Origin of the sequence: Streptomyces sp. NPDC005963 (assembly GCF_040638655.1) — a bacterium.
Classification (GTDB): Bacteria; Actinomycetota; Actinomycetes; order Streptomycetales; family Streptomycetaceae; genus Streptomyces.
Genome location: NZ_JBEXVD010000009.1, coordinates 115344 through 172892, shown reverse-complemented (window position 1 = coordinate 172892; position 57549 = coordinate 115344). Strand labels below are relative to the sequence as shown.

Genomic DNA, 57549 nt, shown 5'->3' with positions numbered 1-57549 from the left:
GGTGTATCCGGTGCTCACCCGGGACCGACAGGCGATGAAGGACCTGGTGGAGAGCGTGCTCGGACCGCTGAGCCAGGCTCGGGGTGGTGCCCAGCCGCTGTTGGACACCTTGACCGCCTACTTCGACACCGGATGCGTGGCTGCGGAGGCGGCCCGCCGGCTCTCGCTGAGCGTCCGGGCGATGACCTACCGCCTCGATCGCATCCGCCGGCTGACCGGGGCCGACCCGGGCGATCCGGTGCACCGCTACACGCTCCAGACCGCGGTGATCGGCGCACGGTTGATGGGGTGGCCGGAACAGAAGTGGGGCTCGGCGCACGCAAACTGACGATCATTCAGCGTGCCGGCGGATGCACGCAGGGTGAGATGGTAGGGGAGTTCCGGCAGTCCTGCGGCGCACCGGCCAGGGCGTCCATGATTGGTCCAGACCAATCATGGGTAAGCTTCTGGCTCCCCGCGTCGGTGTCGATGGAGATCGTTCCGTCGGCTTGTCATGCCGTGACCCCTTCGCCCGGTATTCGGCTGCCGTGGAATGTATCCGTATCCGGAATCGGCGACCAGAGCGTCAATAGGGGACAAGCCGGATAAGAATGTACGACACACTCGGCATATGCCGCGTGCCTGTTCTGTCTGAAAGTGATTGGGCTTCCCAGTACTCAATGAAATCGATGAGTGTTCTCTCATTCGACAATCCATTGACATGGCCATTGGTTACTCATAGCTTCCAGGAAACCGGAAGAGCGGCCACCGCCGTTCACCCGATCACACTGGAGGTCCGTTATGGAACGCCTCATCAAGAAGCTGGCGCAGGAAGAGAACTGGCGCGCGTGGAACTCCGCGAACTCGGCCGCGGCTGACAAGTCGGGCTGTGTCAGCGCCAAGTCGGGCTGTATCAGCTCCGCGCCCAAGTCGGGCTGTATCAGCTCTGCGCCGAAGGCCGGCTGTATTTCCTAACGGATCCTTCGGGTAAGTGTGAGCCGGGCGGTGATTCTTCGTCGCTGCCCGGCCCACCCTCGGAATTACTTCCGTAACCCCGGTGCTTCCCTTCGATTTCCCCGAGCTCTCGAAACCAGCCGATCGTACGTCTCCCGCTCCGAACTTCCTCGGGCCGTTTACGTCGACGCGCTTGAGCGGGGCGATTCCAGCGAGCTCCCGAGAGTTCCCCGACATCCCGAGTGAGCCATATCCCCTTAGTGTTAAGTCCTTTTGAAGCCGATTGAAGGTCAACGTGGACGGTCAGCCGAGCTCCGAGATCATCGATGAGATCCGGGACATCCCGATCTATCAGAAGTCGATCGAGCAGGGTTTCTTCCCGATCTTGGAGAAGCCGGAGATAGCCGATGGGTTTCCGGACAACTGGATGACTCCACGGCTGGCCGAGGCGCTGGACGCCGGCGAGGCGGAGTTCGTCCTCTCCACCGGCACCAACCACGCCCGCATGCAGATCATTCGGCCGCCCTACTTCCTGCTGAAGACCTACTACCGGCTCTGGAGCGAGCACCCTGACATCTCGGATACCTGGGAAGAAGGGTGCCGCCGCGTCTCGCTCACCACGCTCCTCGCCACCGAACACGTGGCCCGCGTCAACGCCAAGAAGCGGGGAGGGGTCCCGGAGGGCGTACCGGGCCTCGACGACCGGCGGCTCGACGAGCGAACCATCTACCTGAACCTCCGGCTCGATCCGGAACTCTGGCTGCGCGAGGACGTCGAGCGGATGATCGGCGAGATCCGCACCGAGCAGCTGGCCCATCCGCTGGGGCGCTACCACCTCGACTGCTCCGGCTACCACTTGGCGCATCTCATCCGCAAGGCCCGCGAGTGGGGCCTGTGGGACGGCTTCCCGCAGCCGGCCAGTGTGATCACGGCCTACGAGTACACGCCGGCCAACGTCCGCGCCTATCTGGAGCAGTACATGGACTGCCCGGTGGTCGACCTGTTCGGCAGCACCGAGCTGGGCTACCTCTACTACAGCGACCACACCGGCCGCTACCACCCCCATCTCGACCGGATGAGCCTGGAGCTGGTCCCCGTCGCGCCGGGCAGTCACATCCACAGCCTCATCGTGACCAGCCTGCGCAGCCCCCACATGCCGCTCATCCGCTACCGCTCCGGCGACTGCGTCCGCACCATCGACGGCTCCACCGACCCCGCGAAGGTCACCCGCTTCTGCGGCCGGGAGAAGGAACTCCTGCCCACGCCGAACGGCCTGGTCTCCCAGGGGGACCTCGACGACGCCATCAGCACCGCGGCGCCCGAAGTCTTCCTCTACCAACTGCGCGGCGGCGCCGATGAGAACTTCCGACTCCTGTACAGCACTTTCGACGGGGTTCCGCTCGAACCCTCGGAGAGCGCCGGTCTGGAGAAGTTCATCGGCGAACTCACCGGATTCCGTTGCGGAACCGAACACCGCACGCATATACCGATTGGGACATCAGGCAAGTACGCCTGGCTCAAGATGGATTCCTAGACCCCCCAGGTTTCCGATCCGGCTCTCGACACCCCTGACTCTTGACTCCCACCTTCGGAGCTCTTCCCCGGAGTCAGGAAACGGTATCGGGAGCCGGAATCCGGAATTGCCCACGACCCGACGCCTCTCACCACAGGCCGCGCAAAAACCGGTCCACACCATGGGAACACCAGCGAGCGACACCGGATACCCGGTCATCGTGCTCACGGCCGAACGCCGAAACCCCTCTCTGGAGAGTCATGAAGACAACGGAACTCGTCACCGAAGCCGATCTCACGAACCTCCTCGGCGAAACCCTTCACGCCGAAGTCGTCGAATACTTCGTGAAGGACACGGGCGGTACGACCGAAGAGGTCGAACGCCAAGTGGTCGAGTGTATGCGTTATCTCTATCTCATTTCTTACTACCGGACCGAACTCAGCGGCCTGTTCCTTCCCGTTGAGCAGCACATCGACGAGATCTGGCACTACCTCATCCTCCAGACCCGCGAATACGTGGAGCTGTGCGAGGAGAAGTTGCCCGGCCGGTTCTTCATCCACCACCGCAGCATCGGCTACGAGGACTACGCCCAGGAGCCGGGTCGGGAGCAGTCCATCGAGGAGGCGTTGCGCTGGATTCCGCTGTACTGCAAGGAATTCGGCCCCTTCGACGAGGGCGCGCTGCCACACTGGACGATCGTCCGCTTCCTCCACCAGCGCATGGAGATGTCGTTGGAGGAGATCTCGGCCCTGGAGCCCGCAGCGTCGGCGGCGTAGCGCGCGCGAGCGCTGCCCTTCCCCGTGCCCCGGGGCCACCCCAAGCCCCCGGGGCCACCGCAAGCTCCGGGGGGACGCGAGGAGCGAGTAGATGACGTCCCCGACCAGCACCACCGGGCACAAGCCGACGGGCCCCACGGAACATCCCGCCCAACGCCGGATCCTCACCGTCCTGGTCTTCTCCCAGATCCTCAGCGGCGCGGGGCTCGCCGCCGGCATCACCATCGGGGCCCTGCTCGCCGAGGAGATGTTCGGCTCCACGGGGCTCGCGGGCATCCCCAGCGCCCTGTTCACGGCGGGTGCCGCCCTCGGGGCCGTCGCGGTCGGGCGCGCCTGCCAGCGCTGGGGCAGAAGGACCGGCCTCACCATGGGTTACATCGCCGGAACGATCGGCAGTCTGGGCGTGGTCCTGGCCACCGAACTGGACAGCATCCCCCTGCTCTGCGTCGGACTGCTCGTGTACGGCATAGGCACGGCGACGATCCTGCTCGTCCGCTACGCCGGTGCGGACCTCGCGTCGCCCGAGCGGCGGGCCCGTGCGGTCAGCACCGTCCTGTTCGCCCTGGCGGCCGGCGCCATCGCCGGGCCCAACCTGGTCGGCGTGACGGGCGATCTGGCCGCCGACTGGGGGCTGCCGCGACTGTCGGGCCCGTTCCTGCTCGCCGCCCTGGCCTTCGGCTCGGCGGCCGTGTTCGTATGGGCCTTCCTCAGACCCGATCCGCTGCTCGTCGCCCGCGCGCTCTCGGCCGAAGCGAATGCCCAACGCGCGGCGGACGACCAGGCGGGGACCGACGCGGCGACGGCGCGTGCCGCCATCCCGCCCGCGGAGCGCCGCATCCTCATCACCGGTGTGACGGTCATGGTCCTCAGCCAGATCGTGATGATCGCCATCATGACGATGACCCCGATCCACATGTCGGACCACGGCCACAGCACCCAGGCCGCCGGCATGGTCATCGGCCTCCACCTGGGCGCGATGTATCTGTCGTCGCCGATCTCCGGCATCCTCGCCGACCGCATCGGCCGCCCCTTCACCGCCACGCTCGGCACCGTGACCATGTTCGCCGCGGCCCTCGTCGCCGCCCTGGCCCCGGGCCACTCGACGCTCGCCATGTCCCTGGCGCTGATCCTGCTGGGGACCGGCTGGAACATGGGCTTCGTCAGCGGCACGGCCCTGGTCGCCGACGCCCTTCCCCCGGAGACCCGCGCCGCCACCCAAGGCACCGTGGACGTGGGACTCGCCATCGCCGGAGCCGCCGGCGGCATGGCATCGGGCCTGGTGTTCGCAGGCGGCGGCTATGACCTGCTGGCCCTCTCGGGCGGCTTCCTCATCCTGGTACTGGCCCCGCTGACGGCCCTGCTCAGGCTCCCGACGACCAAGGCCCCGTTCACGGCCCCCGCCCAGGACGACTCCGTACGCACCAGATAGACCGAACGGTCCCCAGCCCACCGTCTCGTACGGGGCCGGGGCCTGCGCGGTGCTGCGTCGGGCCTCACCCGATACGCGGCGTACCTGGTGTCCCTGGGGGACTTCAGTGATCGCTCACTGGATCAGGTCGGTGTGCGGATGCCCCGGGCCGAGGGCGTCCGAGCAGACGTAGAGCTGTAGATGGTTGGCATCCGAGACCTGAACCCCGGGCGGGTTAGCCGCGCTGTCGTCGTCGAGCGAGGCACGGCCTTGATCCTCGTACGGGATCCACCCTTCCTGATCACTGTTCCATTCCTCCGAGGCGATCGTCAGCAGCGGGTCCATCGCGGCGCCGCAGGTGATGCAGAACCGGGCGATGGGATCGGTGAGGCCCCACGGCGGCCAGCCGCCGACCTTCCAGCCGGGCGCAGTGGACAGCTCGTCCATGTAGAACTCCTGCGGAGCGATCTCATAGGAGTCGTCCACCGCGACGCCCGCCTCCCGCCACGCGCTCCAGTCACTCAGACGCTGCTGCAACTCCCCACTCAGTGCCAGAAAGTTGGGGTACTCGATGATCTGCTCGGGCGCGAGAACGCAAGGCTTCGGCAGATAGCCGTCGTACTCCGTTTCGGACGGCTCGGGTGGCGCGGCGAGGATGTCGGTGACGTCGGCTGCGGTTCGCCAGAACAGCTGGGTCGGAGGCTTGTACTCGGGAGGGTGCTCGAAAGGGCACCACAGCACCTGGAGCACATCGTGATGTCCGCCCGGCCGGTGGGGCGGTCGCAGCAGGGGTACGTCGCGCGTGTACAGCTGGGCCACGGGCAACAAGGGGCTGATGGGTCCCTCGTGCCACTTGTCGCAGTACGGCCACGGCTGCCCGGCGGGCCACAGAAGCGGCCCGCCGACCGAACTGTCGTGTGGTGAAGGGGTCCCGGAGCGGGGGTGCAACCGGGTCGCCGGGCGCGCCCATGGCGCCAGCTGCGGAAAGAGCGCGGTGATGTCGAGCGGTCGCGGAGGGGTGGTGCGGGTGATGTTCATCCCTGTGATGCTGCCAGCCGTCACTGACAGCAGGTCGCGTGAGCCCATGCCGACCCCCGGTCCCGAAGTCGCGGGTCGATCCGCCCACCGCGCAGCGACCGACGACCCACCCGGACCAACGGCCCACCCGGACCAACGGCCCGCGGGGACCGGCAGAAGCCCGCCCGAGCACCAGCCGGGTCCGGGTGGCAACGCGTCAGTGAGCCGACTGCGTCGCTTCCTCGACCCACCTACGGGCCTCAAACGCGAAGTCGACCTTGCCCACGTCGTGGTGGGCCGCGAGATAGCGACGGGCCGGAGGCTTGTCGCGCCAGTAGAACTGGTCCGGGGCGCCGGGCCGCAGATGGATCTCGCAGCCGACGGCGTTGGTGACGAACGCCAACTCCAACGATTCCGGACGGTCCGCCGTGCTCAACTGGTCCTTGAGGGCGAAGACCTGATGGCAGTAGAGGTGTGACTCCGTGTTCGGCACCCGCTCCTCCTTCACCTGGGAGAACTCCCAGGAGTAGCCCGCGCCAGCCAGAGCGTTGAAGACCACCTCGTGCAGGGGCAGCGCGGCGACGTGGACCAGGTCGTAGTCCCGCTGCTCACGCTCTCCGCCCTCCTCCTCAAGTTCGGTGTGCACTCCGAGCACCACACCGACCGTCTGACCGGAAATCTCGGTCAGCGGCGTCTCCCACTTCAACCGCTCCTCAAAGGTCTTGCGTCGCTCTTCACCGCTCTGAAGTGTCACCCGGCCGAATCCGGGATACACCCGGCCAAGGGACCGGTGTTGGTGTCCCCCCTGGTACTGATCGGCCTGAACCCCGAGGTCAAGGCCGAGGTAGTCGACTTTGAAGACCCCCTCCACCGCGCGTACGCACACTTCGCCCTTCAGCAGCCCGCCCGGCTGGACGGGGCCTGGAGCGAGCTCCGTCTCGACCTCCGCCGTAGTGCCGCTCTTACCGAACAGCCTCTTGAACACCATCTACGGGCCCTCCCCAGAACACCGTTGGCTGGTTCGCGCACAGTCGGCGCAACCCGGGTCATTATTGGCTGGATCTGCCGAGTTGCTCCACCTCATCACGTGGAACTCTCCGTTCGGCGGGGAGGGTTCGGGGCCGGGGGAACGCGCCCAACTGGAGATTGTCGAGCCCCGCTGGCCGGAACGCCGGGGTCCGGTGGCTTCGGGAACACGGCGGTGTCGATGTCGTGGTGGTCCTGGACGACGACGGCCTTCTGCCTCGGACCGACACCTTCGAGCTGATCCGGGGATCCTTCGTCGAGAACCCGCGCCTTGGAGTGGTGAGCTTCCGGATCGTGGACGAGGACGGTCTGACGCAGCGCAGGCATGTTCCCCGCTTGGGCTCGTCCGATCCGACCCGTTCAGGTGAGGTCACGACGTTCCTCGGAGGCGGGCACGCCATCAGAATGAGCGTGATCGACGAGGTGGGCGAGTTCCCGGAGCCGTTCTTCTACGCGCACGAGGAAACCGACTTCGCCTGGCGGGCGCTGGACGCGGATTGGGAGATCCACTACCGGGCGGATCTGCTCTTGCGTCACCCCAGTACCGAACCCTCCCGCCACGGCGCCTACTACCGGAACACGGGCCGGAACCGAGTGTGGCTGGCCAAACGCCATCTGCCGGCGGTCCTGATCCCGGTGTACCTCACGTCGTGGGCGCTCTACACCCTGGCCCGCAGGCCACCCCTGGCCGGTCTCGCCTCGTGGTGGGCCGGATTCTTCGAGGGAGTCCGTACTCCCTGTCCGCCGCGCCGCCCGATGCGATGGCGGACGGTGTGGCGCATGACCCGCCTGGGACGCCCGCCGGTGATCTGATCGTCTGCGCTGCTGGTGCGCGTCCGCGCTCGTGCTGAAGTCCGACCTTCCGGTGTACGGGGCCCGTACAACCATTCGCCCGGTTGATGGGTCTTCGCTTCATCGCAACGTGTGCTCTCTCGTTCGAAAGCCTCGGGGCCCGTCGGGGTCCCGCACCGCACAGGAGACTTCAGCCGTTCATGCACAGACACCTTCGGCTCACCCTCGCCACCGCCGTTTCCGTCGCCCTGACAGGTGGATTGCTGGCCGTCACTGCGGGAGCGGCGAGTGCCGCGACCAAGCCGGCCAAGTATCCCGATGACTTCAACGGCGACGGCTACCGCGACTTCGCCGCATTCCAAGACACGAACAGCCCGCGCGGTGGCGCGGTGAAGGTCATCTTCGGCACCGCGAAGGGACCTGGTACCAAGACCCAGGTGATCAGCCAGTCCAGCCCCGGTGTCCCTGGCACCGGCGAGACGGATGACGAGTTCGGCAAGCGGAGTGCCGCTGCTGACTTCAATGGTGACGGCTACGGCGACCTCGCCGTCTCAGCTCCTTCCGAGGACATTGGCCAGAACCAGAACCAGGGCACCGTAACTGTCCTGTGGGGTTCCAAGAACGGCCTCGACGGTGGTACGGCCGTCCCCAACAAGGTGGCTGTGGCGCCCTTCGCCACATTCGGGGTATCCCTGGCCGCCGGTGACTTCAACGGTGACGGCAGGCCGGAACTCGCCGTGATCGGACGGAGCAGGACCCACATCTACCAGGGCACGTTCACCCGGCAAGCGATCAGCGAGAAGGTGACGAGCCCGGACCACCCCACACTGTGGGACACCGGGCTTATCGCGGGCGCGGTCACCAAAAACAAGGCCACTGACCTGGTCGTACTGGGATTCTCGTCGGATCCCAAGGTGCGCGTGAGCGAAGCGTGGTTCCTCAAGGGAGGCACGAAGATCACCCCTGGAAAGTCCCAGCGGCTCGGAGCCGACAACAACGTCAGCCTCAACGGAGTGATCGCTGACTTCAACAAGGACGGCTACGGCGACATCGCCGTGGGCAATCCGTGGGACGCGAACAACTCCGGGTCGGTCACCGTGTGGAGGGGCGGCTCCAGCGGCCCCGGTACCGCGACTCGCATCACCCAGTCCACGTCGGGCATCACCGGCACACCAGGACGAATGGATCGGTTCGGCACCTCCCTCTCTGCGGGAGACATCGACCGCGACGGCCATTCCGACCTTGCGTTCGGTGCCTATGGCGAAACTGTTGGCGGCCGTTCGTTCGCCGGAGCTCTCCATGTCCTTCGGGGTGGCAAGGGCGGATTGTCAGGCACCGGATCGCAGTTCATCACCCGTTCCACGGCAGGGGTTCCCGGATCCGCCAGGGAGGACGACGAGCTCGGTGTGTCGGTTCGACTGCGTGACCTGAACGGCGACGGCCACGCGGACCTCCTCGCACGCTCCACGAGCTCCTCGCTTCTGATGCTGGGTGGCAAGAGCGGGATCTCCACCCAAGGGATCACCGAGGTCGCCCCGGAGTTGATTGACGGAAGCCTTCAGTAGCGCGTCGGGCCCAACCGGCGTGCTCGGTAGAGCGCCTCGCGCTGTACCGAGCACGCCGCCCGCACTGCGATATGTCACGCCTAACCGCACCACCTGCTGACGCCAGATCCGTGCTGAGCCTGTCCGGACCGGGTGGGTGGTATGAGTCGGCGACCCGGTCGGTGTCAGTCGAGGAAGTGGTCGAACTCGCCTGCTTTGACGCCTTGGATGAAGGCGGCGAGCTTGGCGCGGTCGGTGGTGATGACGGTGTTGGGGGTGTCGCTCTCGCGGATGAGGATGGTGTCGTGGTGTTGGGCTATCTCCACGCAGTCCTCTCCCTGGGCCCCTGAGTACGTTGATTTCTGCCAGCTAATGGGTGCGCTCAAGTCTCTGCCCTCACAGTTCTCGCGCGATGCTACGAATGATCTTGCGTGATTCTGTCGGGTCGAGCGAAGCGTGTGTTGCCATGTTGAGCAACACTCTGTACTTCTTCAACTCTGCTTCCGCGTCCAGATAGTGTCCACCGATCGCGCTATCGATGCGCACTGTGTCCAATTGCGGGACCTCGGCGTCTGCATAGAGCACGGGCTGAGTGGCCTCGGTGAAGCTCTCGTTGGCGAAGAGGATCACTCGTACGGTCACCTCGGGCCGCTCAGTCATGTCCAAGAGGTGGTGAAGCTGTTCGCGCGTAACATCCCGCCCGCCGAACCGCATTCTGAGTGCTGCCTCATGAACAACCGCCATCAGGGGCGGTGGCTCTTTGCTATCGAGGATCGTTGCCCGCCTCAGCCGATGTTCCACGCGGGCCTCAAGCTCGTCGTCGGGTAGACGCGGCCACACGCTGGTGAAAAGGGTGCGTGCGTAGCTTTCGGTCTGGAGTAGACCTGGCATGGTCACGCTCTGGACGGAGCGAAGTGCTCGGGCGTGCCACTCCAACTCTGCTATGTCCAGGAAGCCTGGGGCGAGGACGCCTCGGTACTCGTCGAACCAGAACTGGCCGCGCCGTTCCTTCGCGATCCCGCACAAGGAATCGATCAGGCGCTCGTCGTCGCATTGGTAGAAGGTCGCCAACCGCCGTAGGCGTTCTTCCGTGATGCCGACCCGCCCGGATTCGGTGTGGCTCATCCTGGTCTGGTCGATCGAGAGCAGCGCCGCAGCTTCGCGCGCAGTCCTGCCCGCCGCCTCGCGAAGCTTGCGTAGTTCCGCGCCTAACCGGATTTGACGGGTGGTCGGATTGTCCCTCGGCGGCATGAGTTCCTTCCTCTTCCTCGCTCCATGCGTTCCGTAACCGTGCCATGGGGTGGTGCCTCTCCGCGACCAATGGCCAAACCTTGCCCGGGAAAACATTTACCCCTATGGTCACTGACAGCACCGCGTAGCCAGCCGGTAACTCACCGCAGTGCAGTCTCTGCCGTGTGCCCTCGCGGGTCCGGCAGCGGCCAAGCCGCGGTGGCGGGCGCGCGGGTACCAGCGGCGTTGGGAGACACGGCATGACACCCTCATCAGCCTTAACGCTCGAATCCGCCCGTGGCATCGGGCAGTTGCAGTTTCAGATCCCCAATACACCTGTCGCGTCCAGACATGCGCGCGAGTGGCTCACCGGGCCGCTGCGGGCATCGCACCCGGTGATCGCCGATGATGTGCTGCTCTGTCTCTCCGAGGCGGTCGCCAATGCCCATCGGCACACCACCAGTTCGATGATCCGCGTCGACAGTCTGATCATCGAGGCGTCCGTGCTCGTCCAGGTCCACGACGATCGCCCCGGTGGGCTGCCCGCGCCCGCCGATCCGCGGGCGGACGCGGAGCACGGGCGGGGGCTGACCCTCATCGAGGCGTGTTCCGACGCCTGGGGCGTGGTTCCTCGTGGTGGGCCCCGGAGCAGGGGCAAGACCGTCTGGTTCGTGGTGTTGACGCGAGGGTCGGAGGAGGGCTGATGTCGCTCACCGTGCCCCTATGTCCTGCTGGCGGAGGCCCGTTCGCGGAGTGAGGAGGCGCGGATGTGCAGTCGGGCGGGGACGGTCACCGATGCGGGTTCCTGTTGGGGGTGTTCGATGAGGTCGATGAGGGCCGTCACCGCCGTACTGGCCGTGCGGCGCGGGTCGAGGGAGACCGTCGAGACCGCGGGCGCGGTCGGGGTGTCGGTGGCGTAGGACGGGTCCTCGCTGGCGCAGACCAGCAGCAGATCGGCGGGGACGGAGAGGCCGCAGCGCGCGGCCGATGCCAGGACGCGCCGTCCGCACGGGTCGTAGAGCCCGTAGATCGCGTTCGGGCGGTCCGCGCCCGACAGGACGGTGTCGTACGTGTGGCCGTCCTCGTCGCCCACGGCCATCGGGAGGACGCGCGGTGGGACCCCGCGCCCCGCACACCACTCCCGGTAGGCCGCCACACAGGTGCGCGTGTAGTGGTCGTCGGCGACTCCCGCGATCAGTGCGACGCGGTCGGATCCCTGGGCCGCGAAGTGGTCGAGGACTTCATGGGTGGTGGCCCGGTGGTCGTTGTCCACGTACACCTCTCCCGTGCGCGGCTCGGTGGGGTGTCCGTCGAAGGCGAGCGGTAGGCCCCGCGATCGCAGGATCCGTACGACCGGGTCGTCGCCGGGGCTGTCCAGCACCAGGACCCCCGCCACCGGCAGCGCCGACCACATCGAGTCGTCGGGTGCCGAGGGGAGTGCGGTGAGGGCGTAGCCGCGCTTGTGGGCGGCGGCGGTCGCCGCCGCGATGGCCTGGGCGAAGAAGGGGACGTCCGCGAAGTCCCAGCGCCGGTGGCCGTAGGTGGTGACGGTGAGCGCGAGGGTGCGGGAGGCGGTGGGGCCGCCGTACCCGAGCGAGGCGGCGACGGCACGTACCCGGGTGCGCGTGGACGCGGTCAGTCGGCCGGTGCCGTTGAGGGCGTTCGACACCGTAGCGGTGGAGACCTCGGCGGCACGGGCGACATCGGCGATCGTCACGCGGGACACGCGCTCAGGGTACGGAACCGGCCAGCGGTCCGGAACGTGCGCACCGGACGGCCCGAGCGCTGTGCACGGTCCGGGTACGGATGAGGAGGAAGCCCGAGCTCAGCGCGGCGCGCTGCGGAATTCGTCGTGACAGAGGCTGATATGGCCGAAATTCGCCGCGGGAGGGCGATGGTGGTTACGGGGTTAACCACGAAGGATGCGGTGCAGCCGAGCACTTGGAGGAGTGATGAGCCCCGAGCTTTCCCGTCGCCGTCTGCTGGTGTCCGCCGGAGGTCTGGGCGCCGCCGCGGCCCTGGCCCCCGCGACCACCGCGTCCGCCGTGTCCTGGCCCAAGCGGCACTCGGCGGCGTACGTCGTCCACAACGCCAAGGTCCTGACCGGCGGGAACGGCACCAGGACCGCCGAGGCCATCGCGGTGGGCCGGGACGGCAAGGTCATCGCCACCGGTCCCTCCGGGGTGATCCGCAAGCTCGTCGGCCGGGACACCGAGGTCATCAACGCCTTGGGCGGCACGGTGATGAACGGGATCGTCGACGGCCACGCCCACCCGCTGGAGGCCGGCGCCAGATCGCTGAATCCGAGCCTCCACCACCAGGAGGTGACCGTCCCGCAGCTCCAGGAGATCCTGAAGGGCTTCCTCGCCGACAGCGCGTCCAAGGAGCCGGACGGCTGGCTCGTCGTGGAGGACTGGAACCCGATCGGACTGCTGCCCACCGGCACCGTGCCGAGCCTGGGCATCCTGGACGCCCTCCCCACCCGTCGCCCCATCGCACTCATCGGCAACGACGGTCACAACACCTGGGCCAACCGGCGTGCGCTCGCGATCGCCGGCGTCACCGCGAGCACCCCGGACCCGGCGGGCGGCGAGATCGTCCACGGGCCCGACGGCTCCCCGACCGGGCTGCTCAAGGACGAGGCCCAAGGGCTGGTGCGACGGCACATCCCCGAGGCGACCGAGGAGCAGTTGCTGAACGCCTGCGCCACGACGCTGGCGTACGCCGCGTCGCAGGGCATCACCACCTTCATGGACGCGGTCGTCGGCGACTGGGAGCTGAAGACGTACGCCGCTCTCGCCGCATCGCGAAGGCTCCCGCAGCGGGTCGTGCCCGCGCTGCGGCTCAGCGCCGACCAGGCCAAGGACCCGGCCGCGGCCCTGAAGTACGTCAAGGACCTGCGCAAGAAGTACGGCGGGGTGAACCGGCTGTACTTCGGCACCGTGAAGGCGTTCCTCGACGGGGTGATCGAGTACCCGGCGCAGACGGCCGCCCTGCTCGCCCCCTACCTCGACGAGCAGGGGAGGCCCACCGGCAACCGCGGTGATCTGTATGCCACATCGGCCGAGTTCGGACGGCTGGCCACCGTGCTCGACCGCGCCGGGTGGCAGCTCCACGCGCACGCCATCGGCGACCGTGCCGTGCGGACGGCGCTGGACGGCTACGAGACGGCGGTGCGGGCGAATGGCCGCCGGGGCAACCGGCACACCGTCACCCACCTGCAACTCGTGCACCCCGACGACTACAAGCGCTTCGCACGTCTCGGCGTCGTGGCGTGTATGCAGTTGCAGTGGGCGACCCGCAACGCCTGGACCCTGGACGCCCTGCTGCCGTACATCGGCAAGGACCGTCACCGGCTGCTCTACCCCGCGCGCAGCCTGGAACGCAACGGCGCTTTCCTCTCCGGGGGTTCCGACTGGCCGGTGGACCCGCTGGGGAGCTGGAACCAGATCCGTACCGCCATCGACCGGCAGGGCCACGACGGCACCGACGGCGCCCTCTACCCCGAGCGTGAGGCGCTGAGCCGGGCCTCGTCGCTGCGGATGCACACCGCCGGATCGGCCCATCAGCTGCGGCTGGAGGGCATCACGGGCTCTCTGACCCGTGGTCGCGCTGCGGACCTGGTGATCCTGGACCGCGATGTGACCCGGGTCCCGGTACGGGAGATCGGTACGACGCAGGTGCGGTTGACCCTGGTCGACGGCAAGCCCGTGTACGAGGCCGACTCAGCCGCCGGCAAGGCCCTGCGCGCGTCCCAGGCGGTGGGCGCGGTGGCCCGGCCGGCGTCCTTGCAGCAGGTCCACGGCGACCGGCACAAGGCGTGCGGGTGCGGTTCGGACCGGAGCGCCCGGGTCTGATCGGTCCAGCGACGGCCGGGGAACCGGTTCCCCGGCCGTCGCTGCGCGCTCGCCGTCAACGCGTCGCGGAGTTCCCCCGACGGGACGCGAGGGAGAACTCCGCTGCGAACGCCTCCTGACCCAGCGCCGCGATGACCCTGGCGGTGATGCGGTCCACATCGCCGCGCTCGGCCTCCGGCAGCGGAGCACCGGACAGCGCCCGTGCACGGGCCGCCGTGCCCAACAGCCGAGCTGCCGCCACGGGCTCGCCGCCGAGCGCACGGGCGCCCGCAAGGCCCTCCTGTGCGAGGGCGACGGCCCGCGGGTCGCCACTGTCACGGGCCACGGTGAGCCCCCGGGCATGGAGCGAACGGGCCTCGGACGCATCGCCGCGCTGCTCGGCGAGGAAGCCGAGTTCGGCGAGGAGGAGCGCGGGCCCGGGCCCGAACTCGACCTCGCGATGCCAAGCCAGAGTCTTGCGGAGCAGCGTCTCAGCGCGGTCGAAGTCGCCTTCCCGGCGGGCCCCGAGGGCGAGACCGATCTCGGCGTGGACCTCACCAGCCGCATAACCGTGTTCCGCGGCGAGGGCCATGGCCTCGTGGTGGAGTGTGGACGCACGGGCGAAGTCCCCCGTCAACAGGGCCACCCGGCCGAGCCCGGTGAGCCGATCCGCGGCATCCGGCCAGAACTCCAACTCCTGGGCCAGGCGAAGCCCCTGCTCGTGCAAGTACGCGGCACGGGCGTAGTCGCCGCTGATCGAGGCCAGCGCCGCCAGGGGGTACGAGGTCTGAAGCCGGCCCCAGGCGTCCCCGTACCCCTCGAAGACCGCATGGGCTTCCGCCGCGCTGTCCCGGGACGCGGTGAGGTCACCCCTCAGCAGTGCATGGATGGCCCGGGTGCTCAGCGCCGCGGCGCTCCCCCAACGGTCATCGGACGGGCGAAAGCCGGTCAGGGCCCGGTCCACCAACGCCTCACTGCGGGCCAGGTCTTCGCCTGCGGTGAGGGAGGCGTAGCCGAGGAACCACACGGCGCGCGCATGGTCGGCCCGGTGGTCGACGCCCTCCATGGGCAGGCGTGCGCGTTCGCTGTGGACCCCTCCGACCAGCAGGGCGAAGCCCGCGTGCCACAGGGCGGCTCGGGACCGCACGTCGGTCCGGTCGTCACCGGTGATCCGCAACGTCTCTCCGAGCGAACGCACGGCCTCGCTCAGCCGGCCGCGTAGGAACCAGTACCAGGTCGAAGCGAGCGAGATGCGCGCTGCTGCGGTGCCGTCCCCGCTGCGCACGGCACACTCCAGGGCGGTGCGCAGATTGGCGCTCTCCCGGTCGAGGCGCGTCAACCAGTCCTGCTGTTCGGCGCCGTGGAGCATGGGCGCGGCACGCTCGATGAGGTCGGAGTAGACGCCGTGGTGACGCCTCCCGACGGCCTCGGACTCGCCCGCCTCCGTCAGTCGTTCCCGTGCGTAGGCCGCCACGGACTCCGGCAGCCGGTAGCGCGGCCCGTCGGCCACCGTGACGAGCGAGCGGTCCACCAGCCGGATCAGCGGGGTCAACACGTCCTGCTGGTCATCGCCGCACACCGCTTCGGCCGCTTCGAGGGTGCAGCCGTCGGGGAAGACCGACAGTCTGCGCAGGACGGTCCGCTCGTCGTCGCCCAGCAGCTCCCAACTCCAGTCGATCACCGCGCGCAGTGTCCGCTGGCGTGCAGGTGCACCGCGGTGGCCGCCGGCGAGCAGCCGGAACCTGTCGTCCAGCCGGGCGGACAGTTCGTGGACGCCCAGCGCGCGGACCCGGGTCGCGGCCAGTTCCAGCGCGAGGGGGATGCGGTCGAGTCGGCGGCAGATCTCCGCGACGGCCGCCGCGTTGTGTTCCGTCACGGCGAATCCGGGTGCGGCGGCGGTGGCACGCTCGACGAACAGCCGCTCGGCGTCGGCCTGGGGCAGGGGCGGCACCGTCCACACGGCCTCGCCCGCCAGCCCGATCGGTTCCCTGCTGGTGGCGAGGACGGTCAGCCCCGGTGCTGCGGCCAGGATTCTCCGGATGACGTCGGCGGCCGAGTCGATGACGTGTTCGCAGTTGTCCAACAGCAGCAGGAGCCGCCGGGGGCGCAAGGCGTCCTCCAGGCCCGCTGCGCCTTCCTCGCGTATCCCGAGAGCCGCGCTCAATTGCTCGGCCACCTCCGTCGAACCGGCGAGGCCCACCATCCGTACGCCGTCGGGACGGGTGCCCGCGAGTCGGGCGGCGACCGCCTCGGCCAGTCGGGTCTTTCCGACCCCTCCGGGGCCGGTGAGCGTGACCAGCCTCTGCACGGCGAGCAGTCGGCTGATCGCGGAGACCGCTCCCTCCCTGCCGACCAGACCCGTGAGCGGGGCCGGCAGGGCGCTCTCGTTCCGTCTGCGGGCGACGGTCGCCGTCTCCAACGCCCCGTCGTGCTCCAGGACCGCCTGGTGGAGGGCGACCAACTCCGGGCCGGGGTCCACTCCCAGCTCATCGGCCAGCAGCCTCCGCAGTCCGGTGTACGCGGTCAGCGCCTCGGACTGCCGGCCGGACCGGTACAGCGCCCGGATGTGGACGGCGCGCAGCCGCTCCCGCAGGGGGTGCCGGGCCGCCAGCTCTCCGAGTTCATCGGCGAGCGCATGGTGTTCACCCAGCTCCAGCCGGGCTTCGGCGAGCGCTTCCCACGCGGTGAGCCGCTGTTCCTCCAGGCGGCTGACCGCGGTGTGGAGGAACTCGACGTCCCTCAGATCGGCGAAGGCGTCTCCGCGCCACAGGGCCAGGGCGTCCGTCAGCAGGTCGGCCCGGGTCCGCGGGTCCTCGACGTCGTACGCGGCGGCGGTCAGGTCGGCGAACCGCTGGGAGTCCACCTCGCCAGGACCCGTTCGCAGCAGGTATCCCGGGGCCCTCGATTCGACCAGTTGCCCCGCGCCCGGCTCGCCCCGTGCGAGGGCGCCGCGCAGTCGGGAGACCTTCGTCTGGAGGGCACCCGCCGGATTGCGGGGCACCCGCTCGCCCCACAGGTGGTCCACCAGCCGGTCGGTCGACACCGTCCGTCCCGCATGGACGAGCAGAGCCGCCAGCAGCGCGCGGACCTTGGCCTCGGGGACGTCGACCGGAGTGCCGGCCGTCGTGGAGACGGCGAGTGGACCGAGCACGGAGAAGCGCATCCCGGAACGGTAGCCGGGCTTGTGCCGGAGCCGAACCGTCCGCAGGCCAACGGTGGCCGGGCGCCTCCCGGAGCCGAACCGTCCGCATGCCGGCAGTGGTTCCGACAGCGGTCCGGCAGTGGTTCCGACAGCGGTCCGACAGGGGTCCGACAGCGCGGGCGGCGACAGTGCTGTCAGCCGGATGGACCGGCTCGGTGCAGTCGACCGAACAGCAGCAGGAGTAGAAGGATGACCGTCTTGGAGAACGAGAACCACGAGCCGTCCACGGTGTCCGTGATCGGTCTGGGGCAGTTGGGAACCCGGCTCGCCCAGGCGTTCCTCGGCGCAGGCCACGTGACGACCGTGTGGAACCGCAGCGCGGCGAAGGCCGACGCCCTCGTCGCCCAGGGGGCGGTCCGGGCGGACACGGTCGAAGCGGCGCTCGCCGCGAGCCCCCTCGTCGTGGTCTGCCTGCCGGACTACGCGACCGTCGAAGACCTGCTCGGGCCGGTGGCTGACGGTCTGCGCGGCCGGGTGCTGGTGAACCTGACGTCCGGCACTCCGCAGGACGCGGCGGCGATGGCCGACCGGGCGGCGGCGCACGGCGCCGGCTACCTGGACGGTGCTGCCATGAGCGGTACCCGGCTGGTCGGACGACCCGAGGCACTGTTCGTCTTCAGCGGCTCGCGCGATGCCTTCGGGACCCAGCAGGAGGTGCTGGCGAGCCTGGGCAACGCCGTGTACCTCGGCACCAGTCCGACGCTGGCTCCCGTGTACGACACCGCTCTGTTCGGCCTGGTGTGGGGAGCGTTGGCCGGCTTCTACCACTCCGTCGCCCTGGTGGGTGCGGCGGACGTCGATCCCACGGCCTTCGCGGCGGTCGCACAGGGGCACATGCCGTTCGTGACCTCGCTCATGGTCGAGCACGCACGTCAGATCGAGGACGGAGGGTTCCCCGACGACGACGGCACCGTGGAGGTCCACCGTGCGGCGATGGAACATCTCGTGCACACCAGCAGGGCACAGGGCATCGGCACCGATGTGCCCGACCTGTTCCAGTCGCTGCTGAAGCGGGCGGTGGCGGGAGGCCACGGTCAGAGCGGTATCGCGAGTGTCGCGGCGACGATCGCGAAGGGGGAACAGAATGTCTGAGTCGACCCGAAGGACCACGACGGTGGACGGAGTGCCCGGGTCGCATCTGCGGGTCGACGGAGCGCCCGGGCCGACCAAGCCGCGCGTGACGGTCATCGGGCTCGGCCGGATGGGCACACCGATCGCCGTCGCCTTCCTCAACGCCGGCTACTCGGTGACCGTGTGGAACCGCACCGCCGAGAGGGCCGAACCGCTCGTCGCCCGCGGTGCCGTCGTCGCGGCCACCGTCGCCGATGCCGTGGCGGCCAGCCGCCTGGTGATCGCCCCGCTCCTCGACCACGAAGCGGTGCGGCAGGCCCTCGCTCCGGCGGTCACCGCGCTGCGCGGCCGGACCCTGGTCAACCTCGCCAACACCACCCCCGACCAGGCCCGGGAGTTGGCGGCCTGGGCGGTCGGACACGGCGCCGACCACCTCGATGGGGCGATGATGGCCCTTCCCCAGACCGTTGCGACCCCCTCGGGGTTCTTCCTCTACAGCGGTTCCCCTGACGCCTTCGCCGCTTTCCGACCGGAGTTGGAGGTGATGGCTCCCGCGCACTACTTCGGTGCGGACCCCGGTGCGGCGGAGATCCACGATCTCGCCGTGCTCGGCACCGGATACGCGGCTCTGGCCGGCTTTCTGCACGCGGCGGCCCTGCTCGACTCGGTGGGCACCGGGCCGGATGTGTTCGCCCCGCTCGCCGCCCGATGGCTCCACGGCATGGCCGACTTCCTGCCCGAGTTGGCACGGGAGGCGGGATCGGGGGCGTACGCGGAGGGGGTCTCCACGGTCGATTTGAACCGGGCCGCGGTCAGCAACCTCGTAGACCTCAGCAGCACCCAGGGCATCGCCGCCGATGTGCACGCTCCGCTGAAGGCACTGCTCGATCGACGGGCGGCCGACGGCCACGGGCAGGACAGCTTCTCCAGCCTGTTCGAACTGCTGCGGGTACGGGGCAGTGCGGCGGGGTGAGCGTCGGGGGAACCCCGGACACACTGGCCGGGACCTTGTTCTTCCCCGTTCTTGCCCGTTCTTCCCTGTCGGTCTGGTCGGGCAGGACCCCGGACGCCAACTGGCCGGTCAGCTGGCCTAGGTCGTCTTCCTGGTCGTCACCCTGTCGGTCGGCTGGCCGAAGCCACTGCTTCGGCTGCCGCAGTGGATCCTGCTGCTGCCGGTCGCGGTCCTGGCGGCGGCGGGCGCCGGGTAGCCGCAGCGCCCGTGTGCGGGCGCCGGAATCACTTCCCGGTGCCCGCGGCCGTGCCGGCCGTGCGCTCGTCCGGCGGGCCCGCCGTCCCCTCCGCGTGGAGCGTCGGCAGGATGCGGTCCAACCAGTGCGGCATCCACCAGGCCGACTTGCCGAGCAGCGTCATCACCGCGGGCACCAGCAGCAACCGTACGACCGTGGCGTCGATCAGCACACTGGCCGCCAGGCCGAGGCCCAGCATCTTCACGACGATGTTGTCGCTGATGATGAAGGCCGCGAACACGCTCACCATGATCAGTGCCGCGCAGGTGATGACCCGGGCCGTGATCTCCAGGGCATGGGCCACGCTCGCCTTCGGATCACCCGTGACCAGCCAGGCTTCATGGATGCGGGAGAGCAGGAAGATCTCGTAGTCCATGCTCAGCCCGAAGACGATGGCGAACATCATCATCGGCACATAGCTCTCGATGGGCACGTCGCCCGAAACCCCCAACGCCGGGCCGCCCCAGCCCCACTGGAACACCGCGACCACCACCCCGTAGGAGGCCGCGATCGACAGCACGTTGAGCACGGCCGCCTTCAGCGCGACCAGCAGTCCTCGGAAGACGACCAGGATGACCAGGAACGCCAGTCCCACGACGACCGCGATGATCAGGGGCAGCCGGGCCGAGACGATGTCGAGGAAGTCGACCTGGGCGGCGGTCGTACCGGTCACATAGGTCTGGGCGTCCGTGCCGGAGACACCGTCGGGCAGGACATCGTTCTCCAGCCGGTTGGTGAGCTGTGTCGTCTTCTCGTCCTGCGGCGCCGCGACCGAGTAGGCCGTGCCGATCAGTACGTCACCGTCCGCGGTGGGTTGGAGCGGGGTGATCGTGGCCGCGTCCTTCACCCCCGTCAACGACTTCTGTAGTTGCCCGGCGAGGGCGGCCCGGTCCGACTGGGGCACCTTCGACTGGTCCACCACCAGGGTCAACGGGCCGTTCGAGCCCGGACCGAACGCGGACGACATCAGATCGAAGGCGCGCCGGTCCGTGAACGACTTGGGGTCGGCGCCGTCGCCGATGTGGCCGAGTTGGATGAAGAACACGGGGAACGACAGGATCAGCAGCACCACCACACCGCCGGTCAGGAACCACCAGGGCCGGCGCTCCACCCGCTGGGCGTACCGGTGCCAACCGCCGTGGGCCGGCTCGCCGGGCTCGGCATCCGTTTCGGCGATGGGCCTTCGGACGCGCAACTTGTCGATGTGCCGTCCGACGAGACCGAGGATCGCCGGTACGAGGGTGAGCGCGCCGAGTACCGCGGTGACCACGGTGACGGCCGCCGCCAGCCCCAGTTTGCCGATGAAGCTGATGCCGGATACCCACAGCCCCGACAGGGCGATGATCACCGTGCAGCCGGAGAGCAGAACCGCATGACCACTGGTGGCGGCGGCCTTCCCGGCCGCGGTGACGGGGTTCTCGCCGTTCATCAGGTTCTGCCGGTGCCGGGTGACCAGGAACAGCGCGTAGTCGATCCCCACCCCGATGCCGATCATGGTGGCGAGGGTGGGGGAGACGGTCGCGAAGGTGGTCGCGGCGGCGAGCAGCCCCAGCAGCGCCAGCCCGCAGATCGCACAGATCAACGCCGTGACCAGCGGCAACACGGCCGCGATCACACTGCCGAACCCGATGAGGAGCACCACGATCGCGACCCCGAAGCCGATGGCCTCACTGAGCCGGTCGTTGGGTTCGGGGCGGGCGAGTTCGCCGAGCGGCCCGCCGTACTCGACGTCGACGCCCGCCGACCGCAGCGGCTGCACCGCGGAATCGACCCCGTGGAGGTAGGAATCGCCGAGGGTGGACGGCTGGACGCTGAAACGGATGGTGATGTACGCGGTCTTTCCGTCGGTCGACAGGGGGCCGACACCGCCCGTGGACGGTACGGCGAGCGGGTTCTGCGCCGACAGCACGTCCGACAGCTTCGTCAGACTGGTCACGGCCGTGCCGATCTGGCTGCTCACGGCGGTCAGCGGCTGGTCGTCGTGCAGCACGATCTGTGAGCTGTAGCCGCCGGCCTGCGGTTCGTGCTCCTTGAGGACGTCGACGCCTTCCTGCGACTGGGTGCCGGGCAGGGAGAAGTCGTCCGAGTAGTCGCCTCCGTAACTGTGGTGGAGCACCTGGAGGCCGGCGAGGGCCGCGATCCACAACACGATCACCACCACGGCGTGGTGTGCGCACCACTCGCCCGTTCGACGCAGGGCGCCCTTGTGCTCGGTGGGGGACGGGCGGTCGGGGCTGTGTGGCATCGACATGCGTACTCCCGGCCCTGGGCGGTGCTCGCGCGCCCGTAGCAAAACCCCATCGGATACACCTCGGACACTCCGCATTCAAGATCGGTCATCGCCGCGGGGCACGTCGGGGCGGGGGAACGGGTGATGTGCAGGGGCCGGACGGTGGACGCCCAGGTCGGTGGTGTCGAACGGCGGATGCGCCGGTCATGGGGGCGGGCCGGGAACTCCCGGCGGTGATCGCACGACCACTGGGGTGATGCGTTCGCTCAGGGAGGCCGGTGCGATGACGAGTACGGACGGATGGACACCCACCAGTACGGTCGACGACCTGCACCCCGTGGGGAGCTGGGAAGGGGAGTGGTACGGCGACGACTCCCTCTGGGTGGACTTCGCCCCCGCCATGTTCTCCCTGGACCGCGCCGAGTCCGTCGCCGCCCTCGTGCGGGACTCCGCACTGCTCGACCATCCGCCCGGCACCCGCGTGCTGGATCTGTGCTGCGGCCCGGGGCTGTTCCTGGGACCGCTGGCCGAGCGCGGCTATGACGTCACCGGTGTCGACCTGAGCTCGGCCATGCTGGTCCGGGCGCGCGAGGCCGTCGACAGGGCGGGGGCAGCCGTGCGGCTGGTCCGGGCCGACATGCTCGACCACGTCGAACCGGACGCCTACGACCTCGTCCTCAGCCTGTTCACCTCCTTCGGCTACTTCGCCGACCCGGCCGACAACCTCCGGGTCCTGCACAACGCCCGGCGCAGTCTCGTCCCCGGCGGGCGGCTGCTCGTGGACGTCATGGGCAAGGAGGTCCTCGCCGGTTGGATCGGGCGCCCGCAGGTCGTGGACCTGCCGGACGGCTCGTACGTCATCCAGCGCGACACCGTTCTCGACGACTGGCGGCGGCTGCGGACCGACTGGACGCTCGTCCGCGGGGACCGTGCCCGTACCGCGTCCATCCACTGCACCCTCTACAGCGCCGCCGAACTGCACCAGCACTTCCGCGAGGCCGGGTTCACCGAGGTCGAGGTGTTCGGGGACTTCGACGGAGGGCGCTACGACCAACACTCCCGTCGGCTGATCGTCCAGGGCAAGCGCCCCCACTGATCCCCCCCCACAGCCCAACAACCCACGGAGGACCCACCCCCCATGCCCCCCACCACACCGGCGATCCCCCGACCGGCCCTGCCGCCCACGGCCGCACCGCTGGATCCCGTACCGCTCGATCCCGCACCGCAGGAACGTGTACCGGGCGGTCCCGTACCGGTTTATGCGCACATCACCGACGCACTGAAGTCCCCCGCGTTCGTCCGGCTCTCGGGCTCGATCGTGCTGGCCCGCTTCGAGACGATGAAGGTGTACGCGGCGCTCGGAGCCGTGCGCGCCCTGCTGGAGTCCGGGCGGATCACACCGGGGCAGACCCTGGTGGACAGCTCTAGCGGCATCTACGCGCTGGCCCTGGCGATGGCGTGCCACCGGTACGGGCTGCACTGCCACATCGTCGCCTCCACCACCGTGGACACGGTGATGCGGGCCCAACTCGAAGTGCTCGGGGCGACCGTGGAACAGATGCCGCCGTCCCAGAGCCTGCGGCTGGACCAGGAACGACGGGTGCGGCGGGTCCGTGCGCTGTTGGCACGGCGGCCGGACGTCCACTGGATGCGGCAGTACCACGACGGCGTGCACCACACGGGCTACCGAGAGTTCGCGGAGTTGGCGTCCGCCGCACTGCCGAACGGGCCGTTGACCGTCGTCGGTTCGGTCGGCACCGGGGCGTCCACGGGCGGACTGACCACGGCGCTCAGGGAACAGGGCCGGAAGGTGCGACTGGTGGGCGTCCAACCCTTCGGAAGCGTCACCTTCGGAAGCGAGGAGTTCAGCGACCCCGAAGCCATCATTGCCGGCATCGGAAGCTCCATCCCCTTTGGAAACGTACGGCACGAGCTGTACGACACCCTGCACTGGTTGGACTTCCGCCATGCCATGGCGGGCACGGTGGAACTCCTGCGCCGCCATGCGGTCTTCGCGGGGCTTTCCACCGGGGCGGCGCATCTGGTGGCGCGTTGGGAAGAGCAGCGGACGGAGACGCGGGCGGGGAAACGGGAGGAGGGGCGGGAGGAGGGGCGGGGGCACAACACCACCCATCTCGTGCTCGGGGCCGACACCGGCCACCGCTACACGGAGAGGGTGTTCGGGCGCCACGAGGAGGCACAGGACCCGACCGGGTTGCGACCCGAACGCATCGAATCCTTGGAGCAACTGCGTCCACCGTGGTCCGTCATGGAGTGGGCGGGCAGGCCGGCACCGCCGGGCGCCCGGTTCGCCCCCGACGACGCCCTGTGGACGGCGGAGGGGGTCCGATGACGATCGCCTCGCTGGAATCGCTCTCCTTCGGCCTGGCCAGAACGGTCGAGGCGGCCACCGCCGCAGGTCATCGGCTCTGTCTGCTCACCGGAGACCGCGGCTACTACCACCACGAGTTGACCGAGCTGCCCCCCGGGGCCGCGCTCGACGTGGTGGACGTCGACACCACCGACCTCGACGCCGTACGCAAGGTGCTGACGGCGCTGCCGGACCTCGCCGGGCTGATCAACACGACGGACACCTGGAGCGTGCCGGCCGCCGACCTCGCCGCCGACCTCGGACTGCCCGGGCCCGATCCGGCGTCCGTACGGGTGCTGAGGGACAAGGCGCAGGTACGGGAGGCGCTGCACCGGGCCGGGCTCAGCCGGGGCACGTCCACGGCCGTGCCAGATGCGGTCATCGCAGCCGCCCGCACCGGTCGTACGGAGGACCTGGCACGACTGCTCACAGCCCTGCGTCCGGCACTCGTGACCCCCGTGGTGCTGAAGGACTCGGCCGGCACGTCGTCGCGGGGCGTCTGGATCGCGCACGACGAGCAGGGGCTGTGGAGCGCGCTTGCGGCGGCGGGCACGCTCGACCTCCGGGGCCGACTGTTCGCCGAGCCCTATCTCGCCGGGCCCCTGTACAGCGCCGAGACCCTGAGCTGGGACGGCGAGACCCGACTCCTCGGCGTCACCAGCCGGCACACCTCGCGCACTCCGGCGGTCAGGGAGGAGGCTGCGGCCTTCCCCGTGGCGCTCGACGACGACGAACTCAGCGCCATTGAGCAGCGGATGGCCGCCGTCCTCGCCGCGGTCGGCCACCGGGACGGCTTCGCTCACATCGAGTTCATCCAGAGCACGCACGGCCCGGAGATCGTCGAGATCAACCGCCGCATCGGCGGTGCACTCCTCGGTGAGGCACTGTGCCGCTCCCTCGGCGTCAACGTCTACGAAGCCCTGATCGCCACGGTGTTGGGGCGGCGGCCGGAGCTGATGGACATACCGCTGGAGCCGAGGCAGGGGCCGTCGGTCGCGTTCGTCCTGGTCTACGCCGAGCGGCCCGGTGTGGTGGAGGGCTTCAACGGGCTCGACGGGCTGCGGACGTTTCCCGGCGGGGCACGGTGGTACCCGGTGCGCGTACCGGGAGACACGGTGTCCAGCGTGGCGGACCAGCGGGGTTGTACGGGAATGGTGCTTGCCGAGGCGCCCACCGCCGAGCTGGCACAACACCGGGCATGGAGCGCCGCAACCACGGTCCACCCGGTGCTAAAGACGGTCCTCGGCCCCTGAGTTCGGGCCGGAAGGTGACCCGGAGTAAAAGGTGACCCGTTGCAATAGGTCATCTGGAACGAAGGGGCATCCGGAGCAAAGGGTCATCCGAAGCAACGAGAAAGGCAAGGAGAGCGCTCTCCTTGCCAGGCTCAACGTATAGCGCACTGGGGGGCTTGCCACAAGCCCCCGGTCTCAGCGGAAAATCGTCGACCGACGCCACCAGCAGGTGGTTCGACGGAGCGGGAGGCGCCGGTCGCGATGGCTGAGACGTACGTGCTGGATCTTCAAGAGGTCGACGAGACGTGGACAGCGGTCGTCGGTGGCAAGGGCGCACAGTTGGGCGGGTTGTTACGGATCGACGGCATCCGTGTGCCGGACGGCTTCTGTGTGACGACGGACGCCTTCCGGCGGGTGATGGCGGACGTCCCGTCGATCGGTGACCGGCTCGACCGGTTGTCGCGGGTCGACCCCGACGACCGGGAGGCGATCCGCACGCTCAGCGCGGAGGTCCGGAGGGCCGTCGAAGGGACCGCAGTCCCGCACGATCTCGCGGAGGCGGTCACCGGCGCGCTCTCCCGGCACGGCGACCCGGCCGCCGCCTATGCCGTACGGTCCAGCGCGACGGCGGAGGATCTGCCGACGGCCTCCTTCGCCGGACAACAGGACACCTATCTGAACGTGGTGGGGCCGGCAGCGGTGCTCCGGCACATCAGCCGATGCTGGGCCTCGCTGTTCACCGAACGGGCCGTGGTCTACCGGCGGCGGAACGGCATCGACCACCGCACGGTCCACATGGCCGTGGTCGTGCAGCGGATGGCCTTCCCGGTGGCGTCCGGCATCCTGTTCACGGCCGACCCCGTCACGGGCAACCGGAAGGTCGCCACCGTGGACGCCGGCTTCGGCCTCGGCGAGGCGGTGGTCTCCGGTCTGGTGAACCCGGACGTCTTCGCCGTGCGGGACGGTGAGGTCGTCGCCAGGACCATCGCCGCCAAAGAGCGGGCCGTCCACGCCCTGCCGACCGGCGGCACCCGGGACGTGCCGGTCGACCCGCAGCGGCAGCGGCAGCCGGCGCTGACCGATGCGCAGGTCGTACGGCTCGTAGGGCTCGGGCGGCGGATCGAGGCGCACTTCGGCCGCCCGCAGGACATCGAATGGTGCCTGGTCGAGGACGGTTTCCGGATCGTTCAGAGCCGGCCGATCACCACTCTGTACCCCGTTCCGGTCGCCGAGGCCGGCGACCCGGAGAACCGTGTCTACGTCTCGGTCGGCCATCAGCAGATGATGACCGACCCCATGAAGCCCCTGGGCCTGTCCGTGTGGCAGCTGACGGCCATGGCACCGATGCGGGAGGCCGGCGGGCGGCTGTTCGTCGACGCCACCGCGCGTCTGACCTCGCCCACGAGCCGGGCCGCCCTTCTGGACCTCATCGGCAGGGAAGACCCGCTGGCCAGGGACGCGCTGGAGACCGTCCTGGACCGCGACGACTTCATCCCCCTGCTCCCCGACGCCCCCGACCCGGCCCCGGGTGGCCCGCCCGGGGCCGGCACTCCGCCCGCCCGGATCGAGACGGATCCGGCCGTCGTCACCGAGCTGGTCGAACGCAGCCGGGCCTCCGTCGCGGCCCTGGAGCGCGAGGTCGGGACGAAGACCGGGCCGGCGCTGTTCGACTTCCTGCTGGAGGCATTCGAGGAGCACCAGCGGGTGATCGCCGATCCGCTGTGCCTTCAGGCGATCATGGCGGGGATCGAAGCCACCTGGTGGCTCAACGACCGGTTGCAGGAATGGCTGGGCGAGAAGAACGCGGCTGACACGCTCACACTGTCCGCCCCCGGCAACATCACCTCCGAGATGGGACTGGACCTGCTCGACGTCGCGGACGTCATCCGCCCGCACCCGGCGGTGGTGGAGTTCCTGCGGGGTGTCGGGAACGAGGACCTCCCTGACGGACAGATCGGACTGGGTGGACTGGACGGGCTGGACGGCCTGGGCGGATTGGCCGGGCTGGCGAAGCTGCCGGGTGGGGCCGAGGCGCTCGACGCCCTGGGGGGCTACCTCGACCGGTACGGGATGCGCTGTGTCGGCGAGATCGACATCACTCGACCGCGTTGGTGCGAGCGGCCCGCCGCACTCGTTCCGGCGATCCTCGACAACGTCAGGAACTTCGGCCCTGGCGCCGCCGGTCGACGTTTCGAGCAAGGACGGCAGAAGGCGCAGGAGAAGGAAGCCGACGTGCTGTCCCGGCTGCGGGCCCTGCCGGACGGGGACCGGAAGGCCGACGAGACCAAGCGGATGATCGACCGGGTGCGGACCTTCATCGGCTATCGGGAGTACCCGAAGTACGACATCGTCAGCCGCTCCCTCGTCTACCGGCGGGCGCTGCTTGCGGAGGCCGGACGCCTGGTCCGGGCCGGTGTGCTGACCGAGCGGGAAGACGCCTTCTTCCTAAGCTTCCCGGAGTTCCACGAGGTCGTGCGCTCGCAGCGGGTGGACCACGGGCTGGTCCGGCAGCGCAAGGAGGAGTTCCGTTCGTACGAGGCGCTCACCCCGCCCCGGGTGCTCACCTCGGACGGCGAGGCCGTCACCGCGTCGTACCGGCGCGAGGACGTGCCGGCCGGTGCCCTGGTCGGCCTGCCGGTCTCCGCGGGGACCGTCGAGGGGAGGGCGCGGGTCGTCCTCGACATCGCGGAGGCCGATCTCGAAGCGGGCGACATCCTCGTCACGACCTTCACCGACCCCAGCTGGTCGCCACTGTTCGTCGGGATCGCGGGCCTGGTGACGGAGGTGGGCGGGCTGACGACCCATGGCGCGGTGATCGCCCGGGAGTACGGCCTGCCGGCCGTGGTGAGCGTGGACCGCGCCACCCGGCTGATCCGGGACGGGCAGCGCATCCGCGTGCACGGAACCGACGGATACATCGAGTTCCTGTCCTGACCGCCAGCGGGGCCTGAGCCTCATGAGTGCCGACCGCCCCCACATGAAGCCGGGGGACGACCGATGGGGCGGCACTCGGGAAGGGGACCCGAGCGCCGCCCGTGGGCGCGTCTGCGGCGCGGTGTCCTACGCCGCTGCCAGGGCCGCCGTTTCGGGTTGCTCCAGCCACACCCGGGCCAGATCGCGACGGGCCCGCGCCACGCGTGACCGTATGGTCCCCACCGGGCATTCGAGGAGCTCAGCGGCTTCGGCGTACGACAGACCGAGTAAACGCGTCAGCACGAACGCCTGTCGTCTGCCGGGCTCCAGCGCGCGCAGTGCGTCCGTGAACGCCACCGACTCCTCGAAGCCGGGCAGATGGCGCGGTTGGGCACGGTCGGCGGCGCCGAGCCAGTCGTCCGTGTCCGAGATCCGGGGACGCGCGGCGGCCCTGCGGTAGCGGTCGACGACCACGCGCCGGGCGATCGCGAGCAGCCAGGAGCGGGCACAGGCCCGGCCGGCGAACCTCGGCAGACTGGGCAGGGCGCGTTCGAAGGTCTCCTGGGTGAGGTCCTCCGCCGCCCGTACGTCCGCCGTGAGGTGGGCGACGAAACGGCGTACGTCGTCGTAGGTGGCGTGGACGAAGAGTTCGGTGGCCTCCCGGTCACCGCGGCCTGCCGCTAGGGCCCAACGAGTGATCTCCGCATCCCGGTTCAGGGCAGCGCGATCCGATCGAGAATATTGAGAAAGCATGACAAAACGTCCTTCACGTCCGGGCGGAACCGGAGGGGTGACGCCCGTTAAGGGTGTTGAGGTGACGAGTTCAGGACGGAAGGAGCGGTGGGCCGCGCCGGGGCAGCGTGCGCAGCAGTTCCACCGAGACCGGCAGTTGGATCGGTCGGCGACCGGCCGAGGGCGCGGGCGGCAGGGGGGACGGCGGCCGTACGCCCAACAGCACGGTTCTGAGGAACCGCAACCCGTGGGCGCCGAACAGGGACAGTGCCAGGGCGAGTTGGACCAGGGCGCGCTCGCCACGCCACAGCCACCAACCGCACACCGCTCCCGCCAAGAGGTGCGCGAGTGCCATTCCGCTGGTCAGCGTGGCGGAGTCAAAGGCCCCGGTCAGGAGGTCCAGTTGCATCGAGGACGGCCCGGAGGGCAACTGCCCGACCGGGTATCCGGCGTCGAGGAGCTCTGCACCGGGGCTCGAAGGGGGGCCCGACCCGTGCGCCGACCCGTGTCCGCCGGGGGGTGCGATGGCATGTCCGGTGGGATGTCCTGTGCCGTGGGCGGCCGTGCTCGCAGGGGCGTGGTGGGAGCAGTGGCCCGTGCCGTGGCCGGCGCTCCGGGCCCCGCCGCCGTGGGACACCATCCCGAACAGGGCGTGTAGGAGGGCCTGTCCGGCCGCACTGACCCCCATCACAAACGCGGCGCCGCGCACCTTGGCGGTCAGCCGCCAAGCAACTGCGCACACCGGGGGTAACGCCAGTGCATATCCGGCCACGGACGGTGGGACACCGGACGACAGATCGTGTCCGAGCCCGGACACCACGACGCACACAGCGGCCAACACCGCGGTGTGCGTGAGGCGGAGGAGGCGTCCGGCTCCCATGGCGGTCATCGTGCCAGGGCCCCCCGGCCTTCGGGGAAGCCCAACCGATGTGGATACATCGGGTGATCGAAGGGTTTACCCGGACACCGATGTCAGGTGATGCACGTCACATCCGCTGGTGGGGAACTATTCCCTCCTCGCCACCGACTGCTCCAGCGAAAACCAGCCGAGGAGAAGCGAACGAGAGCGGAGCCCAACCCATGCAGGCGAACGAGGCGGGTGCGGAACACGCTGCTCCCCCAGCGGAGACCCACCCCGAGGAGCCGGGCCGATCGACACCCGAGGAGTCGGCCCGGTCGTCGAGCGGTGCGGCCGACCGCAGCCGCCCGGCACCGGTGACCCTGCGCTCCGACCTCAAGGCCAGCCTGCTCGACGGGGCGATCGCCTTGGTGGTCACCGCTGTCGTCTTCGGGATCCTCTATGCGCGCATCAAGGCGAAGACGTCGTCCACCGTGACGGTCATGCCCTTCATGGCCGACGCGGGCGCCTTCTGGATGTACTTCCTCAGCCAGGCGTTCGGCTGGTCGGCGTTGCTCTGGGCATGGGGGACGGTCATCCTCGGCCTACTCCTGTCCGGCCCCCGCCCGGGGCGACTCCCCCTGTCTGTGCCCCGACTGGAACGGCTCCACCGCACCACGAGCCTCAACACCATCGCGCTGATCTTCGCCCACGCCCTGTTGTTCGCGGCCGAGTTGGTCCGTCACGACAAGGACGGTCTGCTCGGCGCAGTGGGCACGGCCTTCGTCGAAGCGTTCGTACCCGGTGGTTATGACTCGGGCACCGGCCGGATCGCGATCCCGGTGGGCCAAGGAGCCCTCTACCTCGCCATCCCGCTCGGTCTGCTCTTCTACGTCCGCCATCGCATCGGCCCCAAGACCTGGCGGATCATGCACCGGTTCGTCCTGGTCGTGTACATCCTGAGCGTGTGGCACACCCTGCTCTACGGAACGAACGTCTGGTACGACGGATGGTTCCGCACCTCGATCTGGCTGCTGCAACTCCCCATCGCCGCACTCTTCCTGCTGCGACTGCTCCGCCCTGCCCGGCGCTCTCAGCAACTCCGCCCGCTCGGCGACCGTACGGGGTCGGCGACCGGCTGGAGCCTACGGCTGACGGGGCGCATCGCTGCGGTCGCGGTGGTCGTCGCCCTGCTCGCCGTGGTCTTCACCGGGAGGGACGGCGGCCGGGCCGAACCCCCCGAGGACACCACCTCGACGCACAACCACGACTGAGCACCCGGCGCGGGGCGGATGCACCGCGCCCGGTCCTCAGCCGAGCGGGTCCTTCTCGCGCTGGGCCGCCATCGACTTCTTCCGCCACTGCTTGGCCCAGGCCCACAACAGGACCACCACCCCGATCGCCAAGATCGGAGCGACGTACATCAGAGGCGAAACCGCCGCTTCGGACGCTGCCATGCCCTTGCCACCTTCTCCCACTGTTCCTGCCGGTCGGCTTCGTCCCGTCCGGTGTCTTGACAGCCAGTGACTCACACCGGCCGCCTCAGCGCGGCATCGGGTGGCATCACGCGGCATCGGATGGCGTCCGGTGACCTCCGGTACAGGAAGCCGCTCGCCCGGAGGCGGCAGCACACTGATCACCGACTGATCACCGACTGATCGCCGGCCGGGCTGTCGGGGCGGCGCTTGTAGCATTCGGCCGGAGTGCAGGTGTTCGTAGACGCTGAGTGTTCGTAGATGGTGAGTAGACGGTGAGGAGACCGGTGTGACCAGCACCGACGCGCCCCAGGGCGCCACCGCGGGGCCCGTCCGGGCGGGGGAGCGCAAAGGCGAGCGCACCCGGCGGCGCATCTTGGAGGCGGCCCGCCGGCAGTTCGCCGAGGTCGGGTTCGATCGCGCCACCATCCGGGCCATCGCCACAGAGGCGAAAGTCGATAAGTCGTCCGTCATCCAGTACTTCGGCTCCAAGCAGGAGCTGTTCCGGGAGGCCGTCGACTGGGAGATCCCGGTGGCCGCGCTGACGACCGACGATCCCGGTGAGTCGGTCGAGAACTACCTGCGGACCATGCTCGGTGCCTGGTCCAAGGATCGCGACAGCATGACCGCGCTGCTGCGGAACAGCTTGACCAGCGAGGACGCCGCCGAACTGCTGCGGCAGCGCGTCACCGAGCAGGCGATCGACCCGGTCGCCGCCCGGCTCGACGACCCGGACGCCCGGCTTCGGGCCGCCCTGGTCGGCGCGATGATGATGGGCATCGCCACCCACCGTCACCTCCTGCGGATGCCGGACCTGGCCGAGGCGGACCAGGACGACGTCCTCAGACTGGCGGTGCCGGTGCTGCGCGCGGTGATCGACCCGGCCGAGGCGTCGGACGAGCGACCCGAGACCTCCGACTGAGGTTCTGTACGGTCCCAAGCAGACCGGAGGGGCTCGACCCCCTGGGGTACGCCTTCACTACCGGGGTCCCCCTCAGTCAAGCGAGACGGCCAAGCGAGACAGCCAAGTCAGATAGTCCATTCAGGCAGCTCATCGAGGCGCGCTACGGATAGCCGTGGCGGGCCTCCGTGCTGCCCGGACCGTGCCCGTGTCCCTTTTCTCCACCCTCGTCCCGCCCCCGGTGAACTTTTCTCAACGCCCGGTGAGAAATAAAACTAAACAGCTGTTTAGTTTTATAGGGTGGCGCTTCCGCAGCGCCCCCTGAACCCACCGGGAGAACCATGTCCAGCGACAGCACGGCAGCGGCCACCAAGGCCGCACCGCCATCCGGCACCCATCCACACCTGGGGCTCGCACTCATCGTCATCGCCGCAGCGCAGCTGATGGTGGTCCTCGACGGCACCATCACCAACATCGCCCTGCCGAGCATCCAGGCCGACCTCGACGTCTCGGCCTCGACGCTCGCCTGGATCGTGAACTCCTACGCCCTCGCCTTCGGCGGTCTGCTGCTCCTCGGCGGCCGGGCGGGCGACCTGTTCGGGCGACGCAGGATGTTCCAGGTCGGCATCATCGTCTTCACCCTCGCCTCCCTCCTCGGAGGAGTGGCGCCCAATGAAGAACTGCTGATCGGAGCACGTGTCCTCCAGGGCATCGGCGCGGCGATCGCCGCCCCCACCGCGCTCTCGCTCATCGCGACGAACTTCCCCGAGGGCAAGCCGCGCAACAAGGCCATGGGGGTCTACGCCGCCATGGCCGGTCTCGGGTCCACGGTCGGTCTGCTCCTCGGCGGCATCCTCACCGACTATCTGGACTGGCGCTGGGTGTTCTTCGTGAACATCCCCATCGGCGTGGCGATCCTCGCCGGCACCCGCATCCTGGCCGAGGGCGAGCGCAACCGCGGCAGCCTCGACATCCCCGGAGCGATCACCGGCACCGGCGGTCTGATCGCCCTCGTCTACGCCATCACCCGTGGCGGAGAGCACGGCTGGAGCGACTCCCTCACCCTGGGTTCCTTCGCCGCAGCCGCCGTCCTGCTCGTGGTCTTCCTGGCCCTCCAGGCGAAGACGGACCACCCGATGATGCCGCTGCGCCTGTTCAAGGACCGCAGCCGCTCGGGCGCCTTCCTGACCATGCTGTTCATGGGCTCGGGCATGTTCGCCACGTTCTACTTCCTCACCCTCTACATGCAGCAGATCCTCGGCTACAGCCCGGTCAAGACCGGCTTCGCCTATCTGGCGTTCAGTATGGGCATGGCCATCGCGGCGGCCCTCGGATCCAAGCTGATCAGCCGCTACTCCGCCCGTCAGATCGCAGCTCCCGGACTCCTGATCGCCGCGGCAGGAATGCTCTGGTTCAGCGCCCTGGAGCCGGGCTCGTCATATGCGACCCATCTCGCTCCGGCGATGTTCGTCACCGGTCTGGGGCTGGGCTCCGGCTTCGTCCCCATGACCCTGGGTGCGGTCAGCGGCGTACGTCCGCAGGACACGGGCATCGCGTCCGCGCTGCTGAACACCGCACAGCAGGTCGGTGGCGCACTGGGCCTGGCCGTTCTGACCACGGTGTCCACGGCTGCTGCCGACGACCGGTTGCCCGAGGCGGCGGGTTCGCTGTACCGGGCCGCGGCAGAGGGCGATCGTGCACTGCTGGCGCGGGCGGCCGATGCCCTGACGCACGGCTACACCACGGCGTTCACGGTCGGTGCCGCCCTCTTCGTGGTGGCCCTGGTGATCACCCTGACCATGATCAACGCGGGTCGTCAGCAGGGCCTCTCGGACCCCTCGTCCGGTACGTCAGGTACGTCCGACGGTGCCGCCGGTACGTCCGACGGTGCCGTGGCCGGCACTCCGGCAGCTGCTCCGAACCCCCGCGTCACCCCGGAGGCGCAGCAGTAGCCGCATCCGTATCCGCTGTCTCCCGGCCCGTTCGCTTCACGCCGATGGCGAACCGGCCCGGGAGACAGTCATGCGCGCCGGCCGAACGGATGGACGACGGGCAGACCCGGGAGGCCACTCAGACTGCGACGGCCGGCGTGGGGCGCTCGCCGTACGCCAGGCCGATGGTCGCGGCGACCAGTTGGTCCAGCGCCCTACGGGTCTCCGGGCCCGGCGCATCCCCGCCCGTCTCCATCATCAGCCCCATGCACAGGCCGTCGAGCCCGGCCAGCAGGAACCGGGTCAACTCGGCCGGCGGTACCGCGTACTCCACCCCCGTCCGCCGGCCGGTCTCCACGAGTGCGGTGATGGCGATATCCGTGATGCCCTGCTGGTACTTCTGCACGACGTGGCGCAGGTCCGGCCGTCTTACGGCGAAGGTGATCAGCTCGAACCAGAGCAGATTGAGCTCGGGCCGCTCGCACATGTCCACCCAGAAGACCTCGGCGGTCGCCCGCAACGCCTCCTCCAGGCTGGTGGCGTTCCGCACGCCCTCCTGGACCTCGGCGATCAGCCCCTCGGTGAGCGATTCCAGCACCGCGCGATAGAGGTCCGCCTTGGTGCCGAACGTGTAGTGCACGGTCGCCTGCGCCACGCCCAGTTCGGCGGCGATGGCGCGCGTACTGCCTGCCGCCACTCCCTCGCGCGCCATGAGTTCGATGGCGGCGGCGATGAGCTGAGGGCGCCGTTCCGCGGCGGTCACATGTGCCATACCAGCCACTATAGCGACGCAGTCAAGCGTTCCAGTCGACTGACATTGTCATGCGACAAGGTCACTTGTATGGTGAGGACGGGACGGGCGGTGAACCACGGTGCGCTGCTGTGCGTGCCAGGCATTGCCACCACTGAGGACCAACGAGGACCACCGAGGGGCAGGGACCGATGAACTCCACGACACTCCGCCGACCGACCGCGACCGCGGTGGCCGTACCCGAACGCGGAGCGATCCCCGTGTTCGGCCATGCGCTGCGAGTGCCGACCGACTCCTTCACCCGGTTCGCCATGGACGAGGCCCGGGCCCTCGGACCGATCTACAACCTGCGGATATTCAGCCGCGAGATCCTCATGGTGTCCGGCGTCGACCTCGTCGCCGAACTGTGTGACGAGACCAGGTTCCGCAAGTCGGTGGACGACCTCGTGACGGTCCGGGAGTTCGGCGGTGACGGCCTCTTCACCGCCCTCAGTCACGAGCCGAACTGGCGCAAGGCACACAACATCCTGATGCCCGCGTTCTCCTTCAACGCCCTACGGGCCTATCACCCCACGATGCTGCTTGCGGCACGACGGCTTCTGGCCAACTGGGACGCACGTAACGGCACTCCGGTCGACGTCGCCGAGGACATGACCCGGCTGACCCTGGACACCATCGGACTCTGCGGATTCGGCTACGACTTCGACTGCTTCGGCGGCGATGAAGAGCACCCCTTCATCTCCACGATGGTCCGGGCCCTCGCCCACGCACAGAAGAAACTCGGACACATCCCCGGACTCGACTTCCTGTACGCGAAGTCCGAGAAGCGTCACCAGGCCGACATCACCGCCATGAACGAACTCGTCGACGACATCGTGCGCCGCCGCCGTGGGGAACTCACCGGCCGGACCCACGACGATTCGGCACCCGATGACCTCCTGTCCCTCATGCTCCAAGCGACGGACAAGGACACCGGCGAGACTCTCGACGACACCAACATCCGCTACCAGGTGATCACCTTTCTGATCGCCGGCCACGAAACAACCAGCGGTGCACTGTCCTTCGCCCTCTACTACCTGCTCAAACACCCCGAAGTCCTCGCCGCAGCCCAGGCCGAAACCGATGCGTTGTGGGGGGCCGACCCCGACCCCCACCCTTCGTACGAGGACGTCGGACGGCTCACCTATCTGCGCCAGGTGCTGAACGAGAGCCTGCGCCTATGGCCCACAGCCCCCGCGTTCTCCCTCGAACCCCTGGAGGACACCCAGATCGGCGGGGGATATCCACTGCGGCTCGGACAGAACGCCGTCGTGGTCACACCGATGCTGCACCGCGACCCGGGCTGGGGCGACAACCCCGAACTCTTCGATCCGAGCCGCTTCACACCGGAACGCATGGAGCAACGCGCGGCCCATCTCTACAAGCCCTTCGGCAACGGCGAACGCTCCTGCATCGGACGCCAATTCGCCCTCCACGAGGCCACCCTGCTCCTCGGGCTGATCGTCCACCGCTATCGGCTGCTGGACCACGACGACTACCAACTCAAGATCAAGGAAACGCTGACGCTCAAGCCGGACGGCTTCTCCCTGACCCCGGTACGACGGACGAACGACGAACGCCGCGCGGCCACGCTCGCCTTGACCCCCACGGCCAACACCGCCACAACGAGTACCACCGCCACACCGACACCGCCCACGACCATGGGCCTGCGCGCCCCCGGCACCACCCTGACCGTGCTCTACGGCTCCAACCTCGGCACCAGCCGCAGCCTCGCCGAAGGCTTCGCCGAGCAGGGCACCCGCCACGGCTTCACCACCACCGTCCGGAAACTCGACGACGCCGTGGGACGGCTCGACCCCGACAGCCCGCACCTGATCGTGGCCGCCTCCTACAACGGACGCCCCACCGACGACGCCGCCCGCTTCATCACCTGGCTGGAAACCACCGCAGCGGCCGAGCTGCCCGCCATACCGTACGCAGTCCTCGGAGTGGGCGACCGCAACTGGCCCGCGACCTACCAGCGCATCCCCACCCTCATCGACGAACGCCTCACCGCCGCCGGGGGAACGGCCATCGCCCCCCGGGCAGCCGTGGACGTCTCGGGCGATGTCGCGGCCGAAACCGACCGCTGGGGAGAACGGGTGTGGTCGACCCTGCTCGACCGCTACGGCCTGCCCGGCACGGGGGACGACACCCCGCCCGGTACGCGCTACACCATCGACCCCGTACCCGGCCCCGAAGGCCCGCTGCCACAGACCGAAGGCCTCCAGCCGCTGCTGGTCCTGGCCACGGACGAACTCTGCGACCTGGAGCATCCGCTGGGCCGCTCGAAACGCTTCCTGCGCCTGCACCTCCCGGAAGGCACCGAGTACCGCAGCGGCGACCACCTACTGATCCGGCCCGTCAATCCGGCCGCCCTGGTGGAGCGTACGACCGGACTCCTCGGACTCGACCCGGATCGGGTCGTCCAACTGTCGTCGACCACCGAAAACCCGCCGCTGCCCGTGGACCAGCCGGTGAGCGTACGGGCGCTGCTCACCCACTTCGTCGAACTCGGCCAGCCCGCCACCCGCCGACAGATCAACGCCCTGGCGGCGCTCACGCCCTGCCCACCGGAGCGCATCGGCCTGGAGCACCTGCCCGAAGGATCGACGTCCACGCTGCCGGACCTGCTGGAACGCTTCGCCTCCTGCCGCCCCACCCTGCCCGAACTGCTTGACGTCCTCTCCCCGATGCGGATGCGCTACTACTCCATCTCCTCCTCACCGGCGCGGGTCCCGGACTCGGTGGACCTGATGGTCGCGGCGGCCCCGGTGCCGCACCGCGGCGGACAGGGCACATGGCTCGGCGCGGGCGCCGCCTATCTGGCCACCCTGGAAGCCGGAGACGTGGTGGACGGCAGGGTCACCCCCTGCCAGGAATCCTTCCGCCCGCCGGCCGACCCGACGATCCCGTTGATCGTCATCTCGGCCGGTACGGGCCTGGCGCCCTTCCGCGCACTGATCGCGGACCGCGCCCTCGCGGCATCGGGGAGCGGAGCCGTACCAGCCGTGCCCCTCGACCTGGCCCCGCTGCTCTGCTACTTCGGCTGCGACCACCCGGACGTCGACTACCTCCACCGGGACGAACTGGAGGCCGCCGAGCGCACGGGGACGGTCAGCCTGCGTCCCGTCCACTCCCAGACCCCGCGCGACGGAATGCGATTCGTCCAGGACCGCATCGCGTGCGAGGCGGACGAGGTCTGGGCCCTGCTCGCAGCGGGCGCACACGTCCGCGTCTGCGGCGACGGCCGCGCGATGGCCCCGGCCGTACGGGACGCCTTCCGCACGATCTACCGGGACCGTACGGGCGTGAACGCCGCAGCCGCGGAGGATTGGCTGAGCGCGATGATGGCGTCGGACCGCTATGTGGAGGACGTCTGGACCGGGTGAAAACCCCAGCTCCTGCGCGCGGGGGCTCAGCGCCGGGTGAGCGGCTCGCAGCCCTGCACGGTGACCACACCATCGGCCTTGGTCAGGATGATGATGATCCGCTCCTTGGCGTTCGCGGTCTTGAACTGCGGGAACTTATCCGCCGACGTGGGGTCGGTGGTGATCGTGCACAGCTCGAACAGCCCGGGCGCGGCACCCTTGCTGGTGTAGGTGCCGGCGGGGATGTCCTCCCCGACGATGTAGTCGCCGTCGCCGTACTGCTTGGCCTTCTGCGCTTTCTTCGCCGGCGCCTTGGTCGGCGTGGGCTTCGGCTTCGGCGGCGCGGGCTTGGGCGCCGCCGATGTGGCGGGTGCGGTCTTCGGAACCACTGCCTTCTTGGGCTCGACGGGCTTCGCGGTGACCGTCACGGTCGCCGTCGGCCCCGCGGCGGTGATGGTCACCGTCGCCTGCACCGCCTTGGCCTCACTGGCCACGGTCCCCTTGTCGTCACCGTCGATCGTGGACCCGATGAGCCCGAGCAGCATCAGAAACCCGAACAGACTCCCCACGCTGATTCCGACGATCGCCCACGGCGACATCCGCTTCTTGACCGGCGGCGGCTGATACGGATACGGCACCTGAAAACCGCCCGGCTGCGTCTTCTCAGGCTCCGGGTACTGCTGGCTCATGCGCCGATCCCCTCGTACGGGTGGTGTGTTCGGAATGTGGGGGGATGGTGAACATACCGGTGGTACGGGAGATGCGGCCGGGCCTGGGCTGATTTGTTACCGGCCCGGTACGCGGAGGGTCTTCCTGAACTCGACCTCGTCCGCGCCTACTTCACCACCCGAGCGCCCCACCACCACCGCGCCCGGCGCCACCCCCGCGAACGCGGGGACCAGAGCGCGCCGGCGCCCCTCATCTCCCCGAGGTCGGAACCAACCCCGCCTTGCGGGGACCACCCTTGGCACATGGTGTGGGTCATCGCACCCATCGGACCAACCCCGCACGGCGGGGACCACGTTCCTATTGCAACGCTCAATTCAACGCAATCAAGCGCGAGGGCCTTCTGCGTTGTGTGGCCGGATGCGAGAGCCCCGTCTGGTCGGTCACCGGTCGGGGCTCTCAAGGTGCGTGTTGTTGCTCAGTTCATGTCTGTGCTGCGTTGTGGTGTTACAGGTTGGCGGCGCGGGCGAGGGAGACCAGGCCGGCGAAGGCGTCGGTGGAGACCATCAGGACGGGTCCGCTCGGTCGCTTGCTGTCCCGGAGGGGGACGATGCCGGTGGCGGAGGCGTGCGAGGGAGACCACTCGACACATTGACCACCGTTGCCGCTGTATGAAGACTTGATCCACATGGGGGGTTCGGTCGTGGTCGTCACGGGGTGCCCTTTCGTACCTCATTGATCATGGACACGGAGTCCGCCTGCGGAAGCGCGTACTTCTGCAGTTGATAGTAGGCCGACAGTGTGGGGTCCACGAAGCGGCTATCGCGCTCCAGATGGCCCCGGTGTGCGCTCTCCGCGTACGACATGACAGAGCGGCCCGGCAGAGTCAGGATTGTTACCGGTAGGTTGAAGGGGCGGCGCTCTCCCATGGAGAACGGGGCGATTTGCAGCATGGCGTTGGGCTGCTCCGCGAACTCCAACAGCTTGTCGAATTGGGCGTGCATGACCTCCGGGCCACCCACGTACCTGCGAATGCAACTCTCGTCCAGCACGGCGTGGATCAGTGGGCGAGGGGTCCGTTCGATGGCGGTCTGCCGGTCGGCAACTATCGCTACTCGTTCGCGTGCGTGCTCAGGTGTGATCGCGCCACGCGCCACGCTGTGATCTTCGATGGTTGCTGCGTACTCAGCGGTCTGAAACAGCCCTGGGATAACCCCGACCTCGTACAGTCGGATCTCTACGGCTCTGCCTTCGTACCCGATGAACCCCGGGAATCCTTCGAGAAGTGCGCCGTATTTCATGCCTAACCACTCGCGTTCGAACGATTCTTCGGTTCCAGCTAGGCCGAGTACAACGTCGGCGCGGCGACAGAATGGCAAAGTCGCAATCTTCAGCCCAGTTTCGACGTGGGATACCTGGGTCGGCGAATACTGCATCTCGGCGCCGAACTCTCGCTGCGTCCATCCACGGTGTTCGCGCTCGCGGCGAAGTCGGGCCCCCAGGGACGCCTGTGGACTTGCGTCCGGATTGAGTTCCTTCCGGTTGACCATATGCTCCCCAACTTAGCTTGCTGGATTCCCTAGTTGAACCGTTCTTCACCCTAGGTCAACCTGAATTCGCCCGGTAGTGGTTTCGCTACGGAGAGGAGTGGTCATGTCTGGCAGGAACCTAGCGGATCAGGCGGATCAGGTGCCCTGGCTTGGCGTTGGTGAACTGGTGTTTGACATCGCTGAGAATGCGTTGGGGGTGGTCATGGACACGGACAAGGTGGATGGTCGCTTTTCGCTCCGTCCGCCGAAAGGCGGGGTTGAGTAGACCGCTGTGAGAGCGGACCTTCGACCGGCCGGTGTGATTGACCATCTCCGCCCCGTGCTCACTGAGTTGAATGCGCGCAGTAGCGGGGGCTCCTCGCGGGGATGACCCGCGTATTCCAGTTCTGAAAGTGTCCGCTCCCGTTGTGTGGGGCGGTCAATCCGGTCCGTCTGACGGTGCCTTGGACAGCGATGGTCAGGCGGGCCGGGCTCCATGAACCCCCTCGGTTGGTAGGTCGGTCCGTCCAGCCGAGGGAAGAGAGGGTGCTCCGCATCCTCTGGCTCCGGTCGTCATCGGTGCCCGGACGGCCGGGGCCGCTACCTCTCACGGCAGGAAGCATGACGAACAAACCCAACACAACTCTGGACGAACTACGAACCGCACTCGACACCCTGGCCACGTGGCCCGATGTGAGTTGGGCGGATGTGACCGCACTCGCGGGCAAAGCCGTACCGCTCGTATGGGCCGCACTCAAGGAATCGACGGTGTGGGACGAGCTCTGCCCTGCGGACCGTGCCGCCCTCTACTGGTCACTTTTCGCGGGCCACGGTATCGAGGCGCAGCGACATTCCACGGCTGCCAACGGACAACCAGCGGTCCATGACCTCATCCGCGAATGTGCCTACTTCGCCGTCCACTGCGAACGGGCGCGTGCCCGATGGCCCGAAGCTGAGGGACGGTACGAGGAGAGGGAAGGGGCAGAACAACACCTTGAGTGGTACAGGAGTTACCCGCCCGAGTGGCGTGCCGAGGTCTTCCGAACGCTGGAAGTCGAACACCAGCTGATACGGCACTCCGATGAAGGCCGCCCATCCCTTTCACACGTGCTGGGTCGCGTTCACGATCGCGTCTTTGACCACGACACGACCCGTATCGACAAGGGGTACGGAGCTGAAACCGCTGTGCGACTCGCAGCGCTGCCCGAGGGATGGCAGATCGAGACCATCCGACGCGTTGCAGCGGGCACCCTGCCCGGCCACGCGGTGAGCGCTGCCTATGACGCAATCAGCGCACTTCCCCGCTTTGGCGTGGAGCTCTGCCCCATGCCCCCGCCGTAACCGGCCCATGAAACTCCGCCCCTGCCATGCCTTCCCGCACACAACCGGCGGGGGCGGTTCCCAGCACCACGACCATTCGTTACAACAGGAGGTATCCCTGTGGGAGCCAACGGGCAGATCGAAGAGGCGAACGGGTACGACCTCGGAGCGAACGAGACGATCGTTCCGGTAGACCCGCCCGCCGAGGACACGAACGACGAGGACAGCGACGGAGATGGACGGTAGCGGCGGACCTCCAGAGGACTCGGGCGTGCGCAATACCTTGCGTATGTTCCTGAAAGCGGATCTCCCCGAGGACTCCGAACTGTCATGGGTCTGCCCGGTCCACCAAGACCTGGACGCCATGAAGCTGCTCCTGCGATCCCGATACGTATGCGGCCACTGCACCAGGACCAGCGAGAACCCGGCCGCCTGAGCGAGTTCGCCGCCAACTTTTCCTGGGGGATGCCGTGCTGGCGCGGTTCACCTGTGGTGATCCGCTGGCCCAGCACATCGGCAATCGATCGCAACTCCGGGCGCGAGGTGCCCAACCCCATCAAACGGCGGACGCATAGCCCTGCCGTTGAACGTGAGACGCCCCGGTGGACCGCTTAGGACCGGTCCACCGGGGCTCGCCAGAACAGCTTTCTTAGGAGCTGAACGACGTATGCGCGACCTTATCGCGTGCGCCCTTGCGTGGGTGCTGAGCCCCTTCAGGGCCAAACGCCGACCCGGACGACACTCCGCCGGGTATCTCGCCCATCGCATGACCAGTACCGTCATCCCGCAGCAAGCACCGGAGGATACGTCCAGCTCCCAGGCGTGGGCCCGACCGTGGAGCGGCCCGAGTGCAGCGCTCGCCCGCTCGGTCTTCCGGGCCGAAGAAGCAGAGGCGCTGACGCCCGAATGTCGAGAACGATTCTTCGCCACAGCGTGGGCCGAACTTGGCTACGACTACTCGTACGTGGCGGACGGCGTTCATCAAGTGTGGCCCGGGGCGGCAGCATGAGGCGGGATGGGCTCACACGCCGAGTGCCCAAGGAGGTCGGCGCGCTGTGCTGCATCTGCAACCGCTGGACGCTCGCACCCTTGCCGGTCCGCCACGTCGAACGCATGAGTGGCCCACCGGTAACCCTCCACGCGTGCCCCACCCACGCCGAGACCCTGACACCGGCACCGCCGTTCCACGAACTCGATCCGGACAACTGACCACCACGCCGCCCCACCCCCGCGCCCGCGGGGACCACGACCCCAGAGGCGACGTCCTACTCCCACCCCATGGACCACCCCCGCCCCGCGGGGACCACGGACTCGGCGCCACGATCGCCGCGTTCAAGGACGAACCAACCCCGCACCCGCGGGGACCACCGACAGACATACGCCGATGTGAGGTACCGCCCCGGACCACCCCCGCACCCGCGGGGACCACACGCTGGAGAACAGCAGTCGGGCCCGGTAGTGGGGACCACCCCCGCACCCGCGGGGACCACGCTGCTATCGGTCCGGCCTCGCACGAACGAACCGGACCACCCCCGCACCCGCGGGGACCACTCCCAGATCCGGGTCCAAGCACCACGGATCGCGGGACCACCCCCGCACCCGCGGGGACCACACCGCGCTGGCGGTGGGGGCGGTGATCTTGACGGGACCACCCCCGCACCCGCGGGGACCACTACAGCCAATCTCAATACGGCGAATATTCGGCAGGACCACCCCCGCGCCCGCGGGGACCACGCTACCCCGGACCCGTACGCCGACCCGCTGGCAGGACCACCCCCGCGCCCGCGGGGACCACCCCCGTGCCACCCACATCGACGCCAGTGCTCTCGGACCACCCCCGCACCCGCGGGGACCACAACGCTCGTCGTCGCCCGATGGCCCGGAACCACGGACCACCCCCGCACCCGCGGGGACCACACTTCCTGAGCTGCTGCGATGTTAGCGATCATGGGCCGTTTCCTTTAGTTGGAATCCGGCTGCCCAATCTCTGCACATCGTCCCTGCCCCCTCCACCCCCGCCAGTTCCAGACAGGGTCTATCCGCCCCTATCGATCGCACTTGGCATCTAACTGGACAAGAACGGTCAACTCCCGTCCGCTGTCAGTGTTGCGCTCTAGGCTCCGGAGTCAATCTATCGAGGGCGGAGGAGGCGACATGTCCGGATCGAACTTCAAGGGTGAGGAGTTCATCGATCCCGTTGAGCCTGTCCCGTCCGGTGGTCGTGGTCGAGGCGCGCAGGAGGGCGCAGAGCGCACCGAATTACGTACCGCACCTTCCGCCGCTGCCCCGGGTACGGCGGGTTCCCCAGGGCTTGAGCGTCAGGGCCGGGATGACCGCTATCTCCTTCTGTGGGGCAAGTCCGAGGAGAAGGCCGGGGGGACGGCCAATCCTCTGCTGTCGCATCTTCTCGACACCGCTGCCGTTGCCGAGCAGCTCTGGGACACCTATCTCGCCCCCGCCACCCGGCGAATGCTCGATCACACCGCGACCGGGGGCGTGGCGGGTAGCGGGCGGGCGTTCTTCAGCTGGCTCTGTGGGGTGCATGACATCGGGAAGGCCACACCCGCCTTCCAGCGGTTGTGGCCCAAGGGGGCAGAGGTCGTTCGTGCTGCCGGGCTCCGGTGGAACAGGCATGTCGTCGATAGGGTCCGCTGGCGGCACGACCGGGCCGGGGCGCATCTGTTGTGGCGGCTGTTGCCCGTCGGCGGTTGGCAGGACGAGCACATCGAGTGGGTGTGGCCCCTCGTCGCAGGGCATCACGGTGCGTTCCCCGGGCTGTACGCCACCAAGCCGAAGTCCCGCGACCTCGTGGGGCGTGCGCCGTGGCCCGCGGTGCAGTCGGCGCTGCTCCGGCACTTCACCGAGCAGTTGGGGTTCCCGGATCTCGCCGCGGTGCAACCGGCGAACGTGCCGTCGCGTGCCGATCAGCTCCACCTCAGCGGCCTGATCGTCATGGCGGACTGGATCGCCAGCGACGAGCAGCACTTCCAGGGCGTGGACGACATCGAGCGCGTGACCTTCGACCATGCGCGGGAGCGGGCGGCCCTCGCCTGGAAGTCGTTGCGCCTGTCCGGTGGCTGGGGCCAACTGGCCGTACCGGGGCCCGAGGTGTTCACCGACCGGTTCGGCCATGGCGCCCGCCCGTCGCAGACGCTCGTCATGGACGCGGCCCGCCGCATGGAGGCCCCGGGGCTGCTCGTCGTCGAGGCCCCCATGGGCGAGGGCAAGACGAAGGCCGCACTGATGGCCGCCGAGATCCTCGCCGCCAGGTTCGGCGCCGACGGTGTCTTCGTCGGGATGCCCACCCAGGCCACCAGCGACCCGATGTTCAGCAATGTACGCGCCTGGACCAGGGCCATCGACGACGATCTCGCCGATCGTGTCGCGCTGCTGCACGGCAAGCGGATGTTCAACAAGGAGTGGCGCGAGCTGCTGGAGGGCGCATCGGGTGACCCGGACGCCCGCTTCCGCATCGACGAGTACGGCGACTGCTACGACGAGGATCAGTACGGCCTCACTGCGCCGGCCGAGGGATGTCCTCGGCCCCGCGGACCCGCCGAGTGGTTCCTCGGCGCCAAACGCGGACTGCTCTGCCCCTTCGTCGTGGGGACCATCGACCAGTTGTTGTTCGCCGCCACCCGCACCAAGCACGTGATGCTGCGCATGGCGGGACTGGCCGGCAAGGTCGTCGTACTGGACGAGGTCCATGCCGCCGATGTCTATATGTCCCAGTTCTTGAGGGAGGGGCTGCGTTGGCTCGGGCAGGCCGGCACCCCCGTCGTCCTGCTGTCGGCGACCCTCCCGCCCGCGCAGCGCCGTGAGCTCGTCGACGCCTATCTCGCCGGCGCCTCCACCCGTGAGGAGTTCACCGCCGACGCTCTGCCCGAACCGTCCGGCTACCCCTCCGTCACTGCGGTCTGGACGGCCCCGGACGGCTCGGGGCCGCGCTATGACGTGGATAGTGGGACGGGTTGGCGACGCGAGGACCTGAAGGTCGCCGTCGAGCTGCTGCCCGAGCGCATCCCCACCCAGCGGACCCCCGTCGAGGACCGCCAGGCCGCCCTGGCGGACGCCAATGCCTCCCTCGTCGAACTCCTCGGGCGCGAGGTCGGAGCCGGAGGCTGCGCGCTCGTCATCCGTAACACCGTCGAGCGTGCCCAGACCCTCTACAGTGCCTTGCGCGAGCACTTCGGTGACGATGTGCACTTGCTGCACGCACGACTCGCGGTCGGTGCCCGCGCGGATCGCACCGCGACCTGTCTGCGGCTGCTCGGTGCGCCCGGTGCCGAGACCTCGCGGCCCCGGCGGTTGATCGTCGTGGCGACCCAGCTCGCCGAGCAGTCCTTCGATGTGGACGCCGACCTTCTCATCAGCGACCTCGCCCCCATGGACCTCCTCCTTCAGCGCATCGGCCGCCTCCACCGACACAACGGCACCAGCCGACCCGAACGTCTCCGTGATCCCCGGGTGGTGATCACCGGGTTCGAGCACGACCCGGGCAGCGCGGAGTCCTTGCCGCGGTTCCACGGCGGCTCCGAGTTCATCTACGGACGCCATCTGCTGCTCCGGACCGCCGCCCAGGTCTTCGATGCCGTCGGCCGTGCCGTTCCCTGGCGCATCCCCTCCCAGGTGCCCGGGCTCGTCGCCGACTGCTACGACCTTCCGTCGACGTCCGCCCGAGCCGCCCAAGACATCGCAGAGCTACCCGAACAGGGCACCGAGACCGAGGCAGACCCGGAGGGCGCCGAGACCCATGGCGGCACGGACGTACCGACCGAGCCGGAGGACGGTCTGATCCCGTCCGCGTGGCGGACCGCAGCCCGGAAGTTCCAGGCGGATTGGGAGACCGAGCAGCGCGAACGGGCCGAAAAGGCGGCGGTCTACCTCCTCACCCGGGCCGGTGACCGCGAGGGCGAAACCCTCGCAGGACTGCACTACGCCTCGGTACCCGGTGGCGGCCGGGACACCGACCTCGATGCCGTGGTCCGCGACGGTGAGCCCAGTACGGAGGTGATCCTCGTCGTCCGCGACGGTGACACCTATCGCACCCTCTCCGGACGGGCCCTGACCGTGAACGGCGATGTGTCCGACGAACTGCTCGACGACGTCCTCGGCGGTACGGTCCGCCTCCCGTCCCGCTACACGGACGAAGCCGTTCGCCTGCCCCCGCTGCCCGGCTGGCTCGGTCATCCCCGCCTGCGCTACAGCCCGGCCCTCGTCCTCGACGCCGAACACCGTTCGGCCGCTCTCGCCGATCGAATACTCCGCTACGACCACGCCCTGGGCTTGGTCGAGGAACGCCTATAGCGGCTCCGCCCGCACGGTGATCGGGTCTTTACGACAATATTCAAACTTCCTGTCAAATCCCTTGTGGCTGAGTAGAGTTACTGCCGCCTCACAGGGAGAGGCAGTGCTTGGGGGGAACCAAGTTGTTCAATCTGCTGGATGAGCCATGGCTGCCCGTGCGCCATGGTGATGGAGCCGTGTGCGGTGGCTCCGGGGCGGTCGAGGACATCGGAGTACGTCGGCTCCTGCTGGAGGCCGATCGGTTCCAGGACCTCGTCGTCGACCTGCCCACGCAGAAGCCCGCGCTCTACCGCCAGGTGCTGCTGCCCATCGTCGTCGACGCGTTGGGCAGACCGACGAAGGCGGGCGAGTGGACCGCCCTGTTCGAGGCGGCGGCCTTCACTCCGGCCCAGCGCGCACAACTCAACGACTACCTGGACGAACACCGCCACCTCTTCGACCTCTTCGACGTCGAGCACCCCTTCGGCCAGGTCGCCGACCTCCGGACCGGTAAGGACGAGACCAAGGGGTCGGCGCTGCTGGTGGCGACGGCGGCCACCGGCAACAACGTGCCGTTGTTCTCCTCGCGCACGGAGGGCGATCCGCTGGAGTTGACTCCGGCGCAGGCCGCCCGCTGGCTGCTGCACACCCACTGCTGGGACACCGCGGCCATCAAGACCGGCGCGGTCGGCGATCCGCTGATGAAGGCCGGAAAGACGACGGGCAATCCCACGGGGCCACTGGGGCAGCTCGGTGTCGTACTGCCCCGGGGCCGGACGGTCTACGAAACGCTGCTGCTGAACATCCCGTTCGGTCAGGCGCTCCTCTCCACCGATCAGCCGCAGTGGCGCAGGCGGTCCCGGGACGGCCGGGCGGAAGACTCCTGCGGCACGGCCGTGTGGCACACCAGGCCCGCCCGCGGGCTGCTGGACCTGTGGACGTGGCAGTCGCGTCGGATCAGGCTGGTCCCGCAGGAGACCCCTGCCGGGACCAGGGTCACCAGGGTGATCGTCGCCGCCGGCGACCGGCTGACCGTGACCCCCGACATCGAGCCGCACACCACCTGGACCACTCCGCGCATCCCGGCCCGCCCCAAGAAGGCGACCGCCTCGCCGAAGGCCGCGAAGGCCGCCAAGTCCCCGGCATCCGAACGGCCCCGCCAGCACCGCCCCGGGCAGGCCGCCTGGCGTGGTCTCGGGGCACTGCTGGCCCTCGGCAGTGTCACCGACGACCGGGAGGCGACCACCAAGACCGCCGGGTTCCGTACCAGTGTCCTCCTCGGCAACCTCACCGAGGCCGCGGACCGGATGTCGAATGCGTACCCCCTCCAGGTCGAGCTGACCGGGATCGTCTACGGCAATCAGTCCGCCGTCATCGAAGACGTCTTCTTCGATGAACTCCCGCTGCCCCTGGCCGCGCTGGACCCGGAGGGCGAGGTCTGTGAGGTCCTGCTCCAGGTCGTGGCCGAGGCGGAGCAACTGGCGACCGCGGTCAATCACCTTTCGGCTGATCTACGGCGTGCGGCCGGCAGCGAGCCGATCCCGTGGGACAAGGGCCAGCGCCCCGGCGACACCCTGCTGCACGCGCTCGACCCGGTGGTGCGCCGACTGCTGGTCGGCCTGCGGAAGGTCGACGCATCCACGGATGGGGACGGACCCGGCGACGACGAGCACGAAGAGGAACGGTACGAGGAGGAACGGTACGGAGAGGAGCAGTACGAGGAGGAACGGTACGAGGACGACGCGGAGGAAGGTGATGAATCCGGGCGGTTCGAGCCGGGCCGATTGGCGTGGGAGCGGAAGGCCGGGCAGCTCACCTGGACCGTTGCCGAACAGATCTTCTCCACCGCATCGCCCGGAGTCTTCGTGGGGCGAAAGAGCGGCAAGGAGGGCAAGGAGATCGTGCACCGCCTCAGCACTGCCGAACGGGCCTTCCGTATCCGGGTGAACAAGATCCTTCCCCGTCGCGCAGCGCACCTCCGCCCTCCCCACCACAGTGCCGAATGACCCGGTCCCGGACCGGGCGGCGTGACCGGAGCTCCGATCGGAGCCCGTACCGCCGCGCGACCTGATGGGCCGGGACCGCCGAAGCCCGGTCACCTGCCCGCCCGGTCACCCGACCTCCCTGCCATCCGCCCGCCCGGTGTTCGACCCTGACCGCGTCGAGCACCCCACCGAACACCGACCCGCGCCCCACCCCCAGAGCGGCCACTTCCCGAGTGACCACCGCCTGACCGACCAATGCCTGACCGACCACTGCCCTGACTGACCGCCACTCGAACGACCACTGCCCTGACTGACCGCCACTCGAACGACCACTGCACGGACGACCGCTGACCGAACGGGGTCAGAGCGGGGTCAGAGGCGGGGTCAGAGCGGGACCACTCCCGGAGTGACCCGCACCGGAACCACCCGATGCCGGACATCCCGGCAGCCGAATGACAGTGCCTGCCGTACGCCAGAACGATCGAAGGGGGACCGACCGCAGTGCCCACCAATGCCCGCGCCGATACCGATACCGCCGCCCGGGTTGCCCGCCGCTACTGGAACCAGCACGTGACCGGAGACGGCCACTGGCGCAGGGACGCCTTCACCGGGTCCGAACTCCGGGCCGCCGGTGAGGATCTCGCCGCCCTCCGCTCAGGCTTGGGACGCCCGGCCGCAACCGTCCCCGCCCTCTGGCGCTACTACACCTCGCCCGTCGACGGCCGGGTCACCCGCGAACTGGAGGCGGAGCACGCGGCGCTCGCCCTCTACGGTCTGCACCAGCAGAGCCAGAGCGTCCCCATGCACCGGCGCGGCATCACCATAGGTGCCGCCCTACGCGCCCTCCACCGCAGCGGCCGGTTCAGCGAAGAGGCCGTGGACCGCCGTGTCGCCGCCGCCGTGCACACCACCGCCGTACCGGCCCTGCTCTATCGACTGCGGGGGCTGATCACCCAGCTCCGATCCGTACAACAACCCATCGACTACGACCAGTTGATGTCGGACGTCTGGCGCTGGAGCCACCCCGAACACCGGCAGCGGGTGCGCCGCGAATGGGGGCTCGCCTATCACGCCTGGGGGCCCTCCTCGCAGGACCAACCCGGTGAGCGGAGCCGCTCCCGTGAGTCCGAGGCGGCCGGCAAGGACGGCACCGGCCCGGCCCAGCGGCCCACGTCCGCGCCTTCGACCCCGTGATGCGACCCGAGAACACCCCGGAGGACCCCATGGCGCTCCCCGCGTCCCGCACCTACATCGACGTCCACATCCTTCAGACCGTCCCGCCGGCCAACCTCAACCGTGATGACCAGGGCAACCCGAAGGAGGCGTACTTCGGCGGCGTCCGCCGCTCCCGGGTCTCCTCCCAGGCCTGGAAGCGCGCCACCCGTACGCACTTCACCGAGCGACTGCCCCGGCAGGACCTGGCGACCCGTACCCGCAGGGTGGCCGCCGCGCTGGCGGAGCAGATCGCCGACGGCAAAGCGTGCGACGACGAGTCCGCAGCCCGCCTCGCGAACGCCCTGCTCGCACCGCTGAAGATCAGCGCGGGCAAGAAGGAGGGCGACACCGCCTATCTGTTCTTCTACGGCCGCAGCCAACTCGCGGCCGTCGCCTCCCTCGTACGCGACCGGGCCGCGGAACTCGCAGCCCTGGACGACACCGCGTTGGCCGAGGAGATCAAGAAGCTCCCGGTGCAGGAGAAGTTCAGCTCCGGGCACCCCGTGGACGTCGCACTCTTCGGCCGGATGGTCGCCGACATCCCCGCCCTCAACGTCGACGCGGCGACCCAGGTGGCGCACGCCCTGTCGACCCATGCGGTGGAGCTGGAGTTCGACTACTTCACCGCCGTCGACGACGAGCAGAAGAAGGGGGAGGAGACCGGCGCCGGCATGATCGGCACCATCGGCTTCAACTCCGCGACCCTCTACCGCTATGCGTCGGTGGGGCTCCACCAACTCCGTGAGAACCTCTCCGACGACGAGTCGACGGTCAGCGCCGTGGAGGAGTTCCTCACCTCCTTCGCCCGCTCCATGCCCACCGGCTACGGCAACTCCTTCGCCCACCGCACGCTGCCCAGCCTGGTCGCCGTCGTCGTGCGCACCGACCAGCCGGTCAACCTGGTCTCCGCCTTCGAGGAGCCCGTCGCCGTCACCTCCGGCATCGCCGCCGCCTCCGCCCGCAGCCTCGCCCAGGAGCACGCCAGAGCCGTCAGGGCCTGGGGCGACACCCCCGCGCTCACCGCCCTCTGCCACACCTTCGACGAGTCCGACGACACGGCGAAGCTGCTGGAGAGCGCCTTCGGCGAGGCCGTCGCCTTCCCCGAACTCCTGTCCCGGGTCCGGGCCCACCTCGCCGAAGTCCCCCAGCAGGCCGCACGATGACCGGTCCCGACGACGGCCCGGCGGTCCTGCTGCTCAGATTGGCCGGACCCCTCCAGGCATGGGGCTCACGCAGCGCCTTCAACCGTCGGGAGACGGGCGCGGAGCCCACCAAGTCCGGGGTGATCGGTCTGCTGGCCGCCGCCGCGGGATACGCCCGCGAAGACCCGCTGGACGAGCTGCTGCCGCTGCGTCTCGGCGTTCGCGTCGACCAGCCGGGCACCCTGCTGCGCGACTACCACACGGTCAGCGACTACCGGGGCCGCCCGTTGCCGCAGGCCGGGGTCACCGCCAAGGGCGTCCAGAAGCCGACGGCCCCGGCGAAGAACACCCATGTCACCACCCGCTACTACCTTCAGGACGCCGTCTTCCTCGCTGCCGTCGCCGGCCCGCGCGAACTGCTGACCGGCCTGGACGGCGCGGTGCGCGCGCCCGCCTTCCCGCTCGCACTCGGCCGTCGCTCCTGCCCGCCCACCCAGCCCATCTCCCTGGGGCTGCGCGAAGGCGAACTGGAGGATGCCCTTCGCAACGAGCCCTGGCAGGCGTCCCGGCGCGCCCGTGAGCAGTACGCCAAGCAGTGGGGCCGCGACCGGGGGCACGGCAACCCCCTCTACCCGGCGCGCGTCGACCGCTCGGTCACCGTCGAAGACCCGGACGGCGATGACGTACTGCACGACGCACCCGTCTCGTTCGACCCTCACGCCCGCCGCTTCACCAGTCGTCGCGTACGGCACGGCTGGCTCAGCATTCCCACCGGCTTCCCGCACACCGACGACCTCGACCCCGAGGGCGCCACGGACGACGGCGCCACAAGCGCCGGCCACGACCCGTTCGCCCTGCTGGGCTGGTGACCCCACCATGACCTATCTGTCCCGTATCAGGATCAACCCCCTCCGGGCGGAGAGCCGCCGACTGCTCTCGAACCCGCGCGCCCTGCACGGCGCGGTGATGGGGGGAGTCCCCGGCGCCGCAGATGCGGAACGACTGCTGTGGCGGCTCGACGCCGACGACCCACACCGACCGCATCTCTTCGTCCTCACCCGCTCCAAGCCCGACTGGACCCACATCGTCGAACAGGCGGGATGGCCGGACGCCGACGGCGAACACGCCGCCGTACGCGACTACGCCCCGCTGCTCGACCAGATCGCGATCGGCCGCGAGTTCGCGTTCCGCCTGACGGCCAACCCCGTACAGAACTCCGCGGCCCCCGTGAAGCCCACCGTCACCCAACGCTCCCGCCTGGACGCGGCGACCGAAGACCAGCGGGTACGAGGCTTCCGACTGGCCCACCGCACGGCCGCGGCCCAACTCGACTGGTTCCTCAAGCGCACCGAGCGCTGGGGCTTCACCGTCCCCGAGGCCCGCACCGACCCACCGGCGGCCGGCTTCCTCCCACCACCGGCAGCCGAGCCCGACCCCCGGCCCGAAGCGTCCCCGACCGCCCGAGAGGTACGCATCACCGACCGCAACCGCCACTCCTTCGTCAAGAATGGCCGCGGCCCGCGGGTCACCTTCCACGCGGCGACCTTCGAGGGCCGCCTACGCGTCGCCGACCCCGATGTCTTCACGGCCAGACTCCTCGGCGGCATCGGCCCCTCGAAGGCGTACGGCTGCGGTTTGCTCACCCTCGCCCCGCTCCCCGGAAGCCTCGGGAGCTGAGCCATGGCGGACATCTGGTGGAAGGCACACCCACAGGACCTGCACCGGCTCGTCGACCGCGTGTCCAGCGTGTACGTGGAGCGCAGCCATCTGGACCGCGACGAGAACGCCGTCGTTGTGATCAACAAGCGCGAGACGGTACGCATCCCGGCCGCGATGGTCGCCGTCATGCTGCTCGGTCCCGGCACGCGCGTCACCCACGGCGCCATGGGACTGCTCGCCGACTCCGGAACGGCGGTGTGTTGGGTGGGCGAACAGGGCGTACGGATGTACGCGGCCGGCCTTGGCCCGAGCCGTGGCGCCGGCCTGCTCCACCGCCAGGCATGGCTGGTCACCCGCCCCAAGGAACGCCTCGGTGTGGCACGAGCGATGTACGGGATGCGCTTTCCCGGCGAGGACGTCTCCACCGCGACGATGCAACAACTCCGCGGCCGGGAGGGCGCCCGCTTCCGCAAGCTCTACCAGGAACACTCCCGGCGCACCGGAGTGCGCTGGGACGGCCGCGTCTACAAGGCGGGCGAAGCCTTCACCGCGGGCGACGATCTCAACCGTCTGCTGTCAGCGTCCAATGCGGCGCTCTACGGCATCTGCCACGCGGTGATCACCGGCCTGGGCGCCAGCCCCGGGCTGGGCTTCGTCCACACGGGCTCGGCGATCTCCTTCGTACTCGACATCGCCGACCTCTATAAGGCGGAGTACACCGTGCCGTTGGCCTTCGATCTCATGGCGAAGGGGCTCACGGACGAACGCGACGCCCGTGTCGGACTGCGCGACCAGATCGCCGAAGCCAAGCTCCTGAGCCGGATCGTGACCGATGTGAAAGAGCTGCTGAATCCGCCCGGCACCGACTTCGACACCCCGGAGACCAGCGAACTCTGGGACGAACGCGTGGGCACGGTGTCCGCGGGAGTCAACTACGCCGCCACGGCGACGGACTTCGCGGATGCGGTCCTGGGGGACGAACACATCGCGGTCATCGGTCCGGAACTCGACGACGAGACGGGCGGGAGGCGATCGCAGTGACGGTCATCGTTCTGATCGCCGCCCCCGAGGGCCTGCGCGGCCACCTCACGCGCTGGATGGTCGAGGTCAACGCCGGTGTCTTCGTCGGCAACCCCAGCCGGCGTGTGCGCGACCGCCTCTGGGAGCTGCTGGCGTCGCGGATCGGCGAGGGCCAGGCGGTCCTGGTGGAACCGGCCACCAACGAACAGGGCTGGGCGATCCGCACGGCGGGCCGCGACCGCTGGCGCCCGGTGGACTTCGACGGGCTGATCCTCTCCGCCCGCAACCGCCGTTGAGAAATGGTGCCCACCCTTCCGCACCGACGACGGGCGCGGTAACAGGGCGCGCAGGAAGGGTAGTTTCACAGGGACGTAGGGAAACGAGGAACAGATGGCCGAGATCAGGTCGGGTCGGACCTTCAACACTTTCTTGGACGGAAGTCCGGTCGAACTGCCCGCGACCATCAACGGGGTACGGGCGGCACTCCCACCCGATCTGCGCATCACGTTCGACGCCGAACTCGGCGACGCGGCAGCGGAGGACCTGTTCGTCCTGATGGCCGAATGGGCCCAGAAGACCCGCCCGGACCTGCTCGCCGCGAAGGAAGCCGTCTTCAAGCGCCTGGAGCGGGGCGACCACTCCGGGCTCATCTCTGCGGAAGAGGTCATCGACTTCTTCGGCCCGGGGGAGGTGGGTACGGAGTGAGCACCCTTCGCGTCGCGTACACGGATGTGGCGTTCGACGCCCTGAAGAAGATGAGCTGCGACCGCCGCACCCGCTTTGGCCAGGAGATCAGCCACCTCGCCGGCACCCCGTACATCCACGGCAAACCGGTGGACGACCTGCTGGACAAACGCCGGGCGGTCCTGGCGGGGACGGTGACGGACTACTGGGTCAGCGTCACCGTCCTCACGGTCACGGTCGTCTCCATCGTCCACACGGACTGACCCATACCGAACGGGCCCCGGGGCTGGGCGTAGAGGGGAGCCCCGCGAGTGCGGGGACGACGAGCAGATCACCCTCGCCCACGAGGGTTGGGACGGAACAACCCCGCGAGTGCGGGGACCACAGGCCCTCGGCGATGCGGAGCGCGGTCTTGGTCGGACCACCCCCGCGTCCGCGGGGACCACCTTCGATACGCGGGAGATAGGCATGTCGTGTCCGGACCACCCCCGCGTCCGCGGGGACCACTCGCTCTCGTGGGCGATGCCATGTCGACTCCGCGGACCACCCCCGCACCCGCGGGGACCATGGTCCGGGCGATGTTGGCGTAGTGGCCGGACTGGGACCACCCCCGCACCCGCGGGGACCATACTTTCTGACCTGCGATGATTCTAGCGATCATGGGCGATTTCATTTGGTTGGAACTCAGCAACCAGCGCGCCCATTTCGTCCCCCTGACCGCTCGGCGAACAGACACTGTCGACCCCGCCTCCCGGCGCTTTCCCTCCGGCTGGCCGCACCGTACACCGTCAGCGGACCAGACCCAGGCGCAGGACCAGGGCGAGACCCGCGCTCTAGAACTGGTCCGGGTGCGAACTGGTCCGGGCTCGGACCGGGGCCTGCCCGGACCGAGTTCAGCGGAAGTCACCGATCCCAGCCCGGGCGAGGTGCGCAGGCCCTGCGCCCGGGGGCGCTATCCCGTCGCGCCGGCTTCCGTCACCGCCGTGCGCAACACCCGCAGCACCGCTTCGAGTTCGTCCGCCCGCACCCCGCCCCCCTGGGCGGATTCCGGCGAGCCGCCGCCCCGGCCGCGTAGTGCCGCCTTCACCAGGGCGTCCGCCGAGAGGCCCAGTTCGCGGGCGCGGGTGTTGAGGGACACCGCCAGGATGCCCTTGCCCTCCGTGCGGGCCGCCACCGCTGCCACGGACGGTTCGGTGCGCGGCAGGGCGTCACGGATGGCTTGGGAGAGGTCGCGGGCGTCCGAGGCCGTGCCGTCGATGAGGGTGGTGGCGAGCAGGGTGCCGGCGAGGGTTTCCGCGGATGCGGCCAGGTCGTTGGCGCGGGCCAGGGCCGCTTCCCGCTTGAGGCGGGCGTTTTCGCGGTCGGCCGCCTTGAGGCGGGCCAGGATGGCTTCGATCCGGTCCGGGAGTTCGGCGCGCGGGCCCGGGACCTGTTCGGTGATGCGGGTGACCAGGTCGCGTTCGCGGGCCAGGTAGTCGAAGCCCTCCAGCCCCACCACTGCCTCCAGTCGGCGCATTCCCGCCCCCACCGAGGACTCCGCCGTCAGCGACACCACCCCGATCTGCGAGGACCGCTCCACGTGCGTGCCGCCGCACAGTTCCCGCGACCATTCGCCGCCGATCTCGACGACCCGGACCTTCTCCCCGTACGTCTCGTCGAACAGCGCCAGCGCGCCCCGTCGTTTGGCCTCGGGCAGGGTCATCCACTCCACGCCCACCGGCAGGTCCCGCCTGAGCGCACGGTTGGCCGCCTCCTCGATGTCGCCGCGTACGAGGGGCGAGAGCCCGCCGCGCCAGGGGAAGTCGAGACGGAGGTAGCCGGGACGGTTGTACGAGCCGGATTGGAGCGCGGTCGGGCCGAGGACCTCGCGCAGTGCCGCGTGGAGCACGTGCGTGCCCGAGTGCGCTTGGCGGGCGCCCAGTCGCCAATCGGCGTCGACGGCCGCCCGCAGGGTGTCGCCCGGGGCCAGATCGCCCGCGGTGACCCGGACCTGGTGGGCGACCAGGCCGGGCAGCGGGCGTTGGACGTCCAGGACGTCCGCTTCGACCGAGGCCCCCGTCAGCCGGCCGGCGTCGCTCTCCTGCCCGCCCGACTCGGCGTAGAAGGGGGTGCGGTCGAGGAGGACGGTCACCACCGCGCCCGCCCTGGCCGCCTTCACCGGACCATCCGGCCCCAGTACTGCCAGTACCCGGGAGTCCGTGGTCAGCGTGGACCAGGCCAGCCAGTCGGTGGGCCCGTGCTCGTCCAGGACCGCGCGGAGGGCTGCGGTGTCCAGTGGGGCGGCTCCCTTGCGGGCGCGGGCGTCGGCACGGGCCCGTTCGCGCTGGGCCGCCATCAACGCCGTGAACCCTTCGCGGTCCACTTCGATGCCCTGTTCGGCGGCCATCTCCAAGGTGAGGTCGATGGGGAATCCGTAGGTGTCGTGCAGCAGGAACGCCTGCGCCCCCGGGAGCGCTCTGGCGCCGCTCTCCTTCACCGCGGCCACCGCCGTGTCGAGCACGGTCGTGCCCTGCCGCAGGGTCGCCCGGAACGCGTCCTCTTCGGCGTCCGCCTGGTCCGCGCTGCGCTCGTACGCCTCGGCGACCTCAGGGTAGCTCGCCGCCATGCAGTCGCGGGCGGCCGGCAGCAGTTCCGGCAGCGCCCGGTCCTCGTACCCCAGTTGGC

The 57549-nt window shown here is 69.2% G+C and carries 48 protein-coding genes, 1 pseudogene and 1 CRISPR repeat array (2 of these 50 running past the window's edge); of the genes and pseudogenes, 34 read left to right on the top strand and 15 right to left on the bottom strand.

The features are described 5' to 3' along the window. The 5 genes from ABZ348_RS15650 to ABZ348_RS15630 all read left to right on the top strand — a co-directional run. Positions 1-328: the end of a helix-turn-helix domain-containing protein gene (locus ABZ348_RS15650; RefSeq protein WP_358933226.1), read on the top strand. 752 nt of this gene lie to the left of the window's left edge; only the last 328 of its 1080 coding nucleotides appear in the window; its start codon lies beyond the left edge, outside the window; it ends in the stop codon at positions 326-328. A 452-nt stretch (positions 329-780) separates the two neighbouring features. Then, entirely contained in the window at positions 781-954 is a 174-nt protein-coding gene (locus ABZ348_RS15645; RefSeq protein WP_358933225.1) for a hypothetical protein, read from the top strand. A gap of 274 nt (positions 955-1228) precedes the next feature. Further along, entirely contained in the window at positions 1229-2467 is a 1239-nt protein-coding gene (locus ABZ348_RS15640) for a hypothetical protein (protein ID WP_358933223.1), read from the top strand. Positions 2468-2706: 239 nt separating this feature from the next. Then, positions 2707-3222: a hypothetical protein gene (locus ABZ348_RS15635; protein WP_358933221.1), complete on the top strand. Its 516-nt coding sequence runs from the start codon at positions 2707-2709 to the stop codon at positions 3220-3222. Between the two features lie 91 nt (positions 3223-3313). Next, positions 3314-4651: an MFS transporter gene (locus ABZ348_RS15630; protein ID WP_358933219.1), complete on the top strand. Its 1338-nt coding sequence runs from the start codon at positions 3314-3316 to the stop codon at positions 4649-4651. A 114-nt stretch (positions 4652-4765) separates the two neighbouring features. Here ABZ348_RS15630 and ABZ348_RS15625 read toward each other — a convergent pair whose 3' ends face one another. Beyond that, complete coding sequence (locus ABZ348_RS15625; RefSeq protein WP_358933218.1) at positions 4766-5668, bottom strand: hypothetical protein; 903 nt, start codon at positions 5666-5668, stop codon at positions 4766-4768. A gap of 196 nt (positions 5669-5864) precedes the next feature. After that, the gene (locus tag ABZ348_RS15620) at positions 5865-6635 is read right to left on the bottom strand and encodes a sporulation protein (RefSeq protein WP_358933216.1); all 771 of its coding nucleotides are present in this window, start codon (positions 6633-6635) and stop codon (positions 5865-5867) included. A 167-nt stretch (positions 6636-6802) separates the two neighbouring features. Here ABZ348_RS15620 and ABZ348_RS15615 point away from each other — a divergent pair. Both ABZ348_RS15615 and ABZ348_RS15610 read left to right on the top strand, forming a co-directional pair. Beyond that, a pseudogene (locus tag ABZ348_RS15615) lies at positions 6803-7486 on the top strand (glycosyltransferase family 2 protein); the annotation flags it as partial. Between the two features lie 179 nt (positions 7487-7665). Continuing rightward, positions 7666-9030 carry a VCBS repeat-containing protein gene (locus ABZ348_RS15610; RefSeq protein ID WP_358933214.1) on the top strand — a complete coding sequence of 455 codons (1365 nt, stop codon included), beginning with the start codon at positions 7666-7668 and terminating at the stop codon, positions 9028-9030. A 164-nt stretch (positions 9031-9194) separates the two neighbouring features. Here ABZ348_RS15610 and ABZ348_RS15605 read toward each other — a convergent pair whose 3' ends face one another. Further along, complete coding sequence (locus ABZ348_RS15605) at positions 9195-9395, bottom strand: DUF397 domain-containing protein (protein WP_358876854.1); 201 nt, start codon at positions 9393-9395, stop codon at positions 9195-9197. A gap of 10 nt (positions 9396-9405) precedes the next feature. Then, on the bottom strand, positions 9406-10260 hold the full coding sequence (locus ABZ348_RS15600) for a helix-turn-helix transcriptional regulator (RefSeq protein WP_358933212.1): 855 nt from the start codon (positions 10258-10260) through the stop codon (positions 9406-9408). A gap of 239 nt (positions 10261-10499) precedes the next feature. Between ABZ348_RS15600 and ABZ348_RS15595 the strand changes: the two genes are divergently transcribed. Then, positions 10500-10943 (top strand): ATP-binding protein, encoded by a 444-nt coding sequence (locus ABZ348_RS15595; protein WP_358933210.1) that lies wholly within the window; start codon positions 10500-10502, stop codon positions 10941-10943. A gap of 17 nt (positions 10944-10960) precedes the next feature. Here the strand turns inward: ABZ348_RS15595 and ABZ348_RS15590 are convergent, their stop codons facing one another. Next, the gene (locus ABZ348_RS15590; RefSeq protein WP_358933208.1) at positions 10961-11965 is read right to left on the bottom strand and encodes a LacI family DNA-binding transcriptional regulator; all 1005 of its coding nucleotides are present in this window, start codon (positions 11963-11965) and stop codon (positions 10961-10963) included. Positions 11966-12191: 226 nt separating this feature from the next. Between ABZ348_RS15590 and ABZ348_RS15585 the strand changes: the two genes are divergently transcribed. Then, positions 12192-14096 (top strand): amidohydrolase, encoded by a 1905-nt coding sequence (locus tag ABZ348_RS15585; protein WP_358933206.1) that lies wholly within the window; start codon positions 12192-12194, stop codon positions 14094-14096. Between the two features lie 55 nt (positions 14097-14151). Here ABZ348_RS15585 and ABZ348_RS15580 read toward each other — a convergent pair whose 3' ends face one another. Beyond that, entirely contained in the window at positions 14152-17238 is a 3087-nt protein-coding gene (locus tag ABZ348_RS15580; RefSeq protein ID WP_358933204.1) for a BTAD domain-containing putative transcriptional regulator, read from the bottom strand. A 228-nt stretch (positions 17239-17466) separates the two neighbouring features. Between ABZ348_RS15580 and ABZ348_RS15575 the strand changes: the two genes are divergently transcribed. Both ABZ348_RS15575 and ABZ348_RS15570 read left to right on the top strand, forming a co-directional pair. Beyond that, positions 17467-18369: an NAD(P)-binding domain-containing protein gene (locus tag ABZ348_RS15575; RefSeq protein WP_358933202.1), complete on the top strand. Its 903-nt coding sequence runs from the start codon at positions 17467-17469 to the stop codon at positions 18367-18369. Continuing rightward, positions 18362-19321 (top strand): NAD(P)-binding domain-containing protein, encoded by a 960-nt coding sequence (locus ABZ348_RS15570; protein WP_358933200.1) that lies wholly within the window; start codon positions 18362-18364, stop codon positions 19319-19321. Before ABZ348_RS15575 ends, ABZ348_RS15570 begins: the two co-directional genes overlap by 8 nt. A 263-nt stretch (positions 19322-19584) precedes the next feature. On the opposite strand, the gene ABZ348_RS15565 is transcribed toward ABZ348_RS15570, so the two are convergent. Next, complete coding sequence (locus ABZ348_RS15565) at positions 19585-21846, bottom strand: MMPL family transporter (protein WP_358933198.1); 2262 nt, start codon at positions 21844-21846, stop codon at positions 19585-19587. Between the two features lie 379 nt (positions 21847-22225). On the opposite strand from ABZ348_RS15565, the gene ABZ348_RS15560 reads away from it, so the two are divergent. From ABZ348_RS15560 to rph, 4 genes are all read left to right on the top strand, one after another. Next, a complete protein-coding gene (locus ABZ348_RS15560; protein WP_358933342.1) occupies positions 22226-22921 on the top strand; it encodes a class I SAM-dependent methyltransferase in 696 nt (231 codons plus the stop codon). 42 nt (positions 22922-22963) lie between these two features. Continuing rightward, positions 22964-24178, top strand: coding sequence for a pyridoxal-phosphate dependent enzyme (locus ABZ348_RS15555; RefSeq protein WP_358933196.1), 1215 nt, complete (start codon positions 22964-22966; stop codon positions 24176-24178). Then, positions 24175-25449 carry an ATP-grasp domain-containing protein gene (locus ABZ348_RS15550; RefSeq protein WP_358933194.1) on the top strand — a complete coding sequence of 425 codons (1275 nt, stop codon included), beginning with the start codon at positions 24175-24177 and terminating at the stop codon, positions 25447-25449. The genes ABZ348_RS15555 and ABZ348_RS15550 overlap by 4 nt, the downstream gene beginning before the upstream one ends. 240 nt (positions 25450-25689) lie before the next feature. Then, positions 25690-28362 (top strand): rifamycin-inactivating phosphotransferase, encoded by a 2673-nt coding sequence (rph, locus tag ABZ348_RS15545; RefSeq protein ID WP_358933192.1) that lies wholly within the window; start codon positions 25690-25692, stop codon positions 28360-28362. 126 nt (positions 28363-28488) lie between these two features. On the opposite strand, the gene ABZ348_RS15540 is transcribed toward rph, so the two are convergent. Beyond that, entirely contained in the window at positions 28489-29094 is a 606-nt protein-coding gene (locus ABZ348_RS15540; protein WP_358933190.1) for a sigma-70 family RNA polymerase sigma factor, read from the bottom strand. A gap of 70 nt (positions 29095-29164) precedes the next feature. After that, positions 29165-29953: a hypothetical protein gene (locus ABZ348_RS15535; RefSeq protein ID WP_358933188.1), complete on the bottom strand. Its 789-nt coding sequence runs from the start codon at positions 29951-29953 to the stop codon at positions 29165-29167. A 200-nt stretch (positions 29954-30153) separates the two neighbouring features. On the opposite strand from ABZ348_RS15535, the gene ABZ348_RS15530 reads away from it, so the two are divergent. Beyond that, positions 30154-31185: a ferric reductase-like transmembrane domain-containing protein gene (locus ABZ348_RS15530; protein WP_358933186.1), complete on the top strand. Its 1032-nt coding sequence runs from the start codon at positions 30154-30156 to the stop codon at positions 31183-31185. A gap of 36 nt (positions 31186-31221) precedes the next feature. Here ABZ348_RS15530 and ABZ348_RS15525 read toward each other — a convergent pair whose 3' ends face one another. Next, positions 31222-31368: a hypothetical protein gene (locus ABZ348_RS15525; protein ID WP_358933184.1), complete on the bottom strand. Its 147-nt coding sequence runs from the start codon at positions 31366-31368 to the stop codon at positions 31222-31224. Positions 31369-31675: 307 nt separating this feature from the next. On the opposite strand from ABZ348_RS15525, the gene ABZ348_RS15520 reads away from it, so the two are divergent. Both ABZ348_RS15520 and ABZ348_RS15515 read left to right on the top strand, forming a co-directional pair. Further along, positions 31676-32308 carry a TetR family transcriptional regulator gene (locus tag ABZ348_RS15520; RefSeq protein ID WP_358933183.1) on the top strand — a complete coding sequence of 211 codons (633 nt, stop codon included), beginning with the start codon at positions 31676-31678 and terminating at the stop codon, positions 32306-32308. Positions 32309-32628: 320 nt separating this feature from the next. Further along, positions 32629-34239 carry an MFS transporter gene (locus ABZ348_RS15515; protein ID WP_358933181.1) on the top strand — a complete coding sequence of 537 codons (1611 nt, stop codon included), beginning with the start codon at positions 32629-32631 and terminating at the stop codon, positions 34237-34239. Positions 34240-34357: 118 nt separating this feature from the next. On the opposite strand, the gene ABZ348_RS15510 is transcribed toward ABZ348_RS15515, so the two are convergent. Beyond that, complete coding sequence (locus ABZ348_RS15510) at positions 34358-34990, bottom strand: TetR family transcriptional regulator (RefSeq protein WP_358933179.1); 633 nt, start codon at positions 34988-34990, stop codon at positions 34358-34360. Positions 34991-35160: 170 nt separating this feature from the next. On the opposite strand from ABZ348_RS15510, the gene ABZ348_RS15505 reads away from it, so the two are divergent. Next, positions 35161-38400, top strand: coding sequence for a cytochrome P450 (locus ABZ348_RS15505; RefSeq protein WP_358933177.1), 3240 nt, complete (start codon positions 35161-35163; stop codon positions 38398-38400). A 26-nt stretch (positions 38401-38426) separates the two neighbouring features. On the opposite strand, the gene ABZ348_RS15500 is transcribed toward ABZ348_RS15505, so the two are convergent. From ABZ348_RS15500 to ABZ348_RS15490, 3 genes are all read right to left on the bottom strand, one after another. Further along, positions 38427-39068, bottom strand: coding sequence for a hypothetical protein (locus ABZ348_RS15500; protein WP_358933175.1), 642 nt, complete (start codon positions 39066-39068; stop codon positions 38427-38429). A gap of 484 nt (positions 39069-39552) precedes the next feature. After that, the gene (locus ABZ348_RS15495) at positions 39553-39735 is read right to left on the bottom strand and encodes a DUF397 domain-containing protein (protein ID WP_358933340.1); all 183 of its coding nucleotides are present in this window, start codon (positions 39733-39735) and stop codon (positions 39553-39555) included. A gap of 20 nt (positions 39736-39755) precedes the next feature. Further along, on the bottom strand, positions 39756-40595 hold the full coding sequence (locus tag ABZ348_RS15490; protein ID WP_358933173.1) for a helix-turn-helix transcriptional regulator: 840 nt from the start codon (positions 40593-40595) through the stop codon (positions 39756-39758). A gap of 103 nt (positions 40596-40698) precedes the next feature. Between ABZ348_RS15490 and ABZ348_RS15485 the strand changes: the two genes are divergently transcribed. From ABZ348_RS15485 to ABZ348_RS15415, 15 genes are all read left to right on the top strand, one after another. Further along, the gene (locus ABZ348_RS15485) at positions 40699-40860 is read left to right on the top strand and encodes a hypothetical protein (protein ID WP_358933171.1); all 162 of its coding nucleotides are present in this window, start codon (positions 40699-40701) and stop codon (positions 40858-40860) included. A gap of 335 nt (positions 40861-41195) precedes the next feature. Beyond that, on the top strand, positions 41196-41915 hold the full coding sequence (locus tag ABZ348_RS15480; protein ID WP_358933169.1) for a hypothetical protein: 720 nt from the start codon (positions 41196-41198) through the stop codon (positions 41913-41915). A 99-nt stretch (positions 41916-42014) separates the two neighbouring features. Next, positions 42015-42140 (top strand): hypothetical protein, encoded by a 126-nt coding sequence (locus ABZ348_RS15475; protein ID WP_358933167.1) that lies wholly within the window; start codon positions 42015-42017, stop codon positions 42138-42140. 25 nt (positions 42141-42165) lie between these two features. Beyond that, positions 42166-42330, top strand: a complete 165-nt coding sequence (locus ABZ348_RS15470; RefSeq protein ID WP_358933165.1) for a hypothetical protein — start codon at positions 42166-42168, stop codon at positions 42328-42330. Positions 42331-42561: 231 nt separating this feature from the next. Then, a complete protein-coding gene (locus tag ABZ348_RS15465) occupies positions 42562-42903 on the top strand; it encodes a hypothetical protein (RefSeq protein ID WP_358933163.1) in 342 nt (113 codons plus the stop codon). A gap of 210 nt (positions 42904-43113) precedes the next feature. Further along, a CRISPR array of direct repeats spans positions 43114-43811; the repeat unit is 28 nt; unit sequence GGACCACCCCCGCACCCGCGGGGACCAC. A gap of 237 nt (positions 43812-44048) precedes the next feature. Beyond that, positions 44049-47201: a CRISPR-associated helicase Cas3' gene (cas3, locus tag ABZ348_RS15460; RefSeq protein ID WP_358933161.1), complete on the top strand. Its 3153-nt coding sequence runs from the start codon at positions 44049-44051 to the stop codon at positions 47199-47201. 107 nt (positions 47202-47308) lie between these two features. Beyond that, positions 47309-49186: a type I-E CRISPR-associated protein Cse1/CasA gene (gene casA, locus ABZ348_RS15455; protein WP_358933159.1), complete on the top strand. Its 1878-nt coding sequence runs from the start codon at positions 47309-47311 to the stop codon at positions 49184-49186. Positions 49187-49666: 480 nt separating this feature from the next. Next, positions 49667-50359 carry a type I-E CRISPR-associated protein Cse2/CasB gene (gene casB / locus ABZ348_RS15450; protein ID WP_358933157.1) on the top strand — a complete coding sequence of 231 codons (693 nt, stop codon included), beginning with the start codon at positions 49667-49669 and terminating at the stop codon, positions 50357-50359. Further along, the gene (cas7e, locus tag ABZ348_RS15445) at positions 50359-51543 is read left to right on the top strand and encodes a type I-E CRISPR-associated protein Cas7/Cse4/CasC (RefSeq protein ID WP_358933155.1); all 1185 of its coding nucleotides are present in this window, start codon (positions 50359-50361) and stop codon (positions 51541-51543) included. Before casB ends, cas7e begins: the two co-directional genes overlap by 1 nt. Next, the gene (gene cas5e, locus ABZ348_RS15440; RefSeq protein ID WP_358933153.1) at positions 51540-52391 is read left to right on the top strand and encodes a type I-E CRISPR-associated protein Cas5/CasD; all 852 of its coding nucleotides are present in this window, start codon (positions 51540-51542) and stop codon (positions 52389-52391) included. The genes cas7e and cas5e overlap by 4 nt, the downstream gene beginning before the upstream one ends. 7 nt (positions 52392-52398) lie before the next feature. Beyond that, positions 52399-53199 carry a type I-E CRISPR-associated protein Cas6/Cse3/CasE gene (gene cas6e / locus ABZ348_RS15435; protein ID WP_358933151.1) on the top strand — a complete coding sequence of 267 codons (801 nt, stop codon included), beginning with the start codon at positions 52399-52401 and terminating at the stop codon, positions 53197-53199. Between the two features lie 3 nt (positions 53200-53202). After that, the gene (cas1e, locus tag ABZ348_RS15430; RefSeq protein WP_358933149.1) at positions 53203-54222 is read left to right on the top strand and encodes a type I-E CRISPR-associated endonuclease Cas1e; all 1020 of its coding nucleotides are present in this window, start codon (positions 53203-53205) and stop codon (positions 54220-54222) included. Then, the gene (cas2e, locus tag ABZ348_RS15425) at positions 54219-54497 is read left to right on the top strand and encodes a type I-E CRISPR-associated endoribonuclease Cas2e (protein ID WP_358876817.1); all 279 of its coding nucleotides are present in this window, start codon (positions 54219-54221) and stop codon (positions 54495-54497) included. The genes cas1e and cas2e overlap by 4 nt, the downstream gene beginning before the upstream one ends. Positions 54498-54591: 94 nt before the next feature. Beyond that, positions 54592-54906, top strand: a complete 315-nt coding sequence (locus ABZ348_RS15420) for a hypothetical protein (protein ID WP_358933147.1) — start codon at positions 54592-54594, stop codon at positions 54904-54906. Continuing rightward, positions 54903-55148 (top strand): hypothetical protein, encoded by a 246-nt coding sequence (locus tag ABZ348_RS15415; RefSeq protein ID WP_358876815.1) that lies wholly within the window; start codon positions 54903-54905, stop codon positions 55146-55148. The genes ABZ348_RS15420 and ABZ348_RS15415 overlap by 4 nt, the downstream gene beginning before the upstream one ends. 689 nt (positions 55149-55837) lie before the next feature. On the opposite strand, the gene alaS is transcribed toward ABZ348_RS15415, so the two are convergent. After that, a protein-coding gene (alaS, locus tag ABZ348_RS15410; RefSeq protein WP_358933145.1) for an alanine--tRNA ligase crosses the window boundary here: on the bottom strand, positions 55838-57549 show its 3' portion. The gene runs 955 nt beyond the window's last position; 1712 of the gene's 2667 nt are visible here — the last part of the coding sequence; its start codon lies off the right edge, out of view — the gene reads right to left on this strand; it ends in the stop codon at positions 55838-55840.

What these genes read in the sequence shown, in the direction of transcription:
- ABZ348_RS15635 (WP_358933221.1), top strand. Translation starts at nt 2,707, where the DNA reads ATGAAGACAACGGAACTCGTCACCGAAGCCGATCTCACGAACCTCCTC.
- ABZ348_RS15485 (WP_358933171.1), top strand. Translation starts at nt 40,699, where the DNA reads ATGTCTGGCAGGAACCTAGCGGATCAGGCGGATCAGGTGCCCTGGCTT.
- ABZ348_RS15620 (WP_358933216.1), bottom strand. Translation starts at nt 6,635, where the DNA reads ATGGTGTTCAAGAGGCTGTTCGGTAAGAGCGGCACTACGGCGGAGGTC.
- ABZ348_RS15515 (WP_358933181.1), top strand. Translation starts at nt 32,629, where the DNA reads ATGTCCAGCGACAGCACGGCAGCGGCCACCAAGGCCGCACCGCCATCC.
- ABZ348_RS15500 (WP_358933175.1), bottom strand. Translation starts at nt 39,068, where the DNA reads ATGAGCCAGCAGTACCCGGAGCCTGAGAAGACGCAGCCGGGCGGTTTT.
- ABZ348_RS15625 (WP_358933218.1), bottom strand. Translation starts at nt 5,668, where the DNA reads ATGAACATCACCCGCACCACCCCTCCGCGACCGCTCGACATCACCGCG.
- cas6e (WP_358933151.1), top strand. Translation starts at nt 52,399, where the DNA reads ATGACCTATCTGTCCCGTATCAGGATCAACCCCCTCCGGGCGGAGAGC.
- ABZ348_RS15495 (WP_358933340.1), bottom strand. Translation starts at nt 39,735, where the DNA reads ATGTGGATCAAGTCTTCATACAGCGGCAACGGTGGTCAATGTGTCGAG.
- cas3 (WP_358933161.1), top strand. Translation starts at nt 44,049, where the DNA reads ATGTCCGGATCGAACTTCAAGGGTGAGGAGTTCATCGATCCCGTTGAG.
- ABZ348_RS15505 (WP_358933177.1), top strand. Translation starts at nt 35,161, where the DNA reads ATGAACTCCACGACACTCCGCCGACCGACCGCGACCGCGGTGGCCGTA.
- rph (WP_358933192.1), top strand. Translation starts at nt 25,690, where the DNA reads ATGGCTGAGACGTACGTGCTGGATCTTCAAGAGGTCGACGAGACGTGG.
- cas1e (WP_358933149.1), top strand. Translation starts at nt 53,203, where the DNA reads ATGGCGGACATCTGGTGGAAGGCACACCCACAGGACCTGCACCGGCTC.
- ABZ348_RS15645 (WP_358933225.1), top strand. Translation starts at nt 781, where the DNA reads ATGGAACGCCTCATCAAGAAGCTGGCGCAGGAAGAGAACTGGCGCGCG.
- ABZ348_RS15550 (WP_358933194.1), top strand. Translation starts at nt 24,175, where the DNA reads ATGACGATCGCCTCGCTGGAATCGCTCTCCTTCGGCCTGGCCAGAACG.
- ABZ348_RS15535 (WP_358933188.1), bottom strand. Translation starts at nt 29,953, where the DNA reads ATGGGAGCCGGACGCCTCCTCCGCCTCACGCACACCGCGGTGTTGGCC.
- ABZ348_RS15560 (WP_358933342.1), top strand. Translation starts at nt 22,226, where the DNA reads ATGTTCTCCCTGGACCGCGCCGAGTCCGTCGCCGCCCTCGTGCGGGAC.
- ABZ348_RS15580 (WP_358933204.1), bottom strand. Translation starts at nt 17,238, where the DNA reads ATGCGCTTCTCCGTGCTCGGTCCACTCGCCGTCTCCACGACGGCCGGC.
- ABZ348_RS15610 (WP_358933214.1), top strand. Translation starts at nt 7,666, where the DNA reads ATGCACAGACACCTTCGGCTCACCCTCGCCACCGCCGTTTCCGTCGCC.
- ABZ348_RS15480 (WP_358933169.1), top strand. Translation starts at nt 41,196, where the DNA reads ATGACGAACAAACCCAACACAACTCTGGACGAACTACGAACCGCACTC.
- ABZ348_RS15510 (WP_358933179.1), bottom strand. Translation starts at nt 34,990, where the DNA reads ATGGCACATGTGACCGCCGCGGAACGGCGCCCTCAGCTCATCGCCGCC.
- ABZ348_RS15465 (WP_358933163.1), top strand. Translation starts at nt 42,562, where the DNA reads ATGCGCGACCTTATCGCGTGCGCCCTTGCGTGGGTGCTGAGCCCCTTC.
- ABZ348_RS15555 (WP_358933196.1), top strand. Translation starts at nt 22,964, where the DNA reads ATGCCCCCCACCACACCGGCGATCCCCCGACCGGCCCTGCCGCCCACG.
- ABZ348_RS15530 (WP_358933186.1), top strand. Translation starts at nt 30,154, where the DNA reads ATGCAGGCGAACGAGGCGGGTGCGGAACACGCTGCTCCCCCAGCGGAG.
- ABZ348_RS15525 (WP_358933184.1), bottom strand. Translation starts at nt 31,368, where the DNA reads ATGGCAGCGTCCGAAGCGGCGGTTTCGCCTCTGATGTACGTCGCTCCG.
- ABZ348_RS15630 (WP_358933219.1), top strand. Translation starts at nt 3,314, where the DNA reads ATGACGTCCCCGACCAGCACCACCGGGCACAAGCCGACGGGCCCCACG.
- ABZ348_RS15585 (WP_358933206.1), top strand. Translation starts at nt 12,192, where the DNA reads ATGAGCCCCGAGCTTTCCCGTCGCCGTCTGCTGGTGTCCGCCGGAGGT.
- ABZ348_RS15540 (WP_358933190.1), bottom strand. Translation starts at nt 29,094, where the DNA reads ATGCTTTCTCAATATTCTCGATCGGATCGCGCTGCCCTGAACCGGGAT.
- ABZ348_RS15600 (WP_358933212.1), bottom strand. Translation starts at nt 10,260, where the DNA reads ATGCCGCCGAGGGACAATCCGACCACCCGTCAAATCCGGTTAGGCGCG.
- ABZ348_RS15420 (WP_358933147.1), top strand. Translation starts at nt 54,592, where the DNA reads ATGGCCGAGATCAGGTCGGGTCGGACCTTCAACACTTTCTTGGACGGA.
- ABZ348_RS15570 (WP_358933200.1), top strand. Translation starts at nt 18,362, where the DNA reads ATGTCTGAGTCGACCCGAAGGACCACGACGGTGGACGGAGTGCCCGGG.
- ABZ348_RS15490 (WP_358933173.1), bottom strand. Translation starts at nt 40,595, where the DNA reads ATGGTCAACCGGAAGGAACTCAATCCGGACGCAAGTCCACAGGCGTCC.
- ABZ348_RS15575 (WP_358933202.1), top strand. Translation starts at nt 17,467, where the DNA reads ATGACCGTCTTGGAGAACGAGAACCACGAGCCGTCCACGGTGTCCGTG.
- cas7e (WP_358933155.1), top strand. Translation starts at nt 50,359, where the DNA reads ATGCGACCCGAGAACACCCCGGAGGACCCCATGGCGCTCCCCGCGTCC.
- ABZ348_RS15565 (WP_358933198.1), bottom strand. Translation starts at nt 21,846, where the DNA reads ATGTCGATGCCACACAGCCCCGACCGCCCGTCCCCCACCGAGCACAAG.
- ABZ348_RS15595 (WP_358933210.1), top strand. Translation starts at nt 10,500, where the DNA reads ATGACACCCTCATCAGCCTTAACGCTCGAATCCGCCCGTGGCATCGGG.
- cas5e (WP_358933153.1), top strand. Translation starts at nt 51,540, where the DNA reads ATGACCGGTCCCGACGACGGCCCGGCGGTCCTGCTGCTCAGATTGGCC.